Source organism: Lactobacillus sp. HMSC08B12, from assembly GCF_001808415.1.
Taxonomy (GTDB): Bacteria; Bacillota; Bacilli; order Lactobacillales; family Lactobacillaceae; genus Lactobacillus; species Lactobacillus delbrueckii.
This window is the reverse complement of record NZ_KV793184.1, coordinates 1-57671: the sequence shown is the minus strand read 5'-3', so window position 1 is coordinate 57671 and position 57671 is coordinate 1. Positions and strand designations below refer to the sequence as shown.

The following is a 57671-nucleotide window of genomic DNA, read 5'->3' as shown; positions in this document are numbered from 1 at the left end:
CCTGCTGGCTTTTGAAATCGCCGACTTGGACCAGGAAGAAAGGGAAGTTTCCCAGAAATTGGCCAAGAGCCAGGAACTTCTAAGCCGGCTGGACGCGGAAGTCAAGCAGTCCCAGGCCAAGCTGGCAGCCAAGCGGCAGGAATTCCAGCTGGAAAGCCAAAAGCGGGACCAGGTGCAAGCGGAAGTCCTTAAATTGACCAACCGGCTCTCAGAAATCAACACTTCCTTGCAGGTTTCCCAGCAGTCCCGGCAGTTTGACCAGGCAACCAGGCTGGAATACCAAAGACAGCTGGCTGATTTAAAGGAAAATCTGGCGGCTACGGATGCGGAAATCAGCAAATTGGCTGACCAGGAAGCTGAATATGTCGGGCAATTGGATCAGCTGAAAGGCAAAAGACAAAAGCTGGTCGACCAGCTGAAAGAAGACCCGGCCAGCCTCAAGTTGAAAGTAGAAGACCTGCGCTCGCAATATATTCAGACCTTGCAGGACCAAACCAGTGCCAACAACCAGCTTGTTTACCTGGAAGGGGAAATCAAGCGGGCCAAAGAGAGCAAGGACCAGCGCTATGAAGATGCCTCCAGCCAATTGGCCAAGAGCCAGGAAGAACTGGAAGGCTTGCGGTTGAAAGGGCAAAAGCTGCGGGCAGAAATTGACCAGCTGCAGGCGGAATTAAAGGAAGCCAGCGACCAATTAGGGAAATTAGCTGCCGAACAGCAGGTTGCCCAAAAGCAGCTGCAGGCAGATTTGACCAACCTCCAGCGGCTGACTGCCCGCCGGGATGCCCTGGTCAATATCCAGAAGCGGCATGATGGCTACTATGCGGGGGTCAAACAGGTTTTAAACCAGCCAGACCGCTTCCCGGGCATTATCGGGGCAGTTGGGGAGCTTTTAACTTTCCCGGCTGACCTGGAAGCAGCCATGACGACTGCCCTTGGCGGCAGCGTTCAAAGTCTGGTAGCTAAAGACCGGATGGCGGCTAAAGATGCCATCCAGCAGTTGAAGGTCAGAAGACTGGGACGGGCAACTTTTTTGCCCCTGGATGCATTAAGATACCGGGCAATTCCCGCTTCAACCCGGCAGGCTCTGGAACGCTTTGCCGGCTTTCAAGGCCTGGCCAGCGAATTGGTTGAGGCTAAGGGCGATACTGACATTTCAGAAGCTATCCAGTACCTGCTGGGCAGCATCATTATCGTTGACAATATGGACACGGCCCTGGCTGTCTCCAGGCAGATCGGGCACTACCGGGTCGTTACCCTGGACGGGGATGTCATCAGTCCCGGCGGGGCCATGACTGGCGGGGCCCGCAACCAGCGGAATAATTCCCCTTTGCAGACAACGGCTGAAATCAACAAGACGACGGCCATGCTGGAGGAATTAGAAGGACAGTTCCATATCAAAGAAAAAAAGCTGGCAGCCTTAGACAAGCAAGTTAAAGACAAGCAGGAGACCCGGGAGCAAATCAGTCGGGACCTGCAGAGCCTGCAGCAGGACTTGAGCGCGGCAGTCTTGACCTTCCAAAGCCAGGAAAAAGAAGTCAAGCGCCTGGAAAGCGCCGTTCAGCTCTACCAGGCCCAGCAGGCTGAACAAGCTGCCTACCTGGCTGATTTGACTGACAAAGAAAAGGCCCAAAAGACTAAGAAGGAAGAGCTGGCCGCTTTGGCCGACCAGCAAAAACGCGACCTGGCCAGCCTGCAAGAGACCATTCAGAACTACACTGATTTAAACCAGGGCGTGCAAGAAAAATTGGCTGAGCTTGACCCGCAATTGGCGGTTTTAGCCAACAAGCAGGAAAACCTGCAAGCCAGAAAGGCTGAGCTCGGCCGGCAAAAGGCGGCTAGCCAGAAGCAGATCGGGCAGCTGGAAGAAAAACTGGCTGCTTTGGACAATTCCAGTCAATTGTCAGCCAGCAAGAAAGAGGAGCTGGGCATGGAGAAAGACCGGCTCCTGGCTGAGCAAAAAGACAAGCAGGCTGACCTGGATGCAGCCAGCCAGCTTTTGGGCCAGCTAAACGGGCAAATCAACCAGCTGGAAGCCGTGGCGACCAGAAACTATGACTTGCGAAAAGACGCGGCTAGTGAACAAGAAGAGTTCTCAGTCAAGCTGGCCACGGTTAAAGGCCAGCTCAAGCAGCACCTGGACAGTTTAAGGGAAGACTACTCTTTGACTTATGAAGCCGCGCTTTCCCAGGCCAAGCTGGAAAATACGGAAGAAAACCAGCAGAACCTGCGCCGCAGCGTCAAGCTGCACCGGATGTCTTTGGAAGACATCGGCCCGGTCAACTTGGGCGCGATTGACGAATATAAGGAAGTCAAGGACCGCTATGACTTCTTGAACGGGCAGCAGAACGACCTGCTGGAAGCAAGAAGCAACCTGCAGCAGTCGATGGATGAATTGGACCAGGAAGTCAAGGGCCGCTTCGGTCAGACCTTCCAGCAGATTTCGGCCTCTTTCAGCCGCCTTTTCCCGGTGGTCTTTGGCGGGGGCAATGCCCGCTTGACCTTGACGGATCCGGACGATTTGCTGGAGAGCGGGGTGGAAATCATCGCCCAGCCACCTGGCAAGAAACTGCAGCGCTTGAGCCTTCTGTCCGGCGGAGAGCGGTCGCTGACGGCGATCACCTTGCTTTTTGCCATGCTGGAAGTCAACCCAGTGCCATTCTGCGTGCTGGATGAAGTGGAAGCGGCCCTGGACGATGCCAATGTCGTCCGCTTTGCCCGTTTCCTGCGCCAATATGACAGCCAGACCCAGTTTATCGTGATTACGCACCGGCGGGGGACCATGGAACAAGCCGACCAGCTCTACGGGGTGGTCATGCAGGAATCCGGGGTATCCCAGATTTTGTCGGTCTCCTTGAAAGATTTAAAAGATGAGGTATAATCGTGGGATTATTTGATCGAATCAAAAAGAGCCTGTTCGGCCAAAAAGACGAAGAAAAGCCAGAAGAAGTCAAGGCTGACCAGGAAGAAGCCGCAGAAGAAAATGCTGAAACAGAAAATGAGGCAGTTGCAGAGACTACTGAAACTTCTGAAGAAGCGGTAGCAGAAAAGGCTGAAGAGCAAGAAGAAACCGCTGATGAAGAATCTACTGAAGCTACAGAAGATGTAGAAGAAACAGAAACTACTGAAACTGCAGAAGAAAAGACTGAAGCTGAAGAAGAGACCACTGAACCAGCAGAAGAAAGTACAGAAGAAAAGACAACCGAGCTCTATGAAAAGGGGCTGGAGAAGTCCAACAAGGGCTTTGGTGCCCGCCTCAATGCCTTTTTGGCCAAATTCAGAACGGTTGACGAAGACTTCTTTGACGACTTGGAAGAATTGCTGATTGAATCTGACGTTGGCTATGAGACCAGTGAAGAACTGACTGACCAGCTCAGAGAAGAAGCCAAGCTGCAAAAGGCCAAGAGCCGGGATGACTTAAAGCGGGTCATTGTTCAAAAGCTGGTGGAAGTCTATGACGAAAATGCCAACAGCGAAAACGAAAAGCTGGCCTACGATCCAAACGCCAAGCCAAATGTCTACCTCTTCGTCGGCGTCAACGGGGCCGGCAAGACCACTACGGTCGGCAAATTGGCCAAGCGTTTCCACGACCAGGGCAAGAAGGTCCTGTTAGTCGCTGCCGACACTTTCAGAGCCGGCGCGGTTGAGCAGCTGGTTGAATGGGGCAAGCGGACCGGTGTTCCAGTCGTAACTGGTCCAGACAAGGCTGACCCGGCTGCCGTGGTCTACGACGGCTTAGAGCGGGCGATCGCGGAAGAAGCAGACTATCTCTTGGTTGACACGGCCGGCCGTTTGCAAAACAAGGTCAATTTGATGAACGAGTTGGAAAAAATCCAGCGGACCATCAAGAAGCGCCTGCCAGAGCAGCCGGCTGAAACCCTCCTGGTTCTGGACGGGTCAACTGGCCAAAACGCCCTCTTGCAGGCCAAAGACTTTGACAAGACGACCAAGCTGTCTGGTTTAGTCTTAACCAAGCTGGACGGGTCCTCCAAGGGTGGGGTGGTTCTGTCCATCCGCCACGAAATGAAGCTGCCAGTCAAATTGGTTGGCCTGGGCGAAAAGGCAGAAGACCTGGCCGACTTTGACGCGGCCAACTATGCCGTCGGCCTCTTCCACGACCTGCTGTAGTTTTAAAAAAGAAGAGCAAAGTTAGATTAGAAGGTTAAAAAGAAAAATGAAAGATGATGCATGTACTTCGATTTTAGTCGGCAAAAAAGCGGCCATGGACGGCAATAACCTGATTGCCCGCAATGACGACACCTTTTCTCCCTTAAACCAGCAAAAGTTTGTCGTTAACCCGGCAGTTCACGGGGAAAAGGGGCGCAAGATCAAGTCCTGGCTGAACAAGTTCGAAATGGACTTGCCGGAAGACGCCTACCGCTACCCGGCTGTGCCTAATGTCGACTACAAGAAGTACGGCTACTATGAAGAAAGCGGCATTAACGAAAAGAACGTGGCCATGTCGGCTACTGAGTCAACTTACGGCAATGAACGCACTCTGGCCTTTGACCCCTTAGTGGTTGACGGTTTAGACGAGGATTGCATGGTCAATGTCGTCTTGCCTTATATTGACTCTGCCAGAGGCGGGGTTAAGCGCCTGGGCGCCTTGATCGCCAAGTACGGGTCAGCTGCCGGGAACTCAGTTCTTTTTTCTGACAAGGATGAAATCTGGTACATGGAAATCGTGACCGGCCACCACTGGGTCGCTCAAAGAATCCCCGACGATGCTTATGCCATCGCCGCCAACCGGGTCTCCATCCAGGAAGTTGACTTTACTAGTGATGACTTCATGTGGAGTGCAGGGATCCAGGACTTTGTTGCCAAAAACAAGCTCAACCCTGACCTGGAAGGCTGGAACTTCCGCCATATCTTCGGCACCTTCACTGAACAGGACCGCCACTACAACACTTCCCGTGTCTGGTATGGGCAAAAGATCTTGAACCCAAGCATCGACCAGGACCCGGAAGACCCTGACCTGCCATTCATCCGCCGGGCAGAAAAGAAGATCAGCAAGGAAGACATCGAATACATTCTGGGCTCTCACTACCAGGCCACGGTCTACGACCCATTTGCCGTCAAGGGCAGCGATGAAGAACACCACCGCTACCGGCCAATCGGCCTTAACCGGACGCAAAACGCCCATATTCTGGAAGTCAGAAATGACCAAGCAGCTGGCGTTGCCGGGATCATGTGGCTCTGCATCGGGGGACCGACTTTCACTCCGTTCGTGCCTTTCTTTACCAATATGAACGACACTGACCCTTCTTATAACGATACTTCCCTGGAATACCGGCAGTCTGACGCTTGGTGGTTCTACAAGTCTTTAGCGGCTCTGGTGGAAAGCCACTACTCCCACTTCGTCCAAATGGACGCGACCTATTTGACTGAGCTGAACCGCTACTTCCGCGCCCGGGTGGCCGAAGTAACCGACCAGGCCCAAGGCCTCACTGGCGAAGAACTGACCACCTTTTTGACCAAGGCTAACCAGGAAACGGTGGCCCACTGCCGCCAGGAAAGCGAAAAGCTTTGGGGCCAGCTCTTTAAGGAAGCCATCAAGCTGTCCAAGCTGACTTTTAATATGGATAAAAATCTCTAAAAAGTACTGCACTTGCAGTGCTTTTTGCTATACTGGTAACCAGGTGAAAAAGATGGATGAATTGAGCAAAAACGAAGCTTTGGGTGACCTGTACGCCATGTACAGCGCCTTGCTCACCCAGGGCCAGCAGGATTATTTTGAAGATTATTACTACAACGACCTGTCTTTAGGCGAAATTGCCGACAACCGGCATGTTTCAAGACAAGCGGTCTATGACAATTTGCGGCGCAGCGCCAAGTCTTTGGAAAAATACGAAGACAAGCTGCAGCTGCTGGCCAGTTACGGCCAATTGGAAGAAGGCATCAGCCAGGCCTTAGCCAGCCTGGCCGCCGGTGACCAGGAAACGGCCAAATTGCAGCTGGAAGACTTGCTGCAGATAATTAGAGGAGAATAAGATGGCATTTGAAAATTTAAGCGAACGCTTGCAGAAGGCCCTACGCAACTTGACCGGGAAGGGGAAGATCTCTGAAGAAGACATCAACACCGCCTCCCGGGAAATCCGCCTGGCCCTGCTTGAAGCCGACGTCAATTTCAAGGTGGTCAAGGACTTTATCAAGACCATCAAAAAGCGGGCCCTGGGTCAGGAAGTGCAGGAATCACTGACTCCAGGCCAGCAGGTCATCAAGATCGTCAATGAAGAACTGACCAAGATGATGGGGGAAGAAGCGGTCGGCTTAACCAAGTCCCCGCATATCCCAACTGTTATCATGATGGTCGGTCTGCAAGGTACTGGTAAGACCACCACGGTCGGCAAATTAGCCTACCGCTTGATGAAGGAAGAAAAAGCCCGGCCGTTTTTGATTGCCGGCGACATCTACCGGCCAGCGGCCATTGACCAGCTCAAACAAATCGGGGCGGACTTAAAGGTCCCGGTTTACAGCGACCCGGAAGAAAAGAGCGTGGCCAAGATTGTAGAAGACGGTCTGGCAGAAGCAGCCGTCCACAGAAACGACTACGTGATCATCGACACGGCCGGCCGGCTGGAAATTGACGAACCTTTGATGAAGGAACTGGAAGAAGTCAAGGAGGTCAGCCAGCCGGACAACATCCTCTTGGTAGTTGACGCCATGACTGGGCAAGCCGCTGCTGACGTGGCCAAGACCTTCAATGAACGCCTGGACGTGACTGGGGTCATCTTGACCAAGCTAGACGGTGACACTCGGGGCGGGGCCGCCTTGTCTATCAGAGCCATCACCGGCAAGCCAATCCTCTTCACTGGGCAAGGGGAAAAGCTGACCGACCTGGAAGTCTTCCACCCGGACCGGATGGCTTCCAGAATCCTGGGCATGGGGGACATGCTGACCTTGATCGAAAAGGCCCAGCAGGACTACGATGCCAAGCAGGCGGAAAAAGTTGCCCAGAAGATGCGGGAAAACACTTTTGACTTCAACGACTTTATCGACCAGCTGGAACAGGTGCAAAAGATGGGGCCGCTGGATGAAATCATGAAGATGATTCCCGGTATGGCCAATAACCCGCAATTGAAGAACTTCTCAATCGATGAGAAGCAGATCGCCCACACCAAGGCCATCGTCTACTCCATGACGCCAGCCGAAAGAGAAGACGAAAGCCTACTTAACCCGAGCCGGCGCCGGCGGATCGCGGCCGGGTCAGGCGTGCCGATTGTGGAAGTCAACCGGATGATCAAGGAGTTCAAGACGGCCAAGGACATGATGTCCAAGGTGACCAAGGGGAACTTCAAGGACTTGGAGAAATTGCCTGGCATGAACAGCCCGATGGCCAAGATGGCCATGCGGCGGATGGGGAAGAGCTTCAAGAAGAAGAAGGCCAAGAAAATAAAGAAGGTCAAGCGCTTCCACTCATAATTTTAAAAAAAGAGCAGGCTGTTAAGCAAAAATACTTTACAGGCTGCTTTTTGGGTGTTATAGTATAACTATTGAAATTTAGGAGGACTAATTAATGTCAGTTAAGATTCGTATGCGCCGTATGGGCGCCAAGAGAAAGCCATTTTACCGGATTGTTGTAGCAGATTCACGTGCACCTCGTGACGGCCGCTTCATCGAAGAAGTTGGTTACTACAACCCAGTTTCACAACCAAAGGAATTGAAGCTTGATGAAGACAAGATCTTTGAATGGTTGAAGAAGGGTGCACAACCTTCAGACACTGTTCGTTCACTTCTTTCAGGCGCTGGCTTGATGGCTAAGTTGCACGACGAAAAGTACAACAAATAATTGGAAAAGGTTTGGGGCACTAGCTTCAAACTTTTTTTGTTGAAAAGGAAAAATATACACCATGAATTACTACAATGTTGGCAAAATCATTGCGACCCATGGCTTAAAGGGTGAAGTCAAGGTTGCTTTGACCACCGACTTTCCAGAAGACCGCTTCAGAGCTGGTTCCCGCCTTTACCTGGGCGACGATAGCCGGGAAGTGACGGTAGCTGCTGGCCGGCCCTTTAAGCAGTTCTGGCTGGTAACTTTTGCAGAAATTACTGATATTGACCAGGCGGAAAAGCTGAAGGGGACGGAAATCTTGATCAGCGAAGAAGACCAGGGGGAACTGCCTGACGGGGTCTACTACTACAGGGAGCTCTTGGGCTGCAAGGTCCTGGACGATGAAAGTGGGGAAGAAATCGGCGAATTGACTGATATCGAAGCGCCAGGCGCCAATGACATCTGGGAAGTAACTGACGAAAACGGCAAGAGCTTCTGGCTCCCATACATCCCGCAGGTCGTTAAGAGCGTGGATATTGATAAAAAAGAAGTCCGGGTTGAATTAATGGAGGGCTTGAGATAGTGAACATCAACGTATTGACCCTGTTTCCTGAAATGTTTACCCCCTTGCAGGTTTCCCTGCTGGGCCGGGGCCAGGAAGATGGCAAGTGGAAGCTGAACCTGGTCAACTTCCGTGATTTTTCTGACCGGCCGCACAAGTCAGTCGACGATACTCCTTATGGCGGAGGCGCCGGGATGGTTCTGCAGGTCAAGCCGATCAAGGACGCCCTTGATTCCCTTGAAAACAAGGGCAAGGTCATCATTACGGCTCCCCAGGGGAAGACTTTCAATGAACAGATGGCCCAGGAATGGGCCAAGGAAGAAAACCTGACCTTCATTTGCGGCCACTTTGAAGGCTTTGACCAGCGGGTTTACGATCTGGCTGACGAAATGGTCTCAATCGGTGACTACGTTTTGACTGGTGGGGAACTGCCAACCATGAGCATGATCGATGCCACTGTCCGCCTTCTGCCAGGGATTCTGGGCAATGCCCTGTCTCCAGTTGAAGAATCCTTCTCAGACGGCCTTTTGGAATATCCGCAATACACCCGGCCAGCTGATTTTGAGGGGCAAAAGGTGCCGGAAGTCCTCCTTTCAGGCAATCATGGCAAGATCGATGAATGGCGGCACTACCAGGCTTTAAAGGCCACCAAGCTGCACCGGCCGGACCTGCTGGAGAAGCGGGACTTGACCCCGGAAGAGGTCAGAATGCTGCGGCAGATCAGAGAAGACGAGCAGGCCGAAGAAGACTAGCTATAGAAAAGGTGATAAGATGACCCTGCAATGGAGAAAGCTTTTTTCCAACCGGATCCTGGACCGGGGAAGGGATTACTGGAAAAAGGACTGGGTCTACGCGCCCAGCTACAGTGAATTGCCGGCCGGCATCCACTGCCGGGTTGGCAAGCCCGGGCAAAGCTATGACGTAACGATTGACTTCTCTGATGACTGGAGCGAGATCAAGTGGATGGACTGTGACTGCCCTTACGCGGCTGAAGGCTACAACTGCAAGCACGAGGCAGCCTGCTTGTACGCCACGGAGCTTTTTATTGAAGGGATGCAGGCCATTCAAGAACCCTTGACCAGCGAATTGCCTGCAAGCGACCGCAAAAAGCGGCAGGAAGAGATTATTGAAAAGGTCTACGGCCTTGGCAGAAAATATGTCAACTATATTTTTGATCCTGGCAAGATTCTTGCATCGGTTGACTTTGACCCGGTCCTTTGGGAGCGGATCTGGGATAATCCGGCCCTGGCCCATTTGGTAGCCGTTAACCTGGATGACAGCCAGGCTAATGATAAGCAGCCCCTGTTAACGGCTACCGGCTTCAGCCATTTCGCCAACCGCGGGAACGGGAACAAGGTCAACGTTAAAGTTGGCCTTAAGCAAGTAAGCGAGCTGAAGTGCAATATTGCGGAATGCAAGCAAGACGAAATTACCGGCCCTTGCCGGCATGAAATTGCCCTCCTGCAGAAGCTGGTCTTGATGATCATGCGGGAAAACCCGGGTGAAGTAACTGACTACCAGGCAGACCGTGCCCTGGCCAGGGCAGAGATGCTGGAAGAATTCGACCAGGATGCCTTAGAGGACGTGAAGCTTTTGGCCCAGCTGGAGAAAGAGCCGGGCGGTTCTTTTTTAGTCAAGTTTAAAGTCGGCCAAAAGCGCCTTTACGTGGTGAAAAACATCCAGAATTTTGTCGACGATGTCTTAAGCTGGCGGCCAATATCCCTGGGCAAGAAAGAAGTCTTGGTATCACCAGATTCTTTTGACCCGGCCAGCCAGCGCCTGTTCAGCTTCTTGGCTACGATCGCGGCAGATGGGGCAGACATTTACGGAGAGTCAAAAAGAAGCATTGAGATTGCTTCCGGCCGGATTGACGGTTTTTTCGCGGCGGTTGAAGGCAGCGAAGTCGAAAACTTGGACAATAAGCAGGTCGTCCCTGCTAAGCGGGGCGAACTGGAAAAAGCTGAGCTTGAGATCGATGTATACGGGGGCCGGGGGATCAGCATTACCGGGATTTGCCCGCCGGTTCTCCGGGGGATCCGGGCCAGCTACCAGCTGACAGATGAAGCATTTGTTGCTGGCAAGCTCGGCAATATGCTGTACGCCCTTTTTGGCAACAAAGAAAACATTGACGTGTCCTTTGACATAAACCAGCTGAGCCAATTCAAGGCTACTGTCCTGCCTCTTTTGAAAAAATACAGCAACTTGACCATTAGCCCGGCTGCCCAGCAGCTTTTAGAAGAAGCAGGAGGCTTGGAAAAGAGCCAGCTGCGCCTGGATGTTGAGGGCGATGAAGTAGTTGGCCAGGCCCGGGTCTTTTATCAGGGCAAGGCGGTCCGCTTGGGCGCAAGCGGGGAGCGGGCAATTAAGCGGGACTGGTACAAGGAAGAGAAGCTGGCTGACCTGCTGGAGAAATTTTTTGACCTGGAAGACGGCGACTGCCGCTTGGATAAAGGGGATGACGAAGCGGTATACCAGCTTTTGGAAGGGATGCCGAAATTGCTCGCCGCCTTTGATGAAGTTGAAGTTACTCCAGCCTTTAAAAAGCTCAAGCTTAAAGACGGGCTGAATCTGACTTTTGGCCTTTCCTTAAGTGACGGGCTTTTGCGCCTGGATCTGAAAAGCGAGCTTACGCCAGAAGAATTAGCGGAGGTCTTCAGCCAGTACAAGGACCGGAAGAAGTATATCCGCTTGAAGAACGGCAGCTTCCTTAATCCAGCCAGCCAGGACTTGGAAAAGCTGGCCCTTTTAGCTAAAAACTTAGATTTAACCGCTAAGGATTTTGGCAAAGAACAGCTGGAAATGCCGGCCTACCGGGCCCTTTACGTTGACCAGCTCTTAAAAGAGCAGGAGATGGGAGAAATTGAAAGAGACGACCACTTCCAGCAATTGCTTGCTGACTTTGACCAAAAAGAAGCGCCGCTAAAACTGCCAACCGGCCTAGAGAAGATCCTCCGGCCTTATCAAAAGACCGGGACTGCCTGGATGAACCGGCTGGCCCAGCATGGCTTTGGCGGGATTCTGGCGGATGAAATGGGTCTGGGCAAGACCTTGCAAGTGATCAGCCTCCTGGCCAGTCAAAAGGACCAGCCGAGCTTGATCGTGGCTCCGGCCTCTCTCGTTCTTAACTGGGAAGCTGAGTTTAAAAAGTTTGCCCCGGAAATGAAGACGCTGGTTTTGTCTGGCTCTAAGAAAGAACGAAGCGGGCAATTGGCAGACTTGACTGATATTGACGTTGTAATCACGTCTTATGACCTGCTTAAGCGCGATATTACCAACTATGAGCCGCATACTTTTGCCTATGAAGTAATCGATGAGGCGCAGATGATCAAAAATCCGCGGACAGCCGCGGCTAAGGCGGTTTCCGTGGTTAAAGCCAAACACCGCTTTGCCTTGACCGGGACGCCGATTGAAAACCGCTTAAGTGAGCTCTGGAGTATTTTTAACTTCGTCATGCCGGGCTTTTTAAAGAGTTACCGGGAATTTAAGAAGGATTTTGAAAGTCCGATCGTTAAGGAAGACGACCAGGACTGCTTGAACCGGCTCAGTCAGATGGTCGGTCCTTTTATCCTCCGCCGCTTGAAAAAAGACGTCCTCAAGGACCTGCCGGACAAGCTGGAGGAAGTCCGCTATGTCGGCATGGGCAAGGAGCAGAGAAAGCTCTATGACGCTGAAATTGCCCGCTTGAAAAATAAGGTTATGGCTGAGGACGATGAAGGTATCAAGCGCGAGCAGATAGAGATTCTGGCGGCATTGACCAGGATCAGGGAAATCTGCTGCGACCCGGGCCTGCTTTATGAAGACTACAAGGGCGAATCTGAAAAGCGCCTGGCCTGCGTGGATTTGATCAAGAGCGCGATTGACGGGGGCCACAAGGTCCTGCTTTTCTCCCAGTTTACCAGCATGCTGGACCTGCTGGAAGAAAGCCTGAAGGCAGAGGAAATCGGCTTTTTACGGATCGATGGCCAGACTCCTAAAGCCAGACGGCTGACTTTAGTCAACGTCTTCAACCATAAAGACAGTCCGGCTAAGGTCTTCTTGATTTCCCTTAAGGCCGGAGGGACGGGCCTTAACTTGACCGGGGCGGATACCGTCATTCACTATGACCCATGGTGGAACGTGGCGGCCCAGAACCAGGCAACTGACCGGGCCCACCGGATCGGCCAGGAAAAGAAGGTAACGGTCTACAAGCTGATTGCCAAGGATACGGTTGAGGAAGCTATTTTGGACTTGCAGGAAGCCAAGAGACAGCTGGCGCAAGGCATCTTGACGGCAGAGTCTGTTTCTAGCGCCAGCCTGCAAAAGGAAGACTTGCTCAAGATTTTGGACTAAAGAAGCTTGCTTTGCCTGGTTAAAGATGGTATTCTATTAGACGTGGTATTTTGCCAATAAAGATTAGGGGTGTTCCGCTGGCCCAGAGAGGTTGATGAATGCCGTAGAAGGAGAGACAATAATGGATCCATTAATTCAAGAATTGACTAAAGAACAACTTCGTGACGACATGCCTGAATTCCGTGCCGGGGACACTGTTCGTGTTCACGTACGTGTTGTTGAAGGTACTCACGAACGTATCCAGATCTTCGAAGGTGTCGTAATCAAGAAGAAGGGCACTGGCATCGGTGCTACTTACACTGTTCGTAAGATCGCTTCCGGCGTTGGCGTTGAACGGACTTTCCCAGTTAACACTCCACGTGTTGCCAAGGTTGAAGTTACCCGTCACGGCCGCGTACGTCGTGCTAAGCTTTACTACCTGCGGACTCGTAGCGGTAAGGCTGCTCGTATCGCAGAACGTCGTCGTTAATTCTGACAACGAATCTGAAACTGCTTTGCATTTTGCAAGGCAGTTTTATTTTTGCCAAAAAACCTAAAAAGCAAAACGCTTTTTTCTGACTAATTATAGCTTTTACCTTAAAAATAATCCGCTTTTTACCAGAATTTCTGCTTAGCATATTGGGAAAAAGCAATTGTCTGTCTTTTACAGCCGAACTTTCTCTGTTAACTAGCTGCATTTTACGCTATACTAGCAGTATGCTGTTGTTTAATATTGAGTAATTCACGGAGGAAAACATGGCTAGATCCATCAAGAAAGAACTTGCGGCTCTGCTTTTGGCCGCGGCCGTTTTAGCACCGGGCCAGGCTAGCGCCAGCAAATTAGAAGTTGCCAGCAAGGCTGATACTGCCAGCAAGCCGGCCCAAAGCAAGGACTGGAAGAATCCCAAGAAGTACAGCAAGGATATTCCGGTGCAGTTTTTGAGCATTAACGATTTGCACGGCAACCTGTCGACGACTGGTACGGCGACCTTGGGGCAAAAGAGCTACAGCAATGCCGGTACGGTAGCCCGGCTGGCCGCTTACTTGAACCAGGCCCAAAAGGATTTTAAGAAGAAAAACAAGCAAGGCACGACCTTCAGAGTCGAGTCAGGGGACATGGTGGGGGCATCCCCGGCCAATTCTTCTCTTTTGCAAGATGAACCAACCATGCACGCCTTAAAGGCCATGAAGTTTACCATCGGCACTTTGGGCAACCATGAATTTGACGATGGCTTGGGTGAATTCAACCGGATTCTTTTAGGCAAAAAGCCAACTAAGAAGTACAATTCCGCTGAAATGGTCTACCCCCACCAAAAGTCAGGCATCAAGCTAATCGTAGCCAACGTTGTCAGAAAGTCCACCGGCAAGGTACCATATGGCTGGAAGTCTTATACCATCAAGACCGTAAAAGCGGGCAAGAAGAAGGCCAAGGTCGGCTTTATCGGCATTTTGACCACGGAAATGCCAACTTTGACGACTAAGAAAAACTACTCTGCCTTCAAGTACCTGGATGAAGCCAAGACCGTTGCCAAGTATGAAAAGGTTCTGCGCAAGAAGGGCGTTAAGGCTATCGTTGTTTTGGCTCACAAGGGGGTTGAAACGGCGGCGGACAGTAAGGGCAAGCTGACCACCAGCGGTGACAGCGTGAAGATCTTAAAGAAGCTGAACAAGATCGATCCGAAAAACACCGTTGACTTGATGATCGCCGGCCACTCTCACCAGTATGCCAACGCCAAGGTCGGCAAGACCCGGCTGGTTCAAGCTTTGAAGTATGGCCAGGCCTACACTGACTCAATCGGCTACATCAGTCCAAAGACCAAGGATTTCGTCAAGGGCAGCCTGGTTTCTCATGTCTACCCAGTCCTGTCAGCTGCTGATGACCCGAAGACCAAGGATAACAAGACAGTTGCCAAGATTGTGGCTGACGCTGACAAGCGGGTTTCAGCCATCACCAAGCAAAAGATTGCTACGGCCCAAAAGGCGGAAACAATCACTGGCCGGGAAAACAACAATACTTCCAATGAAAACGCGGTTGGCGACTTGGTCGTTGACGCGCAATTGTCAGAAGCCAACCGGCAGGGCTTCAAGGCTGACTTTGCCATGACTAACGGGGGCGGGGTCCGGTCCGGCCTGGCTGTGGGCAGTGATAAATCAATTACTTATGGGGCGGCTATGGCCGTTCAGCCTTTTGGCAACAGCCTGCAGGTTCTGACCATGACCGGGAAGCAGATTTTAGCTGCCCTTAACCAGCAATATCAGCTGGATGGCCACTACTACCTCCTGGTCAGCGGTCTGCACTATGTCTACACCAAGGACGCGGCCGGCAAGGTCAAGATCGTCAAGGTTTATGTCGGTGAAGGCGAGAAGACTGAACTCTCCTTGACCAAGACTTACCGGGTTGTCGCCAACGAATTTATCGCTGGCGGCGGTGACCACTTTACTCAGTTCACTGCTGGCAAAAAGGTGGGCATCTTGACCGGGACTGACACGGAAACCTTCATCAGCTACCTTAAGCAGCAGACGGCCAGCGGCAAGCAGATTGCCAGCCCGGCTTTGAACCGGAAGGTGGAAATTTCCGCTGCCCAGGCAGCGGCCCTGGAAAAATAGAAATAATAGTTTAAGTGAATTTTGTTTTCTTGAAATCTTCCCCTTTGGGAAGATTTTATTTTGTGCGTTTCGGAACTAACGTTCGAAAAATCGTGCTATAATTATGATAAAAACAGCAAGGAGGGGCAGGCATGCATTTGGCGGAAGTAGCCGACTACATTCAAAGCAAATATGGTATTGAGGCTAGCTATGTCGACCTGGCCGGGCAAACCCTGGCCGCCGTCACGGTCCCGGGAGCAAATGAAAGTTTCGCCTTGCTCCTTAAGAAGGACGGCCGCGAAACTGTTGAACTGAAAGCCGGGTCCTTGGCTAAGTTTTTGGCTGCCCAGTCGGCTTTTGGACCAGCCGTCTTCATGCAGGACCCGGCCTGGATCAGGGTTGATTTAGATAATCCTGCCTTAAACGACCGCTTTTTTTACAAGACCCTGGATTCTGCCTATCAGAGCTCCCGGCCCTTGGAAGCAGCAAAAAATACGGCAGAAGATAGGCAAGAGCATGAAATCTACCTGCTGGATGATGAGGGAGAAGACTTCCAAGAAGAAGTAATTCCTAAGCGGCCAGCCTTTTTCAAAGACAGCGACTTTGACCGCCTGCTGGTTGAAAAAGGCCAGCCCGTGATCCCGGAAGGGATCAAGCAGATGCAGGAGAGCTACGACTATTTGGCCGTACCCCGGCGGGAGAGCAATTTTTACCGGCAGGGGATGCTGATGGCTAATTATGAAGATGACTTTGCCCAAATGGTCCCAATTAACAAGCAGCGACCAGTCTACCATGATCTGACCGTCGACCAGTTGCGGTCCTATTTTTCCTGGCGGACTAAGTTCCGGCAGGGCAAGTACAAGCCAGCTCCGGCTGCCTATGTCTATTTGCTGGCCAGTGAATTAGTCTGCCAGATCGGGGTTAAGGATAAAGCCGATGGCCTCCGTCAGCTCCGCCTTCTTTTTGCCAAGTGCGTGGAGCAAAAGGATATTTCCACTAGCTGGCAGGAAAAGCACATCCTGCAGAACTACCTGGTTTATTACGGTTTTGCTCTTGAGGAAATCCGGCCGGATTTTGAAGATGAGCTGATGCGGGGGGAAGTTTATCATAATCTTCTGTCTGGTGAAGCGAGCGGACAGGAACTCTACCAGGCCATCTGCTGCTTGTCTTCTTATTTGCCCAAGAACAATCCCTTGCTGAAAAAGGAGCCGGAGAAGTTTTATGAGCTTCTGGCCCAGGTCTGGCAGGAAGTCCGCCTGAATCCTTACCAGCTGCTTAAGCTTTTGGTCGGGGAAAAAACGACCTTGCCGGTAGAAATGTTTGCTGATACGGTTTTCTTCAGCCTTGATCCGGTCAAAGACGCTGAGCTCATTTTAGGGCCAGGCCTTGTCTACCGCTGCCAGGGCGGGCAGTGGAGTAATGAAGTCTACTGGCCTTCCGGCCGGCAGAGGCAGCTTTTGGCCAATTTCATGCATGAATTTGACCGCTTGAGCCGGCAGGCCTTTAAGCAGGGGCGGGCCTTAAAAGAAAAAGACCTGCCTCCCGCTTTTAAGCAGGCAATCGTGCAAGGAATTGCTGACTATCAGGAAATTCTGATAGAAAGGGCCCGGCCAAAGGTTAAGATCAACCTAGCCAGCCTGGACCAGATCCGGTCCGACGCGGCTGAAACCAAGGAAAGCCTGCTGACTGAAGAAGAGCGGCAGCTGGAGGCCGAAGAAGCTGAGAGAATCACTAGCGAGAGTAATAAGCAAGTATCTGAGTCTTCTGCTGCAGAAGAAAAGATGACAAAGGACATTGATGAAGCGGCGGCTAGCGGCCTGGGCTTAGACGAGAATGAAGAGCAGCTGCTTTTGGCTCTTTTTTCCGGCCAGCCCTACCAGGACTTTTTACGCCAGCGGCACCTGCTCTTAAGCGTGGTCGTGGACCAGATTAATGAGAAAATTTTTGACGAAATCGGCGATGCCGTAATCGATTGCGATGGCCAGAAGGCAGACATCGTGGAAGATTACCGGAGCGACCTCGCTGACTTATTAGGAATTGAGGAGAAATAGTGGAGCAAAAGAAACGGATTCCCAAGCGGATTGCCCAAACGGTTATCAGTTCACTTAAAGGCGGGGTTGTGCCCCGGATCGGCCTGCCATATATCACGGTGGGCCGGAAGGCGGAAATCGAGGCCCTTTTACACGACGTTGACTTAGTCAAAGAAGGCGGGGCCTCCTTCCGCTTTGTTGTGGGCCGGTACGGGTCAGGCAAGAGTTTTTTGTTGCAGACCATCCGCAACTACGTGATGGACAGAAATTTTATCGTCTTAGATGCCGACCTGTCCCCGGAACGCCGCCTGCAGGGCAGCAAGGGGCAGGGCCTGGCCACCTACCGGGAACTGATCCAGAACCTGGCCACCAAGACCCGGCCGGAAGGCGGAGCCTTAACTTTAGTCCTGGACCGCTGGATCAACAATGTCCAGACGGCAGTAGCCAGTGAAATTCCTTTTGATGACCCCGGCTTTCAGACAGCCGTTGACCAAAAGATCGTCAGCCAGATTTCCTCTTTGAGCGAAATGGTGCACGGCTATGACTTTGCCCAGCTGTTAGAGCGCTATTACCATGCCTACCTGGCCGGCGACGAGGATACCAAGGGTAAGGTGGTTAAGTGGTTTAGAGGGGAATACCGGCTGAAAACAGAAGCTAAGCAGGATCTGGGCGTCAACACCATTATTTCTGATGAAGACTGGTACGAGTACTTGAAGCTTTTTGCCGTCTTTTTCCGCCAGGCTGGCTACAGCGGCATGTTTATCATGGTCGATGAATTAGTCAACCTCTACAAGATTCCTAACGCCATCTCCCGCCAGTACAACTATGAAAAGCTGCTCAGCATGTACAATGACGCCATGCAGGGCAAGGCCAAGTACCTGGGCATTATTATGGGGGCCACGCCCCAGGCAGTCGAAGACCGGCGGCGGGGCGTTTACTCTTACGAAGCCCTCAGGTCCCGCCTGGCCGAAGGCAAGTTTGCCAAGGAAGGGCAGCGGGACCTGTATGCTCCCGTGATCCGCCTGGAACCCTTGACGGCAGAAGAAATGCTGGTTTTAACGGAGAAACTGGCCGACATGCATGCCAGCCTTTATGGCTATGAGCGGACGATCAGCGAAAAGGACTTGGCTGACTTTATCAAGATTGAATATGCCAGAGTTGGCACGAGCAGCATGATCACCCCAAGAGAAATCATCCGGGACTTTATCGAGCTGCTGGACATTGTCTTGCAAAATCCTGGCCAGACCGTGCAGAGTCTTTTGACAGACGGGGACTTTGCCTACACTAAGTCAGACGCCGTGTCTGATGAAAAGACCAGCGACTTTGCGGAATTTACGATTTAAGTTTTAATTAGGGAAGTTTTTTATGGATACTTTTTCCCGCTATGCTCCCTTCATCCAGGACTATATCTATTCCCGGGGCTGGGAGACCCTGCGGCCTTTGCAGGCAGCAGCGGCCCAGGTAATTTTTGCTACTGACGACAATTTGCTTTTGTCGGCTTCGACTGCTTCTGGGAAAACCGAAGCAGCCTTTTTTCCCATCTTGACAGATTTGGCGGAAAATCCGGCTGACTCTATTGCCTGCCTCTATATTGCCCCTTTAAAGGCCTTGATCAATGACCAGTATGACCGGCTTAAAGACATCTGTGAAGGCAGTGATGTCCCGGTTTGGCGCTATCATGGGGATGTTTCGGCTGCTCAAAAGCGGAAAATGTTCAAAAGGCCCCAGGGGGTCCTGCAGATAACGCCGGAATCCTTAGAGAGCCTGATGATCAACAAGCACGCGGATATTCCCCGCTTATTTGGCGATCTGCGCTATGTTGTCATCGACGAGTTGCACTCCTTTTTAAGAAGCGGCCGGGGCGGGCAGACCTTCTGCCTATTAGAGCGCTTAAATCGGCTAGCTGGTGTTAAACCCCGCCGGATCGGCCTGTCAGCTACGATCGGGGACCCGAAAGCGGCTGGGCAGTTTTTAGGGGCCGGATCGGGCCGTCAGACCAGGATTCCTAAGGTGAAAAGCCAGCCCCAGCGCTGGCGCTTGTCAATGGAGCATTTCTATAAAAGCGGTGACCAGGCTGGCGACCATTCTGCCTTGCCGGCCCAGGCCGTTTTAGATCAAGCCAGCGACCAGGCACCAGAATTAGCTGACCCGGGCCTGGCCTATATTTTCGACCATACCAGGGGCAAAAAGTGCCTGGTCTTTACTAACAGCCGGGAAGAATGTGAAGCTGTCTGCCAGGTTCTAAGGCAATATTGCGAATATAAGCATGAACCAGACCGCTTCATGATCCACCACGGCAACCTGTCCGCGGCCCTGAGGCAGGGGGCAGAGGCTATCATGAAAGACGAAGATGCCAATATTACGACCTGCGCGACGGCTACTTTAGAACTGGGTATTGACGTCGGCCAGCTGGAGCGGGCCTTTCAAATTGAAGCGCCCTTTACCGTTTCCGGCTTTTTGCAGCGGATGGGGCGGACTGGACGGAGGGGCAATCCAGCAGAGATGTGGTTTGTCATGCGCGAAGAGCAGGCTGAAAGCCGGGCCATGCTGCCAGTTTTGCTTCCTTGGTCGCTTCTGCAGGGGATTGCCTTAGTTGAGCTGTATTTACAAGAGCGCTGGGTTGAACCGCCAAGAGACCACCAATTGCCATACAGCCTCCTTTACCACCAGACCATGTCTACTTTGATGGCCGGCGGGGAGATGAGCCCGGCAGAACTTGCTTCCCGGGTTTTGACCCTGTCCTACTTCCGCTGGGTCAGCCAGGATGACTATAGAGTTTTGCTCCGCCACTTGATCAAGACCGACCAGATCCAGCTGACGGAAAATGGCGGCTTGATCGTCGGCCTAGCCGGCGAGCGGGTGACCAACAATTTCAAGTTTTACGCCGTTTTCCAGGAAAACGAGGAATACAGCGTCCACGCTGAGTCAGAAGAACTGGGGACGATCGTTAAGCCCCCGCCCTTGGGTGAAAAAATCGCCATCGCCGGCCATGTCTGGGTGGTTGAAGAAATCGACCGCCGCCGCCGGCAGGTCTACGTCCACCAGGTTAAAGGCCGGATCCCAGCATATTTTGGGGATGTAGCCGGCGACATCCATCCCAAAGTTCTCCAGCAAATGAGGAAGATTCTGGCAGAAGAGAGGCAGTATCCTTACTTGATGAAAAACGCAGCTGCCCGCTTGAGCGAAACGAGAGCAATGGCGGAAGTCGCTGGCCTGCCAGATAAGCAGCTGATTAACCTGGGGGCTAAGACCTACTGCCTTTTCCCTTGGACGGGTTCTTATGCTTTTCTGGCGCTAGAGCGCTTCTTGCGCTTGAAATGTGCCAGCCGTTTAGGGCTTAAGAATTTTGACTCAGTCCGGCCATACTACATCCAGTTCAGCATGGATGTCAGTGAAGGAGACTTTTACCAGATTCTGGCTGAAGAAGCCGCTAAAGACTTTGAGCCTTTGGACTTGCTCTATCCAAAGGAAGTGCCGGTTTTTGACAAGTATGATGAATATCTGCCAGACGACCTGGTCAGAAAAGAATTTGCCTATAGTGTCCTGGATTTGACTGAAATGCGGCGGGCAATCGGAGAGATTACGAGACAAAAGGCTTAAAAAAGATGTACAATAATGTCTAATAATCAAATCTCGATTTTTTAGAAAGGACATTTATGTCAGTAAGCAAGCGTCCGATTTCCAGTTTTCAAGAATTAGAAACAGCCGCTGATGACAGCGATGAGATACATTTTAAGTTAAATGGCCAGCAGTGGCTGTTAGTTGATGACGGCAATCCTTTGACCCCGGCCAGCAAGACCTTGATCAACTGTGATTTGCCTGAAGAGCAGCAGTTTTTTGCCAATACGGAGGAATTTCTGACCTGCCAGATAGGCGGTCAGTCCCTGGCTGACTGCTGGCCCCAGATGAGCGAGGTAGCTGTCTGGAGCGTGCAGTTTGACAGCCTGGAGGAATTTGTCCAGGCGATTAAAGACGGTTGCGACATTAAGTTTTCTTTAGCCGGCCGCCAGTACAGCCTGGGCCAGTCCAGTGAACGAAAGGTCTACCGGCAGCTCACCTGGGGTTTGGAGAAGGGCGGGCAGATGAAGGTGGAAAAATTTGCTGACTTGAAGCAGCTTTTGGCCTTTGAAATTGCCGGGCAAAGCCTGGGCAAGCAGTGGTCAGCCATGAAAAATGTCGACTACGGCTGATTTTAATCTAAATTTTTTATGGAGAAAAGTTCTGGGAAAAGGCTTTATTTTTGGAAAAAAGCTAATTTCGTAAAGAATAAACCTGGTTTTACTTAATAAAGCAAGAAAAAGAGACTTTTATTATAAATAAAAGAAACTTTCTAAAATATCGGGTATAATATTTTATAGATCCGATATGACAGAAAGATGAAAAACATGAAAAGACAGCCGCAAACAATCAAGAGAATCATCCAGGCATTGGCCTGCGGTCTGCTGCTTTTGCTAGCGACCAGCCTAACTGCCTGTTCCAGCAAGCAGGAGAGCAGCTATGCCCGGGCCAAGCAGTCTAAGCAGATAACCTGGGGGGTCCGGCCAGACACCAAGCTGTTCGGCTTGACCAACATCAAGACCGGCAAGATCGAAGGTTTTGAAATTGATCTGGCTACGGCCATCACCAAGCAGATCCTTGGCCCTAAAAGCAAGGCTGTCTTCCGGCCGATCACGGAAAAGACCCGGATCACCCTTTTGCACAACGGCTCCCTGGACGCCGTCATTTCAACCATGACCATCACCAAGGAGCGGATGAAGGTGATCGACTTCTCTGACGTTTACTTTAACGCCAACGAATCCATGATCGTTAAGAAGTCCAGCAAGATCAGAAGCATTGCTGACATGAATAAAAAGGGAGTCGTGGTTATTGCCATCAAGGGGACCGACGTGGCCAACCAGGTGGCTAAGCTGGCTTCAAAGGCCAGCGTCAAGCAGTTTGACGACTACGGGTCAGCCTTCAACGCCTTAAAGGCCGGGCAAGGGGATGTCATGATCGACGACAACGGGATTTTGGCTGGTTTGATCGCTGATACCCCGGAATTCACCTTGACCAAGGCCTCTTTAGCTGAGGAGCCATACGGCATCGGGGTTGAAAAGGGCCAGACCGAAATGCGCCAGGCGATCAATCAGGCCTTAAAGCAGCTGCGAGCCAACGGAGAATATGACCAGCTGGTCAAGAAGTGGTTCGGCAAGGTCTCCGGCTTTGACGTCAAACATGCAGAAAGCCAGAAGGTTAAGATTCAATAAGACGGAAAAACTAATACAAAAAGTAAAAAGCTAGGAGCATCTGCTCCTAGCTTTTTAGCTAGCACGTAAATTATTTGTATTTTAGTATTTTGATTTAGATTTAAAGGATAGCGCCGACAACGATCAGGCAGAGGCCGGCAAGCGTTGCAACCAGTTCCTTGCCTTGCTTGCGTTCGCCCAGCAGAGTCATCCCGCCGATGGTGGAGATGATTACGCTCAGCTGGCCGTAGATGAAGGCGTTGGTCACCCCGTTGAGTTGAGCGGAGATGATGTAGGCGTAAGCTGCAATCCCGAAGCTGATGCCGGCAAAGAGGTCAAGGTAGCTGGTCTTTTCCTTGAAGGCAGCCTTGTTGCCGCTGAAGGTCAGGTAGATCACAGACCCCAGCAGGATCCCCAGGGTTTGCGGCAGGAACATGGATTCAGCGTCTGCCGTAATCGTCTTCGGGAAGGCAGAGTAGGCCAGGTAGCCGATCGTGGTCAAGACCAGGAAGAGGATGTCCTTGTTGGTGGTCTTCTGAGTGAAGCCGTCGCCCTTTTCAGTGTAGGCGGTCAAGATGACGCCGACCATGATGATGACCAGGGCAATGATCCCGAAGATAAAGTCGTTGCTGGTCTTCCATTCACCAAAGATCAAAGCCCCGATGATGGTATTGCCGACCAGCTGCAGGCCAGTTGAGATCGGCATGGTCTTGCTGACCCCGATCCGGGTGAAGGAGATGAACTGGCCGATTTGACCGATCGTCCATAAAGCACCGGACAGAAGGGACAGGAAGAAAACTGGCATGGAAATGGCCGGATGCTGGATTAAAGTCACGATGATGCCGACAATAGTCGCCCCCATGCCGACGCCGAAGATCTGGTTGGCCGGCTTGCTGTTTGGCACCTTGTTAACGATCCAAGGCATAACCCCCCAGCCGATGGCTGGCAGTAAGGCAATGATGATATTCATTAATTGAAAACTCCTTTAACTAATAATTTGTCGAATAGTTATTAGATTAACGGAGTTTCAGGAAAATGGCAATAGAAAACGCCATGAAAATGTCAACCGTTTTCAGAAAACGGTTGAAAAGGAAAAGATGCTTTGCATAAAACAAAACATCTTTTCAAAAAATATGAGCTAATCGAGCTTGCTGACCGGCAATACTGTATTAATCAATATTTGTTCTGTAAAGACCGACGACCTTGCCCAAAATTTGCACATGGTTCAAGATAATTGGATCCATGGCATCATTTTCCGGTTGCAGGCGGTAGTGGAAGTCTTCTTTAAAGAAGCGCTTGACTGTTGCTTCCCCGTCATCAGTCATGGCGACCACGATTTCCCCGTTCTGGGCCGTGGTCTGCTTGCGGACGATGACATAGTCCCCGTTCAAGATACCGGCATTGATCATTGAGGTGCCGTGTACCCGGAGCATGAAGAGCTCACCGGCATCACTGGCCAGGTTCGGTGGAAGCGGGAAGTAGTCTTCCACGTCCTGGACAGCCAGGATCGGCTGGCCGGCGGTAACAACCCCGATGACCGGAATGTCTTTAGGCTTGATGCCCAAGGCGTCAAGGCCGGCGTGGGTGATTTCCAAAGCCCGGGGCTTGGTGGCGTCCTTGATGAGGTAGCCCTTGCGCTCCAGTCTGGTCAAATGGCCATGGACAGTGGAGGTTGAAGACAGGCCAACTGCCGCGCAGATTTCCCGGACCGTCGGCGGGAAGCCGCGGTTTTCAACGGTATCGTAGATGTATTGCAGAATTTCTAATTGTTTTGAGTCGTGAGTTGCCATAGTTACTTTTCCTTCGTCAAAAATCTTATTGTCGGTTATTACTTATTTTAGCAAATATTCGGGAAGTTTGCAAACGGGCGTTCTGGGCTTAAAACTTTTTTTATTTTTGCAAAGCGAGTACACTATTCTTATCACTAGAAAGGCGGATATATATATGACAGAAGCAGATCAAGTCAGAAAAAGAATCAATGAATTATACAAGAAGAAGCAGGAAAGCGGCTTGACGGAGGCTGAAGAGGCTGAACGCAAAGAACTGCACAAGCAGTTTATCGCCAACTTCCGGGCAGGTTTCAAGCAGCAGCTGGACAGCCTGGTAATTGTTGACGATCAAGGCAAGGACGTTACGCCGGAGAAAGCCAAGCAAATTCAGAAGAAAAAGGTTCTCAGATAAGATTTATCCTTTAAAAATGGTCTGAAGTTTTGTAAGATAGTATTTGTGTGACTAACGAATGCATCTCCGCTGAGGCGGATAACAAATTAAGACCAATGGAGGTTTAGCGATAATGAATTTAGGTTTGGCGATTTTCTTGATTATTTTGGCAGCTCTTCTGGGTGCGGTTGCTGGTTTTTACGGTGCCCGGACTTACATGAAAAACTACTTTAAGAAGAATCCCCCGATTACCCGGGAAATGGTTGAAACCATGATGTCACAAATGGGCCAGAAGCCTTCAGCCAAGAAGGTCAACCAAGTGATGAACATGATCAAGCACCAGGCAGCCAAGAACTAGTCTAGTCAGCCATAGAGCGCTAGGGGAATCCTGGCGCTCTTTTTTTCGGGCTAGGGGGATTAGAAAAGAAGGAGAAAAAGATAAAACCCAAATAAAAGAGGGAGGAAAAAATGGATACTTTCAGCAAGCTGGGCTGGTTCTTTAAAGCCCACCGCAAGCGCTACGCCTTAGGGATCACGGCCTTAGTCCTGACTTCGGCAGCCAACCTGGTCCCGCCGCGGATCCTGGGCATGATGGCTGACCAGCTGGATACGGGGAGAATCAGCTGGCAGCAATTTTTTAGCTATGTTCTGGCAATTTTGCTGGCGGCTTTGGCCCTTTATGTCTGCCGCTATTTCTGGCGCAAGCAGATTTACGGCGGAGCGGCGATTTTGGAAAAAGAACTCCGCGGCCGGCTCTTCTGGCATTTTATGCAGATGGACCGGACCTTCTTTCAGCGCTACCGTACCGGGGACTTGATGGCCCGGGCAACCAATGACGTCCAGGCCGTGCAGAACGTAGCAGGTGACGGGATCTTGACTTTGATCGACGCGATTTTTACCGGGGGGACCACCTTGCTGGCCATGATGATCCTGGTAGACTGGCGCTTGACCCTGGCGGCCATGCTGCCGCTGCCCCTTTTGGCCTTCTGTGCCCGCTACCTGGGTGATCGCCTGCATGACGCCTATATGGATTCGCAGGCGGCCTTTTCCCGCTTGAACAACAAGACTCAGGAATCCTTGTCTGGGATTAAGGTCTTGAAGACTTTTGGCCAGGGAAAGGAGGATGCGGCAGCTTTTAACAAGATGACCTATGAAACGGTAGATATCAATAAAAAGGTCTTCCGGATCGACTCACTCTACGACCCAATGATTACCATGATCATCGGGATTACCTACATCATTACCATCATCTACGGTGGCCGGCTGGTTCTCAGCAAAGCGATCAGCCTGGGCCAGCTGATTTCCTTTGTGTCCTACATTGGGGCCATGGTCTGGCCAATGTTTGCCATTGGCTACCTGTTTAATGTTCTTGAGCGGGGGAGTGCCAGCTACGACCGGATTATGAGCCTGCTCAATGAAAAATCTTTGATCGTGGACTCAGATTCAATGGACAAGGAGCAGAAGTTGACTGGGGATTTGCGCTATCACGTGACCAGTTTTGCCTACCCGGATGAACCAGACAAGGCTGCCTTGGGGCCAGTGGACTTTGACTTGAAAAACGGGCAGACTATCGGCCTGGTTGGCCGGGTTGGCTCAGGCAAGACGACCATTATCCAGCTTTTGATGCGGGAGTTTGATAACTACAAGGGCCGGATCACTTTTGCCGGCCACGACATCCGGCAGATTCCCCTGGACGTCTACTTAAAAGAAATATCTTACGTTCCCCAAAACAACTTCCTTTTCTCCATGTCGGTCAGAGACAATATTGCCTTTGCCAAGCCGGATGCCAGCCAGGAAGAGGTCGAAGTGGCGGCTAAAAAGAGCGCCCTTCACGACGATATCCTGGCCTTTCCAAATGGCTATGAGACCATGATCGGGGAAAACGGGATTTCCCTGTCGGGCGGGCAAAAGCAGCGGATGTCGATTGCTAGAGCCCTGCTTCATGACAGTGAAATCTTGATTTTGGACGATGCTTTGTCAGCTGTTGACGCCAAAACTGAAAAGGCGATCTTGACTAAGCTTCGGCAAGAACGGGAAAAGAAAATTACCGTCATCGCTGCCCACCGCTTAAGCAGCGTAATGGATGCTGACTTGATCCTGGTCATGCAAGACGGGCAGGTGGCAGAAAGAGGGACGCATGAAGAATTGCTGGCCAAAGGGGGCTGGTATGCCCGGATGTGGCAGCGGCAGGAATTAGCCCAGAAGGTAGGTGAAGATGACGATGAATAATGAGGACTTCCAGTCAGTCTGGCAGCAGCCGATTTCGACCAAAGAGCAGTGGCAGATTTTAAAGCGGCTCTGGACCTTTGTCTGGCTTTACAAGGGGGAATTACTGACTGCCGTCGTAGGGATGGTGGCAGTTTCCGTGATCAATATGCTCTTGCCGACCTGGCTGCGGTATTACATGGACCACTATTTGAAGACGGGCAAGGTTGACTTCAGCACGTTTTATTATGTTGCCTTGATCTACGGCATTGGCGTGGTATTTAAGGCGGTCTGCCAATTTACCTATGAATACCTTTATGCCCTGGCCGGGGAAAAGGCATTGGAAAAGGTCCGCCGGGTCCTTTATGCAAAAATTCACACCCTGGGGATGCGGTATTTTGACCAGACTCCAGCCGGGTCGATTTTGTCCCGGGTAACCAACGACACGATGACCCTGGGCAACTTTATGCAGGTTTTCTCTGCCTTTCTGTTAGGGATCGTCTCCATGGTAACCGCCTTGATTGCTATGTATATGGCTGACCCGGTGGCCGGGGGGATCGTGACGGCCTTTATTCCACTTATCGTTGGGGCAATCTGGCTTTATAACCGGGTCAGCTCCAAAATCTACCACGAATACCGGGCCCGCAACTCTTTGATCAACACCAAGCTGGAAGAAAGCATTGCCGGAATTTCCGTGATCCAGCAGTTCCGCCAGGAAAAGCGGATAGACGATGATTTTGAAAAAATCAACCGCCAGCAGATGCAGACCCGCTTCAAGCTGATCAGAACCAACGGCCTGCTCTTGTCGCCGTTTACGACCCTGCTCTATTCGTTGGCCTTAACCTGCGTTTTGGTCTGGTTCGGTTACCCCCTCCGGGCAACTTTTGTCCCGGCCGGGATGATCTATGCTTTTGCAAACTATGTGCAGAACTTTTTTAACCCCTTGTCGGACATGATGAACTCGCTGACCTTCTTTACCGACGGGATCGTGGCTGGCAAGCGGATCTTCAAGATTTTGGACCAGGAAGAATACGAGCCTGAGCAAAAAGAGCTGGCCAACGCCAAGATTAAGGAAGGGAAAATTGAGTTTAAGCATGTGTCATTCTCATATGACGGCAAGCATGACGTTCTCCGCGATGTTTCCTTCACCCTTAATCCAGGCGAGACCCTGGGGATCGTTGGCCACACGGGTTCAGGCAAGAGTTCAATCATCAACGTAATGATGCGCTTTTACGAATTTCACTCGGGCCAGATCCTTTTGGACGGGATCGACATCCGGGACTTTTCCAAGGCAGAATTATGGCAAAAAATGGGCCTGGTTCTCCAGGAACCCTTCATGTTCTATGGGGACGTGGCTTCCAACATCCGCTTGTACAATGACAAGATCACTGATGAGCAGATTGAAGAAGCCGCCAAAACTGTCCAGGCTGACCGCTTTATCGAAAAATTACCTGGGAAATACCATGCCAAGGTCATTGAAGGCGGATCGGAATTCTCCAGCGGGGAAAGACAGCTGATTTCCTTTGCCCGGACCCTGGTAACCAATCCTAAGATTTTGATTTTGGACGAAGCAACGGCCAACGTGGACACGGAAACAGAAAGTTTGATTCAAGCAGGACTCAAAAAGCTCCGCCAGGGCCGCACGACCCTGGCTATTGCCCACCGCCTGTCAACGATTGCTGATGCTGACCAGATCATTGTTTTAGACAAGGGGAGAATCGTCGAACACGGCAAGCACGAGGACTTGCTGGCCCAAAAGGGCTACTACTATGACCTTTACACCCTCCAGCAAAACCGGGAAAACTAAGGATGAATTAAGGCAAAAAAGAGCGCGCCCAGAAGACGCGCTCTTTTATTATTCTAATCCGGCAAGCTGGAGATTTTTAACAAAGGGGAGATTTTTCAAATCAGCCAAAAGGGTGTTGATGTCTCCTTCAAGGCCGGCCAGGTCCAGGGACATCAAGACGCTGGCATGGCTGGCCAAAGGGATGGCCTGGGAAATAGTCAAAACCGAGGCCCGGTGGTCGGTCACGCAGGTCAAAACGGCTGACAGGGCCCCAGGTAGGTCAGCTAAAAGCAGAGACAAGACCGCCTGCTGGCCCCTTGCAGGGTCCTTGGCTCTAAAAACATAGTCTTTATAGCGGTAATAAGTGTTGCGGGAGATGCCGACCCGCTCAGTCGCCTCGGTGACGGTGGCTGCTTCCCGGCTGTCCAGCATTTCCCTTGCCTCTAGGACCTTCTCCAGATAGTCGGGCAGGATCTTTTTATGAACGTAAAAATAGTCGGCCATGGCAAATTCTCCTTTGACATATTGCTTTAATTTTTGTTTAATAATAAGTAACTTTTCCCTTGTCAAGCCTTGCGGATAATGATACTATGTTTTTAATTCAAAAACAAGTGTCCCTAGATTAGAAACAACGGAGGCGGGTATGCAAATTGCAATCTTAGGCCGCGGCGTGGTTGGCGGCGGCATTGTAAAGCTGGTTGAAGAGGCTGAAACTCCGCTTTTGCAGAAGATTAAAATTAAAAAAATCCTGGTCCACAGAGATGAACAGATCCTGGATGACCAGCATACGACTGACTTTGTGGAAATCGTGAACGATCCGGAAATTTCAGTGGTTTGCGAGTGCATCGGGGGGGTAGAACCGGCACACAGCTATGTTAAGCGGGCCTTGGAAGCCGGCAAGCACGTGGTGACGGCTAATAAGAAGATGCTGGCGGTCTATGCCGGCGAGCTCTTTGACTTAGCCAGGCAAAAGAGCCTGGTATTGGCCTATGAGGCCAGCGTTGGCGGCGGCATCCCCTGGATTGACAACATCAAGCACATTCAGCGCCTGGAGCCGGTCACGGCCTTCCAGGGGATTTTTAACGGGACCAGCAACTATATCCTTTCCCAGATGGCAGAAAAGGACCTGGACTTTGCTGCTTGCTTAAAAGAAGCCCAGGAGCTGGGCTACGCGGAAAAGGATCCCAGCGATGACATCGACGGCGGGGACGTCTGCTACAAGGTCTGCTTGTCAGCCTTGACTGCGTTTGGCAAAATTGCTGATCCAAGCCAGGTTGACCAGTGGGGGATACGGCATTTGACCAAGGAAGACTTTGCCTGGGCCAAGGCAAATGGCCGGACCATCAAGTTGCTGGGCCGGGGCCGGCAGACAGGTGAGAAGCTGTCCTTGCAGGTTTTGCCAGTCATGCTGAAAAAGACCAGCTTTTTAGCCGGAGTGGGCCTTAACTTCAATGCCCTGGAAACTGATTCCGCCTCCCTGGGTCCGGCAACATTCGTGGGCCAGGGGGCAGGGTCTTTGCCAACCGCCCACGCGGCTGTCCAAGACCTCTTGGATCTGGCTGAAGGGAAAAAGGAAAGCGTGCAAAGTGCTGAACCGGGTCAGCTGACTGATGAAGAAGAGCAGACTTTCTACCTGCGGACTAACCGGGCTGATTTTTTCCAGGATGTAGTAGCAGAAAGAATCAGCGAAAAGGCATTTTTGACCAAAAAGCTGACTTTGGCAGAAATTTCAAGCCTGGTCAAGGAAAGCGGGGACCCGTCGTCCTTTTTGGCGGGAGTGGCAGATGAGTAAAGCAGTCAAATTCGGCGGCTCTTCAGTCGCCAACAGCGAACAGTTTAAGAAGGTCAAGCAAATCATTTTGGCTGATCCGGACCGCAAGTACGTGGTGACCAGCGCCTGCGGCAAGAGCGGGCAGGAGGACCATAAGGTCACCGACCTCCTCTACCTCTGCGCGGCTCACATTACCTATGACGTCAGCTATGAGTCGATTTTCCAGTCTATCGTGGACAAGTACATGGAAATCAAGCGCAGCCTGTGCCTTAAAATCGACTTGGCTGGAGAATTCGCCAAGATCCGGCAGAACATGGCCCGGAACTTGAACCTGGACTACCTGGTTTCCCGGGGCGAATACTTGACCGGCCTTTGCCTGGCTGAATACCTGGACGCAGACTTTGTTGACGCCAGCTGGGTGATCCGTTTCCATTATGACGGCTCAATTGACCTGGATAAAAGCCAGGAACTGTTAAAAGCCCAGGTTGACCCGGGCCGGCGGGTGTTGATCCCCGGCTTTTACGGTTCTTTGCCAAATGGGGTGATTAAGGTCATGAGCCGGGGCGGGTCAGACATTACCGGGTCAATCGTGGCCAATGCCTTCGACGTTGACTTCTATGAAAATTGGACTGACGTTTCGGGCTTTTACGTGGCCGATCCGCGCATTATCAAAGATCCTGTCCAGATTCCCCGGATTACCTACTCAGAATTGCGGCAGATGAGCTATATGGGAGCCAATGTCCTGCATGACGACGCGGTTTTTCCCGTCCGGCAGAAAAACATCCCGATCAATGTCTGCAACACCAATCATCCGGAAAATCCTGGCACCATGATCATGAATGATTGCAGTGAACTTGACGCGCAAGAGCCGCCTCATGTCATCACCGGGATTACAGGCAAGCAGGACTTTACGGTCATCACCATGGTTAAGTCGCATGTTTCAGCTGAGGCAGGCTTCTTACGCAAGGTCTTAGCCGTTTTTGAAAAATTTCAGATCTCGATTGAAAGCGTTCCGGTCACGGTCGATACCTTTTCTATTGTGGTCCAGACCAAGAAAATCGAGCGCTATCTCTATGAGATCGTGGCGGAATTAAAGCAGGACCTGCACCTGGACGATATCCAGGTCGAAAGCCAGCAGGCCATGCTGGCCGTGGTTGGCCGGGCCATGCGGCAAATGCCGGGGATGTCGGGCAAAATTTTGTCAACACTGGGTGACCAGCAGATCAATATCCGCACCATCAACCAGGCCTGCGATGAACAAAGCATCGTCATTGGGGTCAACAACCAGGACCTGGTGCCGGCAATCAAGGCGATTTATCAGCAGTTTATTAGTGAAGAAAGAGTGGAACGATAAATGAAAATTGGTATTTTAGGAGCTACAGGGGCCGTTGGCCGGCAGATGTTGGAATGTATTGAAGAAAGACAATTGCCGGTTGAAGAACTGCGCGTTTTTGCTTCCGAGCGCTCCAAGGGTAAAAAGCTGCCCTTTGCTGGCCAGGAATTGACCCTGGAAGTGGTTAGCCAGGAAAGACTGAATGGCCTGGACTACGTTTTGGGGGCAGTTTCTAACAGCCTGTCTAAGGAATACCGGCCCCTGGTCGAAAAAAGCGGGGCAGTCTACATTGACAACAGCTCAGCCTTCCGGCAAGAAGATGGCGTGCCTTTGGTAGTTCCTGAAATTAATGGCCAAGATGCTTTAGACCACCACGGCGTGATTGCCAATCCCAACTGCTCAACTGCCATTACCTTGATGGCTCTGGCTCCAATTGCCAAGTTGTCTCCGATCAAGGCTATCAACGCTTGCACCTACCAGGCCGTTTCCGGTGCCGGCATGGGCGGGATCAGCGAACTGAAGGATGAAGTGACGGCTTTGACCAAGGGCGAGAGCGTGGAAGCCAAGGTCTTCCCGGCCCAGATCGCCTTTAACGTCATCGCTGACATTGGCAGTCCTTTGGAAAACGGCTATACGACTGAAGAAATGAAGATGCAGAATGAAGGCAGAAAGATCTTGCACTTGCCAGACTTGTTGGTGACCTGCACCTGCGTCCGGGTCCCGGTCTACCGGTCCCACTCAATTGCGGTGACGGTTGTCACTGAAGAACCGGTCTCAGTTGAAGCTGCTGAAAATGCCATCGCGGCTTTTGACGGCGACATCCTGGTTACTGATCACACTCCAACTCCCCTGGAAAACTCCGACAAGGATATCGTGCAAGTCGGCCGCCTGCGCCGGGACTTGACCAACCCTAACGGCCTTACTCTCTGGTGCACCGGCGACCAGATCAGAAAGGGGGCGGCAACCAACGCCGTCCAGATTATGGAATACCTGGAAAATAACAAGTAATAAGCAGCAGTAAAAAGCATAAAGAAAAAGGATTGAGCGTCCATGCTCAATCCTTTTTCTTGTTGTTTTGTCATCTTTAATTATTTAGCTTCATAGTGGAAATCCGGATCCAGTTCCTGGTCGATCTGCTTCCAGGCGTCTTCCAGCTGCTGGTTGTAGGCAGCTTCGGTTTCCGGGGTCAATTTGGTCTTGCGGTCAATGACGATCGGGTTGCCAAAGTTGATTTCCATGCCTTTTCTTTGCAAGACCCCTTTAAAAGTAAGCGGGCCCTGGTAGACAGCCGGAAGCAGGGGCCGGCCGGACATTCTGGCGATAACCAGGGCGCCGGACTTAAGGGAGGCTGAGTGCCGGGTGCCGGATGGGAACATGATCAAAGACAGGCCTTCTGACTTTAAGCCCTTGACCGGGATCTTGATAACGGAAGGACCTGGATGCTCCCGGTTGACCGGGAAGGCGTGGACATTGTTTAAGATCCAGCGGAGGACCGGATTTTTAAACAGCTCCTGCTTGGTCATGAACATGAATTCCGTAGGGCTGGCTGCCAGGGCGAAAAGAATCGGCTCCCACCAGTTCCGGTGGGGGGCAACCAAAATGTAGGTGCCTTCGGGCAGTCTTTCCTTGTGGTGGACATGCAGGTGGCCGTTTAAGACCCAGACGATGAAGCGGGCGATCGGTCTGAAAATACGATAAAGCATAAAAGAACCTCCAAATGATGTAGAATAAATTATAACACATCTAAGAATAAGGGACGGGCTTCAGAATTACATGATTGAACTAAAGGAAAATGAACGTATCGATTACATGCTGGGCGAGCAGCTGAAAATCATCCAGGACGGGCAGTCTTTTGCCTTTTCCCTGGATACCCTGCTTCTGGCTTACTGGGCCAAAGAAGCCATCAAAAACCGGTCCAAGGTGGTTGAACTCTGCAGCGGCAACGCGGCAGCCAGCCTCTACATGGCTGCTTTTAACAAGGCTCATTACGACGATGTTGAACTGCAAGAAGACATCGTTTCCAAGGCCCGGCGGTCGGTTGAATTAAACGACATGCAGGACCGGATCACGGTCCACCAGGGCAATGTCAAAGACGCGGGCAGCTTTTTGCGAAAAGACAGCTATGACGTCGTTGTGGTCAATCCGCCATATTTCAAGGCCCCGGCCGGCCACAAGCTGAACCCGGACCGGTCTAAAGCCATCGCCCGCCATGAACTGGAGATCAACCTGGAAGAAATCGTCGCCGTTTCCGCCGGCCTCTTGAAAATGAAGGGGAAGATGTTCATGGTCCACCGGCCAGAGCGGCTGGGTGAGATCATCAATTACGGCTTTAAGCATGACCTGGCCGTTAAGACTGTCCAGCCCTTTGTCTCCAGAAGAGGGCAAGACGCCAATTTAGTCATCGTTGAAGCGGTCAGAAGCGGGAAAGGCGACGGGCTGGTTCTGCGCGACGCCATCGAAGTCCATGAGGCAGACGGCAGCAATACCCCGGCCATCAAGGAAATTTTAGAGGCCAAATTGCCAGAGGAAAAGCATTACTTTTATGTCCTTTTATGCAGCGACGGCAGCTTTTACGGCGGCTACACCAATGATTTAAAGAAAAGGCTGGGGGCTCATAATTCTGGTAAAGGGGCCAAGTACACCAAGAGCCGGCGGCCGGTTGAAATGATCTATCTTGAAGAATATGCCGACAAGCGGACGGCCATGCAGCGGGAATATTGGTTCAAGCATCATGACCGGGCCTGGAAGGAAAAATTTTTGCACGAGCAAGGGGTTAAATTTTAGGCGGAAAAGCTTGCGCTTAAAGGAAAAATCGAGTATGCTAGATAAGCGTGCGATTGCACGCTAGAAAACACATCAAGAGCGATCGGCGTTCAGGTGCCTAAAGACAAACGGTTGAATGCTGAAATGAACGCTTGAGAGGAAATAACCTAGGAGGAATTTATTTATGTCAGTTGTATCTATGAAGCAATTGCTTGAAGCTGGTGTACACTTTGGTCACCAAACTAGAAGATGGGACCCGAAGATGAAGCCATACATCTTCACTCAAAGAAACGGGATCTACATCATCGACCTGCAAAAGACCATCAAGATGCTTGACGACGCCTACAACTACGTTAAGGCTGTTGCTCAAGACGACGGTGTTTTCCTGTTCGTTGGTACCAAGAAGCAAGCTCAAGAAGCAATCGCTGAAGAAGCTACCCGTGCAGGTCAATACTACGTCAACCAACGCTGGTTGGGCGGTACTTTGACCAACTGGACTACTATCCAAAGCCGGGTTAAGCGTCTGAAGGACTTGAAGAAGATGGCTGAAGACGGTACCTTCGACGTACTGCCAAAGAAGGAAGTTTCTTTGCTGACCAAGGAAATGGACAAGCTGCAAAAGTTCCTGGGCGGTATCGAAGACATGCCTCGGATTCCTGACGTAATGTTCGTCGTTGACCCTAAGAAGGAAAAGATCGCCGTTCACGAAGCTAACAAGCTTGGTATCCCAGTTGTAGCCATGGTTGACACCAACACTGACCCAACCCCGATCGACGTAATCATCCCTTCAAACGATGACGCTATCCGTGCTATCCGCTTGATCGCCGGTACTATGGCTGACGCCGTAATCGAAGGCAAGCAAGGTGCAGATAACGCCGACGTTGAAAAGGAATTGTCTGAAAGTGCTGAAGAAAACTCTGCTGAAGAAGTAGACGACGCTGAATAATTTGTCGTAAACTATCTTTGGAAGAATTCTGTTATTTAGTTTGACCTGGAGGACTTTTTTAAATGGCAAACATTACTGCTAAGCAAGTCAAGGAATTGCGTGAAACCACTGGTGCCGGCGTCATGGACGCCAAGAAGGCTCTGGTTGAAGCCGAAGGCGACATGCAAAGAGCTATCGAAATCATCCACGAAAAGGGTGAAGCAAAGGCTGCCAAGAAAGCTAACCGGATCGCTGCTGAAGGTTTGACTGGCGTTTACGTAGACGGCAACGTTGCTGCTATCGTTGAAGTCAACGCTGAAACTGACTTCGTTGCGCAAAACGAACAGTTCAAAACTTTGGTCAACGAAACTGCCGAAACTATTGCCAAGGGCAAGCCAGCTAACAACGAAGAAGCTTTGGCATTGACCATGCCTTCAGGCGAAAGCCTTGAAGAAGCATACGTAAATGCTACTGCGACTATCGGTGAAAAGATTTCCTTCCGCCGCTTCGCTGTTCTTGAAAAGACTGATGACCAACACTTTGGCGCTTACCAACACAATGGCGGCCACATCGGCGTTTTGACTGTTGTTGAAGGCGGCGACGAAGCCTTGGCTAAGCACATTGCAATGCACATTGCCGCAATGAGCCCAAAGGTTCTGTCCTACAAGGAACTTGACCCAGCTTTCGTCCTCGAAGAACTGGCTCAACTTAACCACAAGATTGACCAAGACAACGAATCACGTGCCATGGTCAACAAACCAGCTTTGCCACACCTTAAGTATGGTTCAAAGGCGCAATTGACTGACGAAGTCATTGCTCAAGCTGAAGAAGACATCAAGGCAGAACTGAAGGCTGAAGGCAAGCCAGAAAAGATCTGGGACAAGATCATCCCAGGCAAGATGGCCCGCTTCATGCTGGACAACACTAAGGTTGACCAAGAAAACACCTTGCTCGCTCAACTTTACGTTATGGACGACAGCAAGACTGTTGAACAATACCTTGAATCAGTCAACGCTTCCGTAGTAAGCTTTGTTCGTTTCGAAGTCGGCGAAGGCATCGAAAAGAAGCAAGAAGACTTTGCTGCTGAAGTTGCTGCACAAATGAAGAACTAATTTCTTAATTTCTTCTAGCAAGAAAAAGGATGGGGAAACCCATCCTTTTTTTGTCGGCAAATTTGCTTTTGCAAATTTAAGCTGGTGAAATAGGATAAATAGGAGAGACAGTTTTCTGTTTTATGGTAAAATAGTTAGAGCTAATTAGGAGGGCATTATGAGTCAAGTTAAATATAATCGTATCATTTTGAAAATTTCCGGCGAAGCTTTGGCCGGGGAAAAGGGAACTGGCATTGACCCAACTGTGATCAAGAAATTGGCGCACGAAATCAAGCTGGTTCATGACATGGGCGTGCAAGTCGGCGTCGTCTGTGGCGGCGGCAATATGTGGCGCGGTGAAACCGGGGCCAAGCTGGGCATGGAAAGAGCTCAAGCTGACTACATGGGCATGCTGGCCACGATCATGAATGGCCTGGCCCTGCAAGATGGCCTGGAAACTGCTGGCGTGCAGACCAGACTGCAAACCTCAATCTCCATGCGGCAGGTAGCTGAACCTTATATCCGCCGGGTCGCAATCAGCCACATGGAAAAGAACCGGGTCGTTATTTTCGGCGGCGGCACTGGCAACCCATACTTCTCAACTGACACCACGGCTGCTTTGCGGGCAGCGGAAATTAACGCTGACGTGATCTTGATGGCCAAGAACGGGGTTGACGGGGTTTACACTGCTGACCCGAACCTGGACCCAAGTGCCAAGAAGTTTGCTGAACTGACCCAGCTGGACATGATCGCCAAGGGCCTGCAAGTTATGGACAGAACTGCCAGCTCCTTGTCCATGGACACTCATATTCCATTGATCGTCTTCAACGTCAACACTCCAGGCAACATCAAGCGGGTAGTTGAAGGCGAAAACATCGGGACGATTATCAGAGGTGACAAGTAATGAACAACGAAACGATTGCTAAAGCCAAGAGCAACATGAACAAGTCCATCGAAGTCTACCAGAGCAATCTGGCAACTGTCCGGGCCGGGGTAGCCAACGCCTCCCTTTTGGACCGGGTGATGGTTGAATACTACGGGGTACCAACTCCGCTGGTGCAACTGGCCGGGATCACCATTCCAGAACCACGGGTTTTGATGATCACTCCATATGACAAGACTTCTTTGAACGATATTGAACACGCAATTTTGGCCTCAGACCTGGGCCTTACGCCAGCTAACGACGGTAACGTCATCCGCCTGGTTATCCCGCAACTGACCGGGGAACGGCGGCAGGAAATTGCCAAGGAAGTCGGCAAGCTGGCTGAAGAAGCCAAGATTGCTGTCCGCAATGTCCGCCAGGAAGCCATGAAGGCTTTGAAGAAGCAGGAAAAAGACGGCAAAATCACTGAAGACGAAGAACGGCGCCTGGAAAAGGAAGTCCAGAAGGTTACTGACGAATCAACCAAGAAGATTGACCAGATGGCTGACAATAAGCGCAAGGAAATCACTCAGGGTTAATTATGGATAAGAATAAGCAGCTGAATCATTTGGCGATCATCATGGACGGCAATGGCCGCTGGGCAAAGAAGCGGAAAATGCCGCGCTTCATGGGCCACAAGGCCGGGATGGACAACGTTGAAAAGATTGCGCTCGCGGCAGATGAGTTGGGAATTAAAGTCCTGACTCTTTATGCTTTTTCGACGGAAAACTGGGCCCGGCCCAAGGATGAGGTCAATTATTTGATGAACCTGCCGGTCAAGTTCTTTGACAAGTTCATGCCCCGCCTGCAGGCCCACAATGTTAAGGTCAACATCATGGGCTATCTGGATGCCCTGCCGGAATCAACCAGGGAAGTGGTTGAGCGGGCCATGGCGGAAACCGCGGCCAATACCGGTCTGGTTTTGAACTTTGCCTTTAATTACGGGTCAAGAAAAGAAATCGTTTCAGCCGTGCAGGCTCTGGCAAAAGAGGCCGCCAGCGGGGAAATCACGCCGGAAGAAATTACTGAAGACATGGTCTCCGCCAAGCTGATGACCGCCAAGTTTGCCCCTTATTCTGATCCAGACCTCTTGATCAGAACATCTGGCGAGCAGAGAATCAGCAACTTCCTGCTCTGGCAGATTGCTTACTCAGAGCTTGCCTTTACGGACAAGGCCTGGCCGGACTTCGACGAAAACGACTTGGCCGAAATGGTTAAGATCTACCAGCACCGGGACCGGCGCTTTGGTAAATTAGATGAAACAGATAGTTAGGTAATATGAAACAAAGAGTAATTACAGCAGTTGTTGCTTTATTGATTTTTATCCCGGTCCTGGTTGCCGGTGGCATGTGGATTGACTGGCTAGCTGCCTTTTTGGCTGCCGTCGGCATCAGTGAAGTCTTCTTGATGAAGAAGCAGATCCTGGTCTCAGTTGACTTTACCCTGGCTGCCCTGGCCACCTTGACCTGGACCGTGCCCAACTCCTTCTTTGGCTTTTTGCCAAAAAACTGGAGCAAGTGGGGCGTCTTCTATGCCTTGGTAATGATGCTTTTGACCTGGACGGTTCTGTCTAAGAACAAGACGACTTTTGACGATATCGGCGTTTACGTCCTGTCAAGTTTGTACATCGGGACTGGTTTCCACTACCTGGCTGCGATCAGAAACAGCGATCCAGTCCACGGTTTGTGGCGCTTGCTCTTTGCCTTCGTGATTGTCTGGACGACTGACACGGCTGCCTATATGGTTGGCCGCAAGTTCGGCAAGCACAAGCTTTGGCCAGTAATCAGCCCGAACAAGACTTGGGAAGGGTCAATCGGGGCCGTGATCATCGCGGTTATCGTGACGGCAATTTATGTCAACCTGGCTCCAGTCGGCGGCGACAAGACCAGCTTGATCAATGCTTCCTTCTTCCTGTCAATCGCCGGCCAGATGGGCGACCTGGTTGAATCAGCCTACAAGCGCTTCTACGGGGTTAAGGACTCCGGCAAGATCCTGCCGGGCCACGGCGGGATCCTGGACCGGTTTGACAGCACGCTTTTCGTTTTGCCAATTGTTGCCTTGATCTTTGGAATTTAGGAGGTCGCTGTGAAAAGTATTCTAGCCTTCATTATAGTTTTTGGCCTGGTGGTCTTTGTCCACGAATTCGGGCACTTTTTCGTGGCGAAAAAGGCCGGTATTTTGGTGCGCGAGTTTTCAATCGGCATGGGGCCAAAATTGGTTCAGTGGCGGCCTGGTCAAACGACTTATACCATCCGCTGGCTGCCGCTGGGCGGCTATGTCCGCCTGGCTGGTCCTGACGAGCAGAGTGAGATCGACCCGGGGACGGCAGTTGTCTTGGAACTGAATGAGGCTGGAATTGTTACGCGAATCGATGCTTCAGAATCAGACCTGCCGATCGAAGGCCGTCCCTTGCGGGTGACTAAGGCCGATCTGGTTGATGATTTGACCATTGCAGGGTATGAAAATGCCGATGAGAGCCAGCTGGTGACCTACAAGGTCGACCATGACGCGACCATGATCGACGACACAGGCACCGAGCTGCAGATTGCCCCCCGGGACGTGCAGCTGCCGGCAGCCAAACCATGGAAGAAACTGGCAACCTCTTTTGCCGGACCGTTTATGAATGTTGTTTTGGGCTTTGTGGCCTTGATGATCTACAGCTTTGCTTCAGTTGGCCCGGCAACAACGACCGTGGGCCAGGTAGCGGCAAACTCCCCGGCCCAGCACGTTCTGCAAAAAGGCGACCAGATCGTGGCCATCAACGGCCGGAAGATCAGTACTTTTGACCAGGTCAGCCAGGCGATTGACTCTTCTAAGGGTAAGACCCTGACGGTCAAGGTCAAGCGGCAGGGAAGCGAAAAGTCAGTCCAGCTGACGCCAAAGTACTCAAAGAAGACCAAGTCATACCTGGTTGGCATCGTGGCTAAGGCCGACAACTCATTTTCCGCCAAGCTGAAGCGGGGCTGGGACTTGAGCTGGCAGGTAACAGGAATGATCTTCCAGGCCCTGGGCAACTTGTTCAAGCACTTCAGCTTAAACAAATTGTCTGGCCCAGTCGGGATCTACTCGGAGACTTCAAAGGCAACTTCCATGGGTCTGATCTACATGCTGGCCTTTGTTGGCATGCTGTCCATCAACCTGGGGATCGTCAACTTGATTCCAATTCCAGGTCTGGACGGGGGCAAGCTTTTGCTGGAACTCATCGAGCTCCTGCGAGGCAAGCCGATTCCAGAGGAGCATGAGACAGTCGTTGACTTGATCGGGGTGGTCTTCTTGCTGATTTTGATTATCGCCGTAACTGGCAACGACATCTACCGCTACTTTATCAAGTAGTCCTTGAAATAATAAATGTTTAGGAGAATTTAATTAATTATGCGTCAATCAATCTTTTTCATGCCGACGCTGAAGGAAACTCCAGCCGACGCGGTTGCAAAGAGCCACCAAGTAATGCTGCGGGGCGGCTACATCCGGCAGGTTACGGCTGGTGTCTACTCATACCTGCCGCTGGGTTACAAGGTCTTGCGCAAGACTGAAAAGATCATTGAAGAAGAAATGGCTAATGCCGGCGTCGTTGAAATGATCATGCCGCACATGCTGCCAGCTTCAATGTGGGAAGAATCAGGCCGTCTGCCAAAGTATGGTCCGGAAATGTTCCGTCTGAAGGACCGGCATGGCCGGGAAATGCTGCTGGGGCCAACCCACGAAGAAACCTTCACTGACGTGGTGGCTAAGAGCCTCAAGTCTTACAAGCAAATGCCCCTGCACCTTTACCAGATTCAAACCAAGTTCCGGGATGAAAACCGGCCACGTTTCGGTCTTCTCCGGGGCAGAGAATTCGTAATGCTGGACGGTTACAGCTTCGCCGCCAGCCAAGAACAGCTGGACAAGCAGTTTGATGATGAAAAGGCAGCCTACCTCAAGATCTTCAAGCGCACAGGCGTTGAAGTCCGGCCAGTTATCGCTGACTCCGGGACTATGGGGGGCAAGAACTCTATTGAGTTCCAGGCACCTGCCGCTGTCGGTGAAGACACTATTGCCACCAACGCTTCCGGTACCTACGCCGCTAACTTGGAAATGGCCGTCAGCGTTGATACCTTCAAGCAAGAGCCTGAAGAACTGAAGGCAATGGAAAAGGTTGCTACTCCAGGCTGCGACTCCATTGACAAGCTGGCAGAATTCCTGCAAGTGCCAGCCACCAGAATTGTCAAGAGCGTCCTCTACATCGTTGACGAAAAGAAGAAGGTTCTGGTTTTGATCCGGGCTGACAAGGAAGTCAACGAAGTCAAGCTGACTCACCTCTTGGACTGCGACAGCCTGCGGGTTGCTGAAACTAGCGACCTGGAAGAACTGACCGGGGCCGGAAAGGGCGGCGTTGGCCCGGTAAATGCTGACTGGGCTGACGAAATCGTGGCTGACGAAACTGTCAAGGGCCTCTATAACGTGGTCGTTGGTGCTGGCGAAAGCGATGCTCAATTCATCAACGCTAACTTGGACCGGGACTTCAAGGCTGACCGCTTTGCTGACCTCCGGGTTGCCAACGAAGGCGAACCTGACCCGGTTGACCATGAACCGCTCAAGTTTACTACCTCAATTGAAGTTGGTCATATCTTCAAGCTGGGGACCTACTACACGGAAACCATGGGGGCCAAGTTCCTGGACCAGAACGGCAAGTCCCAGCCAGTCATCATGGGCTCATACGGGATTGGGGTTACCCGCCTGCTTTCAGCCGTCGTCGAACAGCACGCGACTGAAAATGGGGTTGCCTGGCCAAAGGAAATCACGCCATTCGGGATTCACATCATCCAGATGAAGATGAAGGATGAAATCCAAAGCAAGCTGGCCGAAGACCTGGAAGCCAAGTTTGCCAAGTATGACGTCCTTTATGACGACCGTAACGAACGGCCAGGCGTCAAGTTCAACGATGCTGACCTGGTTGGCGCGCCAATCAGAATTACTGTTGGCCGCGACGCGGCTGACGGGATCGTTGAAGTCAAGCGTCCAGGCGACGACCAGGCACAAAAGCTGGCCGTTACCGACCTGGAAGACTTTATTGCCAGCGAATTAGATTAGGATTGAACTCTCGTGACTGATAAAAACCAACTTTTTCTCAAATTGTTAAAACAAGTCGGCTTTTCGGCAGGGGCAGCTGACGAAGCGGTTTTACAGGCAGGGGAGATAAAAAACGTGGATGTCTACAGAAAAGAACGTAGATGGGATATCCACGTTTTTTTTACTACTCCACTGCGTTTTGAAAGCTACAATGCCTTGAACCAGGCAATCAAGCATGAATTTAATGACTTTGTTGATACTCGGCTCATAGTTGAAACGGCTGATGGCCAGCAGCAATACCTGCCAGACTACTGGCAGTACGCGGTTGAAAATTCAGAAGTCTTGTCCGCCAATCCGGCAGCCCAGAACTTCCTGGTCGGGCAGGCGCCCCATGAAGATAGTGGCCGCTGGGTTATTCCAATCAATGGCCAGCTTTTTGACAAGATGCTGGAGCAGCGGCTCTTGGACAGCTTCTCTTTAGAGCTGCGCAATTACGGTTTCTTTAACGTCAAGCTTTTGATGGAAGTTACTGACCAGGGCGGGCAAAGTGACTTTGAAAGCCTGGCCCAGCTGGTGGAAGCTCATGAGAAGAACATGCAGAAAGCCTTCCAGCAGGCCCCGGCCAAGCCAAAGCCAGCTCCCCGGCCCAGCTACCAGGGCCGGCGGGGGAAGAAGACCAGTTTTGGCCCAGGCGCCATCAGCGATAAGGCAGAGATTACCCAGCTAAAAGACTTGTCAGAAGACCAGCGCAGCGCGGTTGTCGAAGGCCATGTCTTCAAGGCGGAAATGCAGGAACTGCGGTCGGGCTCCTTTATTTTTAACGGGGAAATGACTGACTATACCGGTTCTATTTCTTTTAAGAAGTTCGTCCGTGATTCTGACAAAGAAGAAATCGAATATTTGAAAGGCATTAAGCCTGGTGTCTGGATCCGCATGCAGGGCAGCCTTAAGGATGACCAGTATGCCCATGACTTGATCTTCAACATCTACAGCATGGAATTAACCGAGCACGTGGGCCGGCAAGAAGCCTACCAAGGTGAAGAAAAGCATGTGGAATTGCACGTCCACACCAACATGAGTCAGCTGGACGCGACTAGCGATGTAGCAGACATCATCAAGACAGCCAAGAAGTTCGGTCAACCGGCCGTCGCCATCACTGACCATGCTGGCCTGCAGGCCCTGCCGAATGCTTTTGAAGCGGGCAAAAAGACCGGGATGAAGGTCATCATGGGCCTGGAGGCCAACATGGTTGAAGACCACGGCCTGCTGGTTTTAAACCCCGCCAGCATGAAGTATGAAGACCAGGAATTCGTCATTTTCGACGTTGAAACGACCGGTCTGTCTTCTGTTTACGATACGATTATCGAAATCGGGGCGGTCAAGATGAAAAACGGTGAAGTTATCGACCGCTTTGACAAGTTTATCAACCCTCACCATCCATTGTCTGAAACTACGATTAACTTGACTTCAATTACGGACGAGATGATCCAGGCGGCTGACGACGAAGCTGTCGTAATTAAGGAGTTCATGGACTTTTACGGCAATGACCCGCTCTGCGGGCACAATGTCCAGTTTGACGTGGGCTTTGTTGATGCGGCCTTGAAGCGCTGCGGTTATCCAGAAATCAGCCAGCCGGTCGTCGACACTTTGGAAGTTTCCCGTCTCCTGCACCCGGAACAGTCCCGTCACACTCTGGATTCGCTTTGCCGCAAGTACAATGTGGCCCTGGAGCACCACCACCGGGCCAACCAGGACGCTGAAGCAACCGGCTACCTGATGTTCAAGCTTTTGGATGCCTTTAACGACAAGTACCAGGAAGATGACCTGGGCAAGATGAACGACTACAGCAACGGGGAAGGCTACAAGCGGGCCCGGCCGACCCATATTACGGTCTTAGCCCAGAACCAAAAGCCAGGCCTGCGGAATTTGTATGAACTGGTCTCTCTGGCCGGGATCAAATACAACTTCAAGGGGCTGAGAACCCCTAAGTCAGAACTCCGCCGCCTGCACGCCGGCCTTTTGTACGGGTCTGCCTGCAGCCAGGGGGAAGTCTTTATTGCCATGATGCAGAAGGGCTATAAAGAAGCCAAAAAGAAGGCGGAATTCTACGACTTTTTGGAAATCCAGCCGCCGTCAAACTACTCCAGCTTAATTGCCGATGGCTTGATTGCTGATGAAGCCCAGCTGGAAGAAATTCTGACCAATATTTACAAGCTGGGCAAGGAACTGAACAAGCCGGTCGTGGCAACTAGCGATGCCCACTACATCGACAAGCATGAAGCCATCTACCGGGACGTATTGCTGGCTGCCCAAAGGGGTAACCCAAACCGCAACAAGCAGCACCCTGACCTGCACTTCTATACCACCCAGGAGATGCTGGATGAATTCAGCTTCATGGGCGAAGACATTGCTAAAGAAGTGGTCATTAGCAACCCGAACAAGATCAATGCCATGATCGATGAGGGAGTGCAGCCGGTTCAAGACGAAAGCTTCCCGCCAAAGATCCCGCATACGGCTGAACGGGTACGCAATCTGACCTATGACAAGGCCCACGAACTTTATGGTGATCCTTTGCCGGACAATATCCAGGCCCGTCTGGACCGGGAGCTGGATGCCATTATCGGTAACGGCTACGGGGTCGTTTACCTGATTTCCCAGATGCTGGTGGCCAAATCAGTTAAGGACGGCTACTTGGTTGGCTCCCGGGGTTCCGTCGGTTCCAGCCTGGTTGCCACCATGATGGGGATCACTGAAATCAACCCTATGCCGCCTCACTACCGCTGCCCGAAGTGCAAGCAGTCAGAATTTTTTGAAAACGGCGAATACGCCTCCGGTTTTGACCTGCCGGATAAAAAGTGTCCTGACTGCCAGGTCATGATGGTTAAAGACGGGCAGAACATCCCATTTGAAACCTTCCTGGGCTTCCATGGCGACAAGGTGCCCGACATCGACTTGAACTTTTCTGGTGACTACCAGCCAGTTGCCCACAATTTCATCAGAGTTATGTTTGGGCCAAACCACTCCTTTAAGGCCGGCACCGTAGGTACCCTGGCTGATAAAAAGGCGATTGGCTATGCCAAGCACTATCAAGACGAGCACCCGGAAATCAAGATGAACAACGCGGAAGTTGACCGCCTGGCCATCGGGGTTACCGGGGTCAAGGCCACGACCGGCCAGCACCCGGCCGGGATCGTCGTTTTGCCGGATGACAAGGACATCTATGAACTGACTCCCCTGCAGTATCCCTCAGACGATATCTCCAAGGAATGGAAGACGACCCACTTTGACTTCCACCAGATCCACGACAACCTCTTGAAGTTCGACATCCTGGGTCACCAGGACCCGACCATGATCAGAATGCTGCAAGACTTGTCCGGGATTGATCCTTTGACGATTCCAACTGATGACCCTAAGGTCATGTCCCTTTTCTCCAGCCCGGAAGCCCTGGGCGTTACTCCAGAGCAGATCAATTCCAAGACCGGGACCCTGGGCCTGCCGGAATTCGGGACCCCCTTTGTCCGGGGGATGCTGGAAGAGACCAAACCGTCGACTTTTGCCGAGCTTCTGCAGATTTCCGGCCTGTCCCACGGGACGGACGTCTGGCTGGGCAATGCCGAGGAACTGATCAACAACGGCACTTGCAAGTTAAAGAGCGTGATCGGCTGCCGGGACAACATCATGACTGACTTGATCCACTGGGGAGTTAAGGAAGAAGTCGCCTTTTCAACTATGGAAACTGTCCGGAAGGGGAAGGGGATTTCTGATGAGAACATGGCCGTCTTAAAGGAAAACAAGAACATTCCTGACTGGTATATTCCGTCTTGCTTGAAGATCAAGTACATGTTCCCGAAGGCCCACGCGGCCGCCTACATCTTGATGGCTCTCAGGGTGGCCTGGTTCAAGGTCTACTATCCAGAGATCTACTATGCCGCTTACTTCTCAGTCAGAGCCGACAAGGTCGACCTGGAAGCCATGAGCCGGGGCAAGAACACGGTTGTGGCCTTGATCAACCGGAACAAGGAAAAAGGGACGGCAGCGACCAAGCTGGAAAAGGACCTGCAGACCTACATGGAACTGGTCAACGAAGCCATTGAGCGGGGGATCAACTTCAAGATGGTCGACATCAACGAGTCTGAAGCTACGACTTACAAGATCGTGGACAAGCACACCATTCTGGCGCCGTTTAATGCCGTTGATGGCTTAGGTGACTCCGCGGCCAAGCAGATCGTGGCTGCCCGCAGTGAAGCGCCATTTTTGTCAAAAGAAGACCTGCAGGTCCGGGGCAAGGTTTCCCAGAAGATCATGGACTTCTTTGAAAACAACAATGTCTTAGAGGGGATGCCTGACCAGAACCAACTTTCCCTCTTCTAAGAGCTTCTTATTTACAAGTAGGGAAAATTCTGTTATAATCTTTTTTAGATCGAATATGGTAAATTCGAGTGAGCAGCGATGCTCACTCTTTTTATTACGGAGGAAAATTTTGCCCAAAAACTTAACACCTATCCAAGAAGCAATCGAACCGGTCATTATCGGTCATGACTGTGAACTTGTTGATTTGGAATACGTCAAGGAAAAGAGTCAAGACTATCTGCGAATCTACGTGGACAAGCAGCCAAACGGAATTGACATCGAAACGATTGCGGAGCTGAGTGAGTTGGTTGGAGAGAAATTGGACTCAATGCAGCCAGATCCGCTGCCAGACCCGTATATTTTGGAACTATCCTCACCGGGCCTGGAAAGACCGATCAAGAAGGAGCAGGACTGGGAGAAGGCCAAGGGCCAGTACATCCATGTCGGCCTCTACCAGAAATTGGAAGGCGAGAAGGTCTTTGAAGGTCATTTGCTTGACCTGGACGACCAGGAGATTAAACTGGAAATTAAGATCAAGACCCGGCGCAAGCAGCTGACTATTCCGCGCAAGCAGATCGCCAGCGCCCGTTTTGCAATCGAATTTTAGAAAGAGTGATCCAAAACTTATGTCAAAAGAAATGCTGGAAGCCTTTGACGTCTTGGAAAAGACCAAGGGTATCAAACAAGACGTTATCGTTGAAGCCATGAAGGCTGCTTTGGCCGCTGCCTACAAGAAGAACTACGGCCTAGCGGAAAATGTCGAAATCGACTTTAATGAAAAGAAGGGCGATTTTAAGGTCATGGCTTTGAAGACGGTGGTTGACGAAGTGCAAGACGACCGGGTGGAAGTCAGCTTAAAGGATGCCCTGGCCATCAACCGGGCATACGAAGTCGGCGACACGATCAAGTTCGAAGTTACCCCAAAGGACTTCGGTCGGACCGCGGCAGCTACGGCTAAGCAGGTCGTAATGCAGCGCCTGCGGGAAGCGGAAAATGCCCACATCGTCAACGAATACTCCCAATACGAAGATGAACTGGTCACCGGGACAGTAGAAAGAACTGACAACCGTTTCGTTTACGTCAACATCGGCAATGTTGAGGCAGTTATGGACATCAAGCGTGACACTATTCCAGGTGAACACTACAACCCGCAAGACAGGGTCCGCGTCCTGGTCACCAAGGTCGGTGCTGACGGCAAGGGAGCCCAAATCCGGGTTTCCCGGACCGCTCCGGATGTCGTTAAGCGGCTTTTTGAACAAGAAGTGCCGGAAATCTTTGACGGGACCGTTGAAATCATCTCCATCGCCCGGGAAGCCGGCGAAAGAACCAAGATTGCCGTTAAGTCCAACGACCCGAACATCGACCCGGTTGGTACCTGTGTTGGCCCACGCGGCAGCCGGGTGCAGAACGTGGTCAACGAACTGGGCGGGGAAAATATCGACATCGTGCAGTACGAAGAAGACCCATCTGACTACATCGCCAATGCCTTGAACCCGGCTGAAGTCATCGCTGTCCAGTTTGAAGACGAAGACGATGAAAGGAAAGCCTTCGTGATCGTGCCGGACTACCAGCTTTCCCTGGCTATCGGCAAGAAAGGGCAAAACGTCCGCCTGGCCGCCCGCTTGACTGGCTACAAGATCGACATCCGGCCAGAATCCGAAGTCGAATTTGTTGACGAAAGCGAAGTAGAAGATGAAACTGAAGTAGCAGAAGATCAAGATCTCCAGCAAACAGAAGCTGAAGAAGCAGATGACCAAGCAGAAGCTGAAGCGACTGAAGCTGATGAAAATACAGAAGCTGAAGATGCAGAAGACCTGGATCTTGATGATGAAGAATAGGTGATTTCCTTGAAAAAGAGAAAAATCCCCATGCGGAAGGACTTGTTGACCGATACGATGCAGCCGAAGAAGGATTTGGTCAGAATCGTCGTTGACAAGGAAAAGAATGTTTCTGTTGATCCAAGCGGCAAGAAGCCGGGCCGCGGCGCTTATGTTTCCTTAGAACCGGAGAAGATCGCCGCCGCCCGAAAGTCAAAGGTGCTGGAACGCAGTTTGGGCGTGAAGGTAGCCGATGAATTTTACGACGAGCTCTTCGCTTACGTGGACCACCAGAAGGCAAGAAAAGAATTATTTGGTGATCAAAAATAATTAACAACCGAGAGAAAGCCTTAAATTTACTTGGTTTGGCCACCCGGGCGGGGAAGACCGTTTCGGGCACGGACATCGTTTTGGCCAAATTGAAGAAGGGCAAGCTTAAGTGCATTATCATCGCGAATAATTTATCAGAAAACAGCCGCGGCGAGATTGAAGCTGCTTTAAAGGCCCACCCAACGCCATTGGTCGACGTCTTTACGGAAGCTGAACTCAGTCAGGCTGTAGGTAAGAAACGCAAAGTTTTGGCATTAACAGATCGTGGTTTTGCGAAAACCTTGCTGGATAAGATTAAAGAAGGAGTGTGATCTAATGACCAAGAAACAAGAAAACGAAACTTCAAAGGAATTGGGCATGGATAACAAGAAAACCAGCGGCAAGTCTGGTAAATTAAAGATTTCAGTCAGTGCTATTCGCAAGGGCGAAAAGAAGACTGAGGGCAAGAGATCAAACACCCGCCGCCGGGCTAACAACCACTCTAACGACCACAGCAAGCGCCGCCGGCCAGCTGCCCAGGATTTGCTGAAGGACCTCAAGCAAAAGCAGCGGGCTGACGAAGTCCATCTGGACCAGGAAAGCAAGGCTGCTAAGCAGGAATACAAGAAGTCCTTGAACAAGGCTGCGGCCAGCGAAAGCAAGCCGGTTGTCAAGAAGGTCGAAAGTGCTGAAAAGCCAGCTGAAACCGCAGCTGAAGCACCAAAGGTCCGTGGGCCAAAGATCTTGAAGCCATCCCCAGCCCGCTTGAAGCAAAACCAGGCAAACAGTGAAAAGCCTGCTGCCAAGCCTTCATCTTCTCGCCGGCCAAGTTCCCGGCCAAGCCTCACTGAAGCGCCAATGCCGGAAAACAAGGAAGGCCGCCGCAGAACCAGCGGCAAGCCAGGCCGCAAGGGGCAAAACTCTTACGCTAACCAAGGCAGAGGGGCAAATAGCGACCGCAGTCAACAGCGCAAGCGCAAGAACAAGAAGCACCAAATTGCTCCGCAAGTTAAGAAGCAGGTTACCCAAAGAAAGGACCGTCCACTTCCAGAAAGCTTTGAATACGAAGTTGGCATGAACGCCCAAGACCTGGGCAAGATCCTCCACCGGGAGCCAGCTGAAATCGTGAAGAAGCTCTTCATGCTGGGGATCATGATCAACCAGAACCAGTCTTTGGACAAGGGCACCATTGAACTGCTGGCTGCTGACTACGGCATCGAAGCTGTTGAAAAGGTCCATGAAGACATTTCCGACATCGACAATATTTTTGCCCAGGAAATGGAAGAGTCCAAGAACTCTGAAAACCAGGTTGTCCGTCCGCCAGTCGTAACTATCATGGGTCACGTCGACCACGGTAAGACTACCTTGCTGGACCGTCTGCGTCACACCCGGGTTTCTGAACACGAAGCCGGTGGGATCACCCAGAACATCGGGGCCTACCAGGTCCGGATCGACGACCGTTTGATCACCTTCCTGGACACTCCAGGCCACGCGGCCTTCTCAAGCATGCGGGCCCGCGGGGCGGAAATCACCGACATCGTCGTTTTGGTCGTTGCCGCTGACGACGGGGTTATGCCGCAGACTATCGAAGCCATCGACCACGCCAAGAGTGCGGGCGTTCCAATCATTGTGGCCATCAACAAGATGGACCGGCCAGGCGCCAACCCTGCCCACGTTACTGAACAATTGATGCAGTATGAACTGATTCCGGAAAACTACGGCGGCTCAACTATCTTCGTCAACATCTCAGCCAAGACCGGGATGGGGATTGATGAACTTTTGGAAAACATCATCCTTGAAGCCGATATGCTGGAACTGAAGGCTGACCCGAAGCAAAAGGCGATCGGTACGGTTGTTGAAGCCCGTCTGTCCCGGGGCAAGGGGCCAGTTGCCGACGTTTTGATCCAGCAGGGTACCCTGCGGGTCGGTGACCCAATCGTTGTTGGTGACACCTTCGGCCGGGTCCGGACGATGACCAACGACAAGGGCCACCAGGTCAAGAAGGCTACGCCATCAATGCCCGTTGAAATTACTGGTTTAAACGACGTGCCGGAATCTGCCGACAAGCTGGTTGTCTTTGCCGATGAAAAGACTGCCCGCGCGGTTGGTGAAGCCCGGGCACAGCAATCCCTGCAAAAGCAGCGGGAAAACGTACAGCACGTTACTCTGGACAACCTCTTTGACACGATGAAGCGGGAAAGCATGAAGTCCGTTGACATCGTTTTGAAGGCTGACGTGCAAGGGTCTGCCGAAGCCTTGGCTCAATCCTTCCAAAAGATTGACGTTGAAGGCGTTCGCGTTAACATTATCCACTCCGGTGTCGGGGCCATCAATGAAAGTGACGTTACCCTGGCCAGCGCTTCAAACGCCTTGATCATCGGTTTCAACGTCCGGCCAACAGCTACGGCCAAGAGCCAGGCTGCCCAAGAAGGCGTCGATATCCGCCTTTACAGTATCATCTACAAGGCGATCGATGACGTTAAGGCCGCTATGCAAGGGATGCTGGAACCAACTTACGAAGAAAAGGTTATCGGTAACCTTACTGTCCGCGAAACTTGGAAGGTCTCCAAGATCGGGACCATCGCCGGTGCCTTTGTTGACAACGGTTACGTGACCAGAGAATCAGGCATCCGGGTCATCAGAGACGGCGTGGTCAAGTACGACGGCAAGGTTGCCTCACTGCGCCGGTTCAAGGACGACGTCAAGGAAGTCAAGGCAGGCTTTGACTGTGGTTTGACCATTGAAAACTTCAACGACATCAAGGAAGGCGACGAACTGGAAGCCTACGAAATGCAGGAAGTTAAGCCAGGTTAACAGGAGGCTGAAATGAAGCACAGAAAAGGACGGGTTGAAGGCGAAATCTTGCGGGAACTGACTAAGATCATCCGCAAGAACATCCGCGATCCCCGGGTCAGCAACGTGACTTTTACCGCCGTGGAGTGCAGCAATGATTTTTCATACGCGACTGTCTACTACAGTCTGCTGACTGAAGATGAACAGGCGCAAAAGGAAGCGGAAGCCGGCTTGGAAAAGGCTAAGGGAACCATGCGGCACTTGCTCGGCCAGAGCTTGACCATGTACAAGGTTCCGGAACTGATTTTCAAGCGGGACCAGTCCGTGATCTACGGCAGCAAGATCGACCGTTTGCTTGCTGACTTGAAGAAGCAGGAACAAGATCGCCAAAACTAGCAAAAAGCGCCTTCGGGCGCTTTTTTGCGTTTATAGAAGAGGAGAAAAAGATGTTCAATGGAATTATCGTAATCGACAAGGCAGCAGGGATGACTAGCGGGGATGTGGTTTATAAGCTGCGCCGGCTCTTAAAGCAAAAAAAGATCGGCCATGCCGGAACCCTGGACCCGGAAGTCACCGGAGTTTTGCCAATTGCTTTGGGTCAGGCAACCAAACTGATCGAGCTGATGCATGAGCGGCCAAAGGCTTATGTTGGTGAAGGGATGCTGGGCCTGGCCACGGACTCTTATGACCTGGAGGGGAAGATTTTGGCGGAAAGAGCCTTGTCTCAGCCAGTCAGTGACCAGGCCATCAAAGCAGCAATGGAAAAATTGACCGGGGAAATCGTCCAGCAGCCGCCGATTTATTCTGCCGTCAGGGTAAATGGCAAGCGGCTCTACGAATACGCCAGAGAAGGGATCCCAGTTGAGCGGCCCAAGCGGACTGTCCAGGTTTTCCGCTACGACTTGACGGCGCCAAGTCAGTTCGACCCAGAGAAGGGCCGGCAGACTTTTACTTATGAAGTTGAATGCTCTAAGGGGACCTATGTCCGCAGCCTGGTTAACGACTTAGGCGAAGAACTGGGCCTGCCGGCAGTGATGACCAAACTGCGGCGGACGGCCAGTTCCGGTTACGAGCTCCAAGACGCGGTTACTTTGGAAGAACTGGCGGATAATTTGGATCACGCTGAAGATTATATTCAGCCAATCGGCAGCTTTTTCGCTGACTACCAGCAAGTTGATTTAGATGCTGCCTTATGGCAGCAGGTTAAAAACGGGGCCTGGATCAAACTCCCTCTTGATGCAGACAAGGTCGCTTTGCGGTATAATAAAATAGTTAAAGCGATTTACCGGGCCAAGGTACAAGGTCTCTACTGCCCGGACTTAATGCTTTTAAGTAATGAGTAATTTGGGCCAAATTTTAGGCAAGTCCAGAAGCTTCTCAACCCTTGCCGTTGCGGGATTCTCTCCAATCTAGCTAGCTCTGATTAACAGGGAATAGAAAATGTTGCTACTAAATTCGGTGCAATATTTGGTGCAATGATTCGGATGCGTCCATAGGCTTCAACATGATGCTAAAGACAATCTATGATAAAATTTAAGTAGTGATTTCTACTTTCTCCGCTTGCGTCAAGCAGGCGGTTTTTTTATGCTCTTTTTTGGGGTGGTTGGGGCCCTAAATCGGTACTGCTTCCTTAAATCCTGTGCCAGGGGGTTGTTTTACTCGTTGGCCAATTTCTGGCCAATCGATAGAACATGTTATACGCTCCGGGGATACAATAAACAAGGAACCGTAGAAGCAAAATTTCCCTTAATAGAAGGCGGAAACGCTAGCCAGGTACACTTTACACTAAAGAAGGTTAGCAAGCGCTCCAGGGCCTTTAAATTGGCGTACAACGCAAAATAGGAGCCTGCTCCCTTTTAGATGTGTTGAAAAACTTGTTTTGTTTGTACCTATCTTTTAGGGGGGTTAAGAAAGTCCATTTCGTGCCAGCATCCCACGCTTTAAGCGCTTCAAAAGGGCAATTCAACCAATGGCCAGGATATTTCTTTTAGAAGGCTCCAGAAACTCCAAAAAAAGGTTTTCACGGGCCCTGAATCGGGTGCGCTTAACGGGCGTACCTCAAGGTACAACCGTATTTCTAAATGCTCTTGTTTGTAACCTCCGTATTTTCAACTACGCTGGTTATGTTTGCACCTCAAAGTGCAACCGTATTTGTAAATACTTAAACTTCCCACTTACAAAAGTGGGAAGTTTAAGTTATTTATTCTAAATATTTTTTAATGAAATCTCATTCCATCATCAACTTGAAGTGATTGTCCAGTAACATACCCAGCACCTGATGAAGCAAACCAAGCCACAACTTCAGCTACATAGCTAGGTTTTGCTTCACGACCAAGCGCTATCTCTTTGAGACAATTTGCTTGTTGCTGCGTTATTGTTTCATGTTTAATTTTTGCAATTTTTTTATCAATTGCATCTCGCATTTTTGTGCGAACAATTCCTGGATTATAAGCATTAACAGTAATTTTATCTACTGCCAATTCTTTGGCCGCAGCTTGAGTCAAGCCACGAATTCCAAATTTTGAAACAGAATAAGCACTTTGCAAAGCAGAAGCTTCATATCCAGCCAAATGTTGTTGGGTTAAGTGCAGTTCTTTTCTTCTTTTTCGTAACACATTAGCAAATTGCAATTTAATAGTCCTCCTTAACTTTTAAGATAGCAGAAATCTCATGATGTAACGCAATTACCATGTTACATTCATGATTATTCGATCTTAATCGAGAAAAAATTGGCTTTTAACGCCAATTGAGCTTAATTTGATGTGTTTTCAGACGGACCCTAATTATTTTCGACACAATAGTTAAATACGAAAAACACCTTGATGATATTTTTGCCAACTGGCAACTCTTTTCATCAAGGTGTTTTTCGTAAGTTATTAATTTTTAGTGGTTGACGTGTTTGTCGTGAAGGTCACGTTAATGACTTTAGCGGGTAACTTGTTAACGGTTCGGGCAGGGTTGCCGACCACTGTGGTTTTATCGGCCACGTTATTCAGGACAATTGCCCCTGCGCCAACTTTACTAAAGGCGCCGATCGTAATGGTGACAAGCAATTGGGCGTTGGCACCAATGAATGCACCCTTTTTTACATAGGGATGTCGCCGACCTTCAACGGCCCTCCTGGCACCCAGCGTCACGCCATGCAGGATAGTGACGTCATCTTCAATCACGGCAGTGGCACCGATCACAACGCCAATCCCGTGATCGATAAAAACGCGCTTACCGATTTGGGCTTCCGGCGAAATTGAAATCCCGGTTACTTTGGCGGCATGTTGACTTAGGAACCCGGCAATTGTATAAAGTCGATGAAAAGCCATAAAGTGAGCGATTCGGTACCAAAACAGGGCCCGAATCCCCGGGTAGGTTAAGAGAACTTCTAAAAGACTGTGGGCTGCCGGATCACGCTTGAGAATGGACCTTGCTGTCTGAAACATTTTTCTCGCTCCTCTTAAGCTCATTGAAGCCGCGTTCCAAATCGGCTAACAAATCCTTTTGGTCTTCAACGCCGACTGAAAGGCGAATTAACTCGTCTTTGATGCCGTTTTTCAACCGAATGTCACGTGGAATTGAGCCGTGGGTCATCAAGGCCGGAATTTCGATCAAGCTTTCCAGTGCCCCCAAACTCTCGGCCAATGTGATAACGTGCAGTTGTTCAACAAATTGTTTTGGATCCAGTCCGTCCTGTAATTCAAAGGAAATCATTGCGCCAAAGCCATGCATTTGTTTTTTGGCGACTTCGTAATCAGGGTTGTTCGGATCGCCAGGGTAGTAAATTTTGCTGACAAGTGGCTGGTTTGATAGATAATTGAAGACGGCTTCGGCATTGGCCAAATGAGCACGCATTCGAAGAGACAACGTTTTAATCCCACGTTGCAATAGCCAACTTTCCTGAGGGGCCAAAATACCACCAATGGCATTTTGAAGGTAACCAATTTTTTCGGCCAATTGATCATCTTTAGTGACGACCAGCCCGGCAATGACGTCGCTGTGACCACCAAGATACTTGGAAGCACTGTGAAGAACAATATCCACTCCCTGTTCCAGCGGTCGCTGAATGTAAGGCGAGGAGAAAGTGTTGTCGATAATGCTTAAAATTTGGTGCGATTTAGCAATCTTGGCAACCGCTGCAATATCGGTTACTCGTAAAAGCGGGTTGGTTGGCGTTTCCAAGTAAATTGCTTTGGTATTTGGCGTAATCGCTTCTTCAACAGCGGCCAGGTCGCGGGTGTCAACCACGGTAAAGGTCATGCCAAAGCGTTTTAAAACGGCGTCAATCAATCGGAAGGTACCACCGTAGACATCATTGCCAATGATGAAATGGTCGCCGGCGGAGAACATTGAGAAGACTGTGTCGATTGCAGCTGAACCGGAAGCAAATGCAAACCCGGCTGTGCCGCCTTCCAACTCGGCAATTAGTTTTTCAACTGCTTCTCGAGTTGGGTTTCCAGAACGAGAATACTCATATTGATTTTCACCGATTTTTTGCTGATGAAAAGTTGATGCCATATAAATCGGCACCGAAACTGCTCCGGTTGCTTTATCTTCGCTAATACCACCATGAATTAATTTTGTATCAAATTCCATTTTAATAACCTCACTTTATTTTTAATTATAAATATTTTCACTCATGTAACGTTCACTGCTATCTGGAAAAATTGTGACAATGGTACTATTCTCGGGAAGTGCCTTGGCAACCTTTAAGCTGGCAGCCAAAGCAGCCCCGCTTGAACTGCCAATGAATAATCCCTGCTTCTTGGCAAGCTCCTTAACTTGATGAAAGGCGTCGGCATCGGCAATTGTTAACGTTTTGTCGATTTGAACATCTTTAAAAAATGGTGGGACAAATTCAACACCGATGCCTTCAGTCCGATGGGGATGGGCAGGCCCACCATTTAGAATTGAGCCTTCAGGTTCCACAACGATGGTTTGAGTCGCCGGATTCTGCTCCTTTAAGTAACGAGCGACGCCTGCAAATGTCCCACCACTGCCCGCACCGGCAACAAAGGCGTCAATTGGGTCATTGAGGTCGTCAAGCAACTCTGGTGCCAGAGTGTGATAATAAGTATCAGGGTTGGCCGGATTTTTGAATTGCATTGGAACGAAACTGTTAGGAGTTTGATCGTGAAGCGCTTCTGCTTTTTCAATGGCGCCCTTGATGCCCTGATCACTGGGGGTGTTGATTAATTTTGCCCCTAAGGCTTTCATCAATTGTTGTTTTTCAAAACTGAACTTTTCCGGTACGACCAGAATGGTTGGCAAATGGTGTTGCCGAGCGGCAAGGGCAACCCCAATTCCGGTATTGCCGGCAGTAGGTTCGATAATTGTTGTTACACCTTCAGTTATCTGACCACGATTAATCGCATCTTGAATCATGTATTGGCCCAGGCGGTCTTTGATGCTGCCTCCTGGATTAAACATCTCCAGTTTGGCGTAAATGTGACTGTGATTTGGAATGTTGATTTGCAGATCAATCAGTGGCGTATGACCGATCAGTTCTGAAATGGAATGAATAAGCATAAATAAGATCCTTTCTAATCATTTGGAGCAGTGTTTAGCTGGCGGGATGCTAGGGAAAATGGCCGCAATAGATAGAAAAAGGGCGCGAAATTCTGAAATCCAGAATTTTCGCGCCCTTAGTTCAACTCCAGCCAAGTGGACATTGAACTCTTTTTAGGTCATGATTTCCCAAAAAACGTCAGTGCTAACAGGCCGAACATCGCCAAAAACGCGTTGTTCGACAGCAACAATCAATCGCATTAAACATTGATTGACTCATCATGACACCTCCGAAATTTTTATTGTGATTAATATACACAATTTCGAGACATCTGTCAATCATTTTTGAACTAAAAAATAAAAAAGTCATGATAAATAGTTGAAATTTCTAGTACGCCGATTGTAAAATTAAACTGAACACT

47 protein-coding genes and 1 pseudogene (1 of these 48 running past the window's edge) are annotated in these 57671 nt (G+C 50.8%); 40 read left to right on the top strand and 8 right to left on the bottom strand.

Annotated elements, in window-relative coordinates:
- The 16 genes from smc to HMPREF3168_RS06820 form a co-directional block, all read left to right on the top strand.
- On the top strand, window positions 1–2878 hold the 3' portion of the coding sequence (gene smc, locus HMPREF3168_RS06895) for a chromosome segregation protein SMC (RefSeq protein ID WP_070489330.1). The gene continues 683 nt to the left of window position 1, outside the view; 2878 of the gene's 3561 nt are visible here — the last part of the coding sequence; the start codon falls outside the window, past its left edge; it ends in the stop codon at window positions 2876–2878.
- Window positions 2879–2880: 2 nt separating this feature from the next.
- On the top strand, window positions 2881–4125 hold the full coding sequence (gene ftsY, locus HMPREF3168_RS06890) for a signal recognition particle-docking protein FtsY (RefSeq protein ID WP_070489329.1): 1245 nt from the start codon (window positions 2881–2883) through the stop codon (window positions 4123–4125).
- 46 nt (window positions 4126–4171) lie between these two features.
- A complete protein-coding gene (locus tag HMPREF3168_RS06885) occupies window positions 4172–5593 on the top strand; it encodes a C69 family dipeptidase (protein WP_070489327.1) in 1422 nt (473 codons plus the stop codon).
- A gap of 52 nt (window positions 5594–5645) precedes the next feature.
- Window positions 5646–5987 (top strand): YlxM family DNA-binding protein, encoded by a 342-nt coding sequence (gene ylxM, locus HMPREF3168_RS06880; RefSeq protein ID WP_003612015.1) that lies wholly within the window; start codon window positions 5646–5648, stop codon window positions 5985–5987.
- Window position 5988: 1 nt separating this feature from the next.
- Complete coding sequence (gene ffh, locus HMPREF3168_RS06875) at window positions 5989–7419, top strand: signal recognition particle protein (protein WP_070489325.1); 1431 nt, start codon at window positions 5989–5991, stop codon at window positions 7417–7419.
- Between the two features lie 94 nt (window positions 7420–7513).
- Window positions 7514–7786: a 30S ribosomal protein S16 gene (rpsP, locus tag HMPREF3168_RS06870; protein WP_002879737.1), complete on the top strand. Its 273-nt coding sequence runs from the start codon at window positions 7514–7516 to the stop codon at window positions 7784–7786.
- Between the two features lie 61 nt (window positions 7787–7847).
- Entirely contained in the window at window positions 7848–8351 is a 504-nt protein-coding gene (rimM, locus tag HMPREF3168_RS06865; RefSeq protein ID WP_003615480.1) for a ribosome maturation factor RimM, read from the top strand.
- Window positions 8351–9082: a tRNA (guanosine(37)-N1)-methyltransferase TrmD gene (gene trmD / locus HMPREF3168_RS06860; protein ID WP_070489323.1), complete on the top strand. Its 732-nt coding sequence runs from the start codon at window positions 8351–8353 to the stop codon at window positions 9080–9082. The genes rimM and trmD overlap by 1 nt, the downstream gene beginning before the upstream one ends.
- A gap of 19 nt (window positions 9083–9101) precedes the next feature.
- Window positions 9102–12659: a DEAD/DEAH box helicase gene (locus tag HMPREF3168_RS06855; RefSeq protein ID WP_070489319.1), complete on the top strand. Its 3558-nt coding sequence runs from the start codon at window positions 9102–9104 to the stop codon at window positions 12657–12659.
- A 121-nt stretch (window positions 12660–12780) separates the two neighbouring features.
- Window positions 12781–13128, top strand: coding sequence for a 50S ribosomal protein L19 (rplS, locus tag HMPREF3168_RS06850; protein ID WP_003612033.1), 348 nt, complete (start codon window positions 12781–12783; stop codon window positions 13126–13128).
- Between the two features lie 266 nt (window positions 13129–13394).
- Window positions 13395–15245 (top strand): bifunctional metallophosphatase/5'-nucleotidase, encoded by a 1851-nt coding sequence (locus tag HMPREF3168_RS06845; RefSeq protein ID WP_070489317.1) that lies wholly within the window; start codon window positions 13395–13397, stop codon window positions 15243–15245.
- A 131-nt stretch (window positions 15246–15376) separates the two neighbouring features.
- Window positions 15377–17275: a TerB N-terminal domain-containing protein gene (locus HMPREF3168_RS06840; RefSeq protein ID WP_070489314.1), complete on the top strand. Its 1899-nt coding sequence runs from the start codon at window positions 15377–15379 to the stop codon at window positions 17273–17275.
- Window positions 17275–18597 carry an ATP-binding protein gene (locus tag HMPREF3168_RS06835; RefSeq protein ID WP_070489312.1) on the top strand — a complete coding sequence of 441 codons (1323 nt, stop codon included), beginning with the start codon at window positions 17275–17277 and terminating at the stop codon, window positions 18595–18597. Before HMPREF3168_RS06840 ends, HMPREF3168_RS06835 begins: the two co-directional genes overlap by 1 nt.
- 22 nt (window positions 18598–18619) lie before the next feature.
- Window positions 18620–20854 (top strand): DEAD/DEAH box helicase, encoded by a 2235-nt coding sequence (locus tag HMPREF3168_RS06830; protein ID WP_070489305.1) that lies wholly within the window; start codon window positions 18620–18622, stop codon window positions 20852–20854.
- A 56-nt stretch (window positions 20855–20910) separates the two neighbouring features.
- Window positions 20911–21444, top strand: coding sequence for a hypothetical protein (locus tag HMPREF3168_RS06825; protein WP_070489303.1), 534 nt, complete (start codon window positions 20911–20913; stop codon window positions 21442–21444).
- A gap of 195 nt (window positions 21445–21639) precedes the next feature.
- On the top strand, window positions 21640–22500 hold the full coding sequence (locus HMPREF3168_RS06820; protein WP_070489301.1) for a transporter substrate-binding domain-containing protein: 861 nt from the start codon (window positions 21640–21642) through the stop codon (window positions 22498–22500).
- A 100-nt stretch (window positions 22501–22600) separates the two neighbouring features.
- Here HMPREF3168_RS06820 and HMPREF3168_RS06815 read toward each other — a convergent pair whose 3' ends face one another.
- Together HMPREF3168_RS06815 and lexA are read right to left on the bottom strand one after the other, a co-directional pair.
- Entirely contained in the window at window positions 22601–23449 is an 849-nt protein-coding gene (locus HMPREF3168_RS06815; RefSeq protein ID WP_070489299.1) for a GRP family sugar transporter, read from the bottom strand.
- A 199-nt stretch (window positions 23450–23648) separates the two neighbouring features.
- Window positions 23649–24269, bottom strand: a complete 621-nt coding sequence (gene lexA, locus HMPREF3168_RS06810) for a transcriptional repressor LexA (RefSeq protein WP_003612043.1) — start codon at window positions 24267–24269, stop codon at window positions 23649–23651.
- Window positions 24270–24423: 154 nt separating this feature from the next.
- Between lexA and HMPREF3168_RS06805 the strand changes: the two genes are divergently transcribed.
- From HMPREF3168_RS06805 to HMPREF3168_RS06790, 4 genes are all read left to right on the top strand, one after another.
- On the top strand, window positions 24424–24660 hold the full coding sequence (locus HMPREF3168_RS06805) for a DUF896 domain-containing protein (protein WP_003612057.1): 237 nt from the start codon (window positions 24424–24426) through the stop codon (window positions 24658–24660).
- A 112-nt stretch (window positions 24661–24772) separates the two neighbouring features.
- Window positions 24773–24997 (top strand): YneF family protein, encoded by a 225-nt coding sequence (locus HMPREF3168_RS06800; RefSeq protein ID WP_002876770.1) that lies wholly within the window; start codon window positions 24773–24775, stop codon window positions 24995–24997.
- 110 nt (window positions 24998–25107) lie between these two features.
- Window positions 25108–26868, top strand: a complete 1761-nt coding sequence (locus HMPREF3168_RS06795) for an ABC transporter ATP-binding protein (RefSeq protein ID WP_070489297.1) — start codon at window positions 25108–25110, stop codon at window positions 26866–26868.
- On the top strand, window positions 26861–28651 hold the full coding sequence (locus tag HMPREF3168_RS06790) for an ABC transporter ATP-binding protein (protein ID WP_070489338.1): 1791 nt from the start codon (window positions 26861–26863) through the stop codon (window positions 28649–28651). Before HMPREF3168_RS06795 ends, HMPREF3168_RS06790 begins: the two co-directional genes overlap by 8 nt.
- A 48-nt stretch (window positions 28652–28699) precedes the next feature.
- Here HMPREF3168_RS06790 and HMPREF3168_RS06785 read toward each other — a convergent pair whose 3' ends face one another.
- Window positions 28700–29134, bottom strand: coding sequence for an ACT domain-containing protein (locus tag HMPREF3168_RS06785; protein WP_003613784.1), 435 nt, complete (start codon window positions 29132–29134; stop codon window positions 28700–28702).
- A 139-nt stretch (window positions 29135–29273) separates the two neighbouring features.
- Here HMPREF3168_RS06785 and HMPREF3168_RS06780 point away from each other — a divergent pair, with 139 nt between their 5' ends.
- From HMPREF3168_RS06780 to HMPREF3168_RS06770, 3 genes are read left to right on the top strand one after another with little or no spacing between them, the layout of a single operon-like run.
- Window positions 29274–30422, top strand: a complete 1149-nt coding sequence (locus tag HMPREF3168_RS06780) for a homoserine dehydrogenase (RefSeq protein ID WP_070489295.1) — start codon at window positions 29274–29276, stop codon at window positions 30420–30422.
- On the top strand, window positions 30415–31755 hold the full coding sequence (locus HMPREF3168_RS06775; protein WP_070489293.1) for an aspartate kinase: 1341 nt from the start codon (window positions 30415–30417) through the stop codon (window positions 31753–31755). Before HMPREF3168_RS06780 ends, HMPREF3168_RS06775 begins: the two co-directional genes overlap by 8 nt.
- Window positions 31756–32742, top strand: coding sequence for an aspartate-semialdehyde dehydrogenase (locus tag HMPREF3168_RS06770; protein WP_070489291.1), 987 nt, complete (start codon window positions 31756–31758; stop codon window positions 32740–32742).
- A gap of 80 nt (window positions 32743–32822) precedes the next feature.
- Here the strand turns inward: HMPREF3168_RS06770 and HMPREF3168_RS06765 are convergent, their stop codons facing one another.
- Window positions 32823–33437, bottom strand: a complete 615-nt coding sequence (locus HMPREF3168_RS06765) for a lysophospholipid acyltransferase family protein (RefSeq protein WP_003613745.1) — start codon at window positions 33435–33437, stop codon at window positions 32823–32825.
- 70 nt (window positions 33438–33507) lie between these two features.
- On the opposite strand from HMPREF3168_RS06765, the gene HMPREF3168_RS06760 reads away from it, so the two are divergent.
- The 17 genes from HMPREF3168_RS06760 to truB all read left to right on the top strand — a co-directional run bounded on the left by HMPREF3168_RS06760 (window position 33508) and on the right by truB (window position 53096).
- Window positions 33508–34518 carry a GIY-YIG nuclease family protein gene (locus tag HMPREF3168_RS06760; RefSeq protein ID WP_070489289.1) on the top strand — a complete coding sequence of 337 codons (1011 nt, stop codon included), beginning with the start codon at window positions 33508–33510 and terminating at the stop codon, window positions 34516–34518.
- A gap of 163 nt (window positions 34519–34681) precedes the next feature.
- The gene (gene rpsB, locus HMPREF3168_RS06755) at window positions 34682–35443 is read left to right on the top strand and encodes a 30S ribosomal protein S2 (RefSeq protein ID WP_003613782.1); all 762 of its coding nucleotides are present in this window, start codon (window positions 34682–34684) and stop codon (window positions 35441–35443) included.
- A gap of 62 nt (window positions 35444–35505) precedes the next feature.
- A complete protein-coding gene (gene tsf / locus HMPREF3168_RS06750; protein WP_003613724.1) occupies window positions 35506–36534 on the top strand; it encodes a translation elongation factor Ts in 1029 nt (342 codons plus the stop codon).
- A 157-nt stretch (window positions 36535–36691) separates the two neighbouring features.
- Window positions 36692–37417: a UMP kinase gene (pyrH, locus tag HMPREF3168_RS06745; protein ID WP_003613714.1), complete on the top strand. Its 726-nt coding sequence runs from the start codon at window positions 36692–36694 to the stop codon at window positions 37415–37417.
- Window positions 37417–37974, top strand: coding sequence for a ribosome recycling factor (gene frr / locus HMPREF3168_RS06740; protein WP_070489286.1), 558 nt, complete (start codon window positions 37417–37419; stop codon window positions 37972–37974). Before pyrH ends, frr begins: the two co-directional genes overlap by 1 nt.
- A gap of 2 nt (window positions 37975–37976) precedes the next feature.
- The gene (locus tag HMPREF3168_RS06735) at window positions 37977–38708 is read left to right on the top strand and encodes an isoprenyl transferase (RefSeq protein ID WP_003613794.1); all 732 of its coding nucleotides are present in this window, start codon (window positions 37977–37979) and stop codon (window positions 38706–38708) included.
- 5 nt (window positions 38709–38713) lie between these two features.
- Window positions 38714–39511, top strand: coding sequence for a phosphatidate cytidylyltransferase (locus HMPREF3168_RS06730; protein WP_003613716.1), 798 nt, complete (start codon window positions 38714–38716; stop codon window positions 39509–39511).
- A gap of 9 nt (window positions 39512–39520) precedes the next feature.
- A complete protein-coding gene (gene rseP, locus HMPREF3168_RS06725; RefSeq protein WP_070489284.1) occupies window positions 39521–40768 on the top strand; it encodes an RIP metalloprotease RseP in 1248 nt (415 codons plus the stop codon).
- A 39-nt stretch (window positions 40769–40807) separates the two neighbouring features.
- On the top strand, window positions 40808–42505 hold the full coding sequence (locus tag HMPREF3168_RS06720; RefSeq protein WP_003613729.1) for a proline--tRNA ligase: 1698 nt from the start codon (window positions 40808–40810) through the stop codon (window positions 42503–42505).
- A 12-nt stretch (window positions 42506–42517) separates the two neighbouring features.
- Complete coding sequence (locus tag HMPREF3168_RS06715; protein WP_070489282.1) at window positions 42518–46855, top strand: PolC-type DNA polymerase III; 4338 nt, start codon at window positions 42518–42520, stop codon at window positions 46853–46855.
- Between the two features lie 109 nt (window positions 46856–46964).
- Window positions 46965–47441 (top strand): ribosome maturation factor RimP, encoded by a 477-nt coding sequence (rimP, locus tag HMPREF3168_RS06710; RefSeq protein ID WP_050890297.1) that lies wholly within the window; start codon window positions 46965–46967, stop codon window positions 47439–47441.
- 19 nt (window positions 47442–47460) lie between these two features.
- Window positions 47461–48672: a transcription termination factor NusA gene (nusA, locus tag HMPREF3168_RS06705; RefSeq protein WP_003613719.1), complete on the top strand. Its 1212-nt coding sequence runs from the start codon at window positions 47461–47463 to the stop codon at window positions 48670–48672.
- A 9-nt stretch (window positions 48673–48681) separates the two neighbouring features.
- The gene (gene rnpM, locus HMPREF3168_RS06700; protein WP_072551267.1) at window positions 48682–48981 is read left to right on the top strand and encodes an RNase P modulator RnpM; all 300 of its coding nucleotides are present in this window, start codon (window positions 48682–48684) and stop codon (window positions 48979–48981) included.
- Entirely contained in the window at window positions 48981–49292 is a 312-nt protein-coding gene (locus HMPREF3168_RS06695) for a L7Ae/L30e/S12e/Gadd45 family ribosomal protein (protein ID WP_035175270.1), read from the top strand. Before rnpM ends, HMPREF3168_RS06695 begins: the two co-directional genes overlap by 1 nt.
- A gap of 4 nt (window positions 49293–49296) precedes the next feature.
- Window positions 49297–51774 carry a translation initiation factor IF-2 gene (gene infB, locus HMPREF3168_RS06690; RefSeq protein ID WP_070489280.1) on the top strand — a complete coding sequence of 826 codons (2478 nt, stop codon included), beginning with the start codon at window positions 49297–49299 and terminating at the stop codon, window positions 51772–51774.
- 12 nt (window positions 51775–51786) lie between these two features.
- The gene (locus tag HMPREF3168_RS06685; protein WP_002876717.1) at window positions 51787–52149 is read left to right on the top strand and encodes a ribosome-binding factor A; all 363 of its coding nucleotides are present in this window, start codon (window positions 51787–51789) and stop codon (window positions 52147–52149) included.
- 50 nt (window positions 52150–52199) lie between these two features.
- Window positions 52200–53096 (top strand): tRNA pseudouridine(55) synthase TruB, encoded by an 897-nt coding sequence (gene truB / locus HMPREF3168_RS06680; protein ID WP_003615423.1) that lies wholly within the window; start codon window positions 52200–52202, stop codon window positions 53094–53096.
- An 873-nt stretch (window positions 53097–53969) separates the two neighbouring features.
- On the opposite strand, the pseudogene HMPREF3168_RS06670 reads toward truB, so the two are convergent.
- The 4 genes and pseudogenes from HMPREF3168_RS06670 to HMPREF3168_RS06655 form a co-directional block, all read right to left on the bottom strand.
- Window positions 53970–54323: pseudogene (locus HMPREF3168_RS06670) on the bottom strand (SDR family oxidoreductase); the annotation flags it as partial.
- 306 nt (window positions 54324–54629) lie between these two features.
- Window positions 54630–55187, bottom strand: a complete 558-nt coding sequence (gene epsC, locus HMPREF3168_RS06665; protein ID WP_003615420.1) for a serine O-acetyltransferase EpsC — start codon at window positions 55185–55187, stop codon at window positions 54630–54632.
- Window positions 55153–56337, bottom strand: coding sequence for a trans-sulfuration enzyme family protein (locus HMPREF3168_RS06660; protein ID WP_003615419.1), 1185 nt, complete (start codon window positions 56335–56337; stop codon window positions 55153–55155). The genes epsC and HMPREF3168_RS06660 overlap by 35 nt, the downstream gene beginning before the upstream one ends.
- A 21-nt stretch (window positions 56338–56358) precedes the next feature.
- On the bottom strand, window positions 56359–57270 hold the full coding sequence (locus tag HMPREF3168_RS06655; protein WP_035161940.1) for a PLP-dependent cysteine synthase family protein: 912 nt from the start codon (window positions 57268–57270) through the stop codon (window positions 56359–56361).
- Window positions 57271–57671 lie beyond the last annotated feature (401 nt).

Bases quoted from the DNA above. Each gene is read 5' to 3' on its own strand.
- ylxM (WP_003612015.1), top strand. From the start codon at position 5,646: ATGGATGAATTGAGCAAAAACGAAGCTTTGGGTGACCTGTACGCCATG.
- HMPREF3168_RS06785 (WP_003613784.1), bottom strand. From the start codon at position 29,134: ATGGCCGACTATTTTTACGTTCATAAAAAGATCCTGCCCGACTATCTG.
- HMPREF3168_RS06820 (WP_070489301.1), top strand. From the start codon at position 21,640: ATGAAAAGACAGCCGCAAACAATCAAGAGAATCATCCAGGCATTGGCC.
- pyrH (WP_003613714.1), top strand. From the start codon at position 36,692: ATGAGTCAAGTTAAATATAATCGTATCATTTTGAAAATTTCCGGCGAA.
- HMPREF3168_RS06825 (WP_070489303.1), top strand. From the start codon at position 20,911: ATGTCAGTAAGCAAGCGTCCGATTTCCAGTTTTCAAGAATTAGAAACA.
- HMPREF3168_RS06655 (WP_035161940.1), bottom strand. From the start codon at position 57,270: ATGCTTATTCATTCCATTTCAGAACTGATCGGTCATACGCCACTGATT.
- HMPREF3168_RS06765 (WP_003613745.1), bottom strand. From the start codon at position 33,437: ATGCTTTATCGTATTTTCAGACCGATCGCCCGCTTCATCGTCTGGGTC.
- nusA (WP_003613719.1), top strand. From the start codon at position 47,461: ATGTCAAAAGAAATGCTGGAAGCCTTTGACGTCTTGGAAAAGACCAAG.
- HMPREF3168_RS06760 (WP_070489289.1), top strand. From the start codon at position 33,508: ATGATTGAACTAAAGGAAAATGAACGTATCGATTACATGCTGGGCGAG.
- rimM (WP_003615480.1), top strand. From the start codon at position 7,848: ATGAATTACTACAATGTTGGCAAAATCATTGCGACCCATGGCTTAAAG.
- HMPREF3168_RS06800 (WP_002876770.1), top strand. From the start codon at position 24,773: ATGAATTTAGGTTTGGCGATTTTCTTGATTATTTTGGCAGCTCTTCTG.
- HMPREF3168_RS06685 (WP_002876717.1), top strand. From the start codon at position 51,787: ATGAAGCACAGAAAAGGACGGGTTGAAGGCGAAATCTTGCGGGAACTG.
- HMPREF3168_RS06805 (WP_003612057.1), top strand. From the start codon at position 24,424: ATGACAGAAGCAGATCAAGTCAGAAAAAGAATCAATGAATTATACAAG.
- tsf (WP_003613724.1), top strand. From the start codon at position 35,506: ATGGCAAACATTACTGCTAAGCAAGTCAAGGAATTGCGTGAAACCACT.
- HMPREF3168_RS06780 (WP_070489295.1), top strand. From the start codon at position 29,274: ATGCAAATTGCAATCTTAGGCCGCGGCGTGGTTGGCGGCGGCATTGTA.
- HMPREF3168_RS06815 (WP_070489299.1), bottom strand. From the start codon at position 23,449: ATGAATATCATCATTGCCTTACTGCCAGCCATCGGCTGGGGGGTTATG.
- lexA (WP_003612043.1), bottom strand. From the start codon at position 24,269: ATGGCAACTCACGACTCAAAACAATTAGAAATTCTGCAATACATCTAC.
- HMPREF3168_RS06790 (WP_070489338.1), top strand. From the start codon at position 26,861: ATGAATAATGAGGACTTCCAGTCAGTCTGGCAGCAGCCGATTTCGACC.
- HMPREF3168_RS06885 (WP_070489327.1), top strand. From the start codon at position 4,172: ATGAAAGATGATGCATGTACTTCGATTTTAGTCGGCAAAAAAGCGGCC.
- HMPREF3168_RS06845 (WP_070489317.1), top strand. From the start codon at position 13,395: ATGGCTAGATCCATCAAGAAAGAACTTGCGGCTCTGCTTTTGGCCGCG.
- truB (WP_003615423.1), top strand. From the start codon at position 52,200: ATGTTCAATGGAATTATCGTAATCGACAAGGCAGCAGGGATGACTAGC.
- HMPREF3168_RS06775 (WP_070489293.1), top strand. From the start codon at position 30,415: ATGAGTAAAGCAGTCAAATTCGGCGGCTCTTCAGTCGCCAACAGCGAA.
- ffh (WP_070489325.1), top strand. From the start codon at position 5,989: ATGGCATTTGAAAATTTAAGCGAACGCTTGCAGAAGGCCCTACGCAAC.
- epsC (WP_003615420.1), bottom strand. From the start codon at position 55,187: ATGTTTCAGACAGCAAGGTCCATTCTCAAGCGTGATCCGGCAGCCCAC.
- HMPREF3168_RS06660 (WP_003615419.1), bottom strand. From the start codon at position 56,337: ATGGAATTTGATACAAAATTAATTCATGGTGGTATTAGCGAAGATAAA.
- HMPREF3168_RS06720 (WP_003613729.1), top strand. From the start codon at position 40,808: ATGCGTCAATCAATCTTTTTCATGCCGACGCTGAAGGAAACTCCAGCC.
- HMPREF3168_RS06840 (WP_070489314.1), top strand. From the start codon at position 15,377: ATGCATTTGGCGGAAGTAGCCGACTACATTCAAAGCAAATATGGTATT.
- HMPREF3168_RS06795 (WP_070489297.1), top strand. From the start codon at position 25,108: ATGGATACTTTCAGCAAGCTGGGCTGGTTCTTTAAAGCCCACCGCAAG.
- HMPREF3168_RS06735 (WP_003613794.1), top strand. From the start codon at position 37,977: ATGGATAAGAATAAGCAGCTGAATCATTTGGCGATCATCATGGACGGC.
- rpsB (WP_003613782.1), top strand. From the start codon at position 34,682: ATGTCAGTTGTATCTATGAAGCAATTGCTTGAAGCTGGTGTACACTTT.
- frr (WP_070489286.1), top strand. From the start codon at position 37,417: ATGAACAACGAAACGATTGCTAAAGCCAAGAGCAACATGAACAAGTCC.
- HMPREF3168_RS06730 (WP_003613716.1), top strand. From the start codon at position 38,714: ATGAAACAAAGAGTAATTACAGCAGTTGTTGCTTTATTGATTTTTATC.
- HMPREF3168_RS06830 (WP_070489305.1), top strand. From the start codon at position 18,620: ATGGATACTTTTTCCCGCTATGCTCCCTTCATCCAGGACTATATCTAT.
- infB (WP_070489280.1), top strand. From the start codon at position 49,297: ATGACCAAGAAACAAGAAAACGAAACTTCAAAGGAATTGGGCATGGAT.
- rplS (WP_003612033.1), top strand. From the start codon at position 12,781: ATGGATCCATTAATTCAAGAATTGACTAAAGAACAACTTCGTGACGAC.
- HMPREF3168_RS06855 (WP_070489319.1), top strand. From the start codon at position 9,102: ATGACCCTGCAATGGAGAAAGCTTTTTTCCAACCGGATCCTGGACCGG.
- rpsP (WP_002879737.1), top strand. From the start codon at position 7,514: ATGTCAGTTAAGATTCGTATGCGCCGTATGGGCGCCAAGAGAAAGCCA.
- HMPREF3168_RS06770 (WP_070489291.1), top strand. From the start codon at position 31,756: ATGAAAATTGGTATTTTAGGAGCTACAGGGGCCGTTGGCCGGCAGATG.